Below are 57290 nucleotides of genomic sequence, written 5' to 3' on the forward strand. Positions count from 1 at the left end.
GTAATGGCACTGTTTAAACCGAAACGCCTGGCACTAACACGCCATTTTTAGTGGCACTAATTGATCCGAGATATCCACCAATGTTTTCTTTTCCTCTTCCCCTCCTTGTTCTACAATGTGAATGTGGTATTTATGAGGTTATTCTTTCGGCTTATGCAGAAAAGCAGAAAAAACATCGTCTTGATGTGGAATATAGGTGTATCCTATCTTTTTTAGGTTTTGGACGTAGGATTATAATTTATCAAAGTTAGTTACAGATATTTGGATGTCTATAATCGGTTTAGCTGAAAGTCGGGGAACAGAAGTTGAACCGTTATGTTCAATTCGTATTGAGGAGTCATTTAAAACTTTCAATATCTCTTTACGCACAGTAAGAAACTCACTTTCCCAGTTTTTATCGTAAGGAATAATTTCTATTTTATTATCCATAACTTCTACTTTCAATATTTTTACATTTTAGTCAACGTCGGACAAATTTCGTCATATCGGTTTTGGGCTTTGCAAAGGAACGTGAATAGAAACACGAAGTTTCAGTTATTCCCAAACGTTACATAAGCCATGTTCTATTTGCTGAATTAGAAAAAGGAAATGAAAATGGCTTATGCGGTAATAGAATTACTGTCGTTAAATTTAGCACTTAACCCGACCTTTTGCAAAATCGATATTATCTGCTGCCCTTTTTTCAGTCGGTTAATCTTCGTCTGTCGGTATGTTTCGAAGAATTTTATAGTCAATATAAAACGTACCGAACGGAATAAAACACGCAATAAGAACCTTCCAGGTGGTTTCTTTGAATTTCCATTGTTGTTCTACGCCTACACGCAACGCATTAAACACAAACAGCAGGAAAAGTGCACCGTGAATGGGGCCAAGCGACTTGGACAAGCCGGGAACATCCCAAAAATGCTTCAGGGGTACGGCAATAAAAACCAAGACAAGTAATGATATGCCTTCTAAGATAGCCAGGAGTCGTAAACGCCCGATAGAGGTGGTGAAAAGTTTCTTCATCATTAAAATATTCTGAAATAAGGTCTGCCTGATAAGGGTGAAAACGGCCAGGGAATGGCTACGAAAATGAGGATTAATCCAATGGTAAACCAAACGAACATTGTTTTAAATTTTTTCTTGTCCGTTTGCTGTCGCTTTGCCTTTGCCGAGCCGATTGTTATCACCACAATAGCAGTTAGCATTAAAATAATATGAATTAAACCGTAGAAAGTCAGCTCTACGTTTTGAAAACTACTTTCCTTTTCTTTCCAAAAATATTTGACCAGCGGACTCTGCGTATATAGGATGATGCCGATCATTAGTTGAATATGTGCAACCGTAGCCGTCCAGTGTCGGAACGCGTTGTCCGATTTTGAAAAAGTCCTGTCGTTGACCAAACCGACAAATGCCCTGTAAATGGCATACAGTAAAAAAGCTAAAACAAGCCAACGAATCAAAGAATGGAGAACTAATAAAGTGGAATACATAATTACGTTGTAACGGTGCTTTGTTTTCTGAATACATTCCAAATCGTAGGAGCCCCGAAGAAAAACCAGATTGCCAGCACCGCATCACAAACGGCACATCCGGCAGACGAAAGTGGTGCAAAGTGAATGATGGGTTCACCGTATAGATGATGCATTACGTCCCAGCCCGTGTGCAACAGCCAACCGATACCGATGAAATAATAATGCTTGAGGGCTTTGAAAGCCACAAACAACATAACAGCACCAAAAACATATTCCCAGACGCCCAATCCGCCGCTCCAGTAAACACCGCCTGCACCGGCAATGATGACGGTGTTGATTTTTTGTCGAGATGGCTCCCTCACAAACGACATGATGATGATAAATACGAAACCAATCAGCACAGCAGCCAATGCATTGGTGATTGTAAATTCAGGAATGATGTGCGTATGCATATTTTTCTATTTTTTGTCTGCTTGCAAAGTTAAACAAAAAACATACTAATTAGTATGTTTTTAGGTAAAAAATATTTTAGCCATTTGGGTAAATTGTAAATTGCTTTTAATGAGATGGATGTGTTTTTTTATATCAGAAGTGATCGAAACTCTATAGGTAAGGCGCAAAACACCCGCTGCACACTTGTCAACAAAGATTGAAGCTTCAGTCATGCTTCGTTATCTGGCGTTTAAATCTTAGTAGGTTATATGCAGTCCTTTTTCGCTTTGTCGGTTTAGAGATATTGTTTAATTTTGTGGCTATGAGAATGACCGTAATGCTATAATATCCCTTTTTAAGCTTAGTTCTTTAAGCAATGCGCTTTATATATACAAAGCGTACTTTTCTATTATTCATTCATTTTATTATAATCTTAAAACCAAGTCCACTGGTCGACGCTATTTATTGCCGTGGTTGGTTTTTTTAACAAAAAAATTATGTCAGATATACTAAGTATAAAGGAAATAGAGCATTTTATTCATAGCGGGTTTGTTCGTCTTGATAATTCATTTTCCAAGGAAATAGCGGATGCTGCTTTAGAAATTCTATGGAACGACCTTCCTTGTGACAGGTCAAATCCTTCAACCTGGACTGAGCCTGTAATTCGTTTGGGAATGTACACGAATGAACCTTTTGTCAATTCAGTAAACACTCCTAAGCTGCACAATGCTTTCAATCAGTTAGTTGGCAAGGACAAATGGATTCCTTGTCGGAGCGTAGGAACATTTCCTGTTAGATTTCCATCTGCTAAACAGCCTAATGATACCGGTAAACACGTAGATACGAGCTTCCCGGGAAAAGACCCCAATAATTATTTCGAATGGCGTGCCAATGTCAAATCGAGAGGACGAGCATTGTTGATGTTGATTTTGTATTCGGATGTCAGCGAAAACGATGCCCCAACAGTCATTTATGAAAGTTCTCACATTGATGTTGCAAGCTTATTATCCAAAGAGGGAGATCCAGGTCTTTCATTTATGGAACTTGCAAGCAAGTTGGACGAGTTGCCAAAAAGGGGAGAAATATTTGCAACTGGTAAGGCAGGTACAGTTTACCTATGTCATCCGTTTTTGGTTCATTCAGCTCAATCCCACAGGGGAAGTACGCCTAAATTTATGGCACAGCCCCCTTTGTTGTTAAGAGGCGAATTGTCTATTTCAGATTCTGATGTCGGCTATTCTCCCGTTGAAAGAGCTATTCGTTTAGGAATAGGTTAATCATAAAAATGCTCATATCGAAAGAGATTGCTTTTTTTAGCAGTCTCTTTCTTTTTAGGGTTGCTTATAACGAGCCGATTGTTGGCGATAGACGGAATTGCACGCACCAAAGCCGCATAGTAGCACGAAGCTCAATAAATGAATGAAAATAAATAATGTTGATTCTGCTCGCTTATTGCCAACACTTTGCATTATTCCCAACTCAGTTGCCACGACACCCCGAACCGGTCGGTAACTCCACCCAAAAGCTTTTAATCGATTTTAAGCTAAAACCCTTAAATCCTTTAAACTTATAAACATCGCAGAAAGCAAAAACGGCTCCTTCGTTTGTCCATATTTGTCCGTCAACCGAGGCATCTGTTCCGTGGGTAATTATGGTTTCGATTACCATTTTGGATGCATTTCGTATGGGGTAATGCTGAAGTTGCTTTTCAAAATTCTCTATTCCCGAAAGGGTGTTTTGTCCGACGATTTCCCAAATGATATGGTCATCAAGATGCTTTTTACAAAAATCTAAATCATCCTTTGCCCAAGCCGTATAAAAGTCTTTGAGAAAGTTCTTTTTCGGGGCATTACCGCAATCGGAAGGAATAATTATCTGTGTCATCATTCGTGCGTCGTTACCTTGTTTGTGTACTACCAACTGATTTTTGTGGAGGTTTTCTTCAAAATTATAAAATCGTATATGGACAACAAAACAATTAGGTGAACTTTAAAACAAGTTCTTAAGTTTCCCGAAACATATTTCAAAACGCAGACTAACCAAATTTTTGAGTTTATTCCAGAAGCAGGTCAATGACTTCTTCTGCATTGGCATCGTTATGCTTCCACAGTTCTTCAAAAGTTTGGACATTTTCTACCGAAATTCCTTTCTCTGTCAGTTTAGCGGCTGCTTGTTCCTCATTGATATTTAACACCCTGAATGCATCCTCCACAGGTGCTTTTACAATTCTGTCCATGATTTGCAAATCGACCGGCGGATACATTCTTTCAGATATAATAAGAACAACAGCTAATGTCAGTACCGCAAGTAATGCAGGCAAAAAAACACTTTTCTTAAAATGAATTTTCAAAGCTTTCCAATTCAAAATGATGTGGAAAATGGCACAAATAACAAATAACAATCCGAGTATTTCGTGAACTACTTCGGTGTAGCCGTCAAACAGATGGAAAAACATCAGCAGTCCCGAAATGCCTACGACAAGGAACACCAATGATATAAATGGGGTAACATAATTTCTATTGAGTTTCATAATACCATATTTGATTAATTGAGTTTTGAAAATCTTTTCTCAAGTTCATGCAGCCATTTGACCCGTTTTTCGTGGCTCACTCTTTTTACCGATGTAAAGCTGAGCCATTTGACGTTTTTGTAGCCCATTGTTTTGAATACACTTCGTATCATCACTTTTCGAATCAAGTTTCCGATAAGCAGTGAGTACATAATTTTGGGTTTGTTCATCGTGGTGATGACGGTAATGCTTTTCAGATTATGTAATAGCGGCACCAACCCGAAACCTCTCGGATGATGGTCATACGCCAATCCGGGCGACAATACACGGTCGATAAATCCTTTGGTGGCGGCAGGCATAATGTCCCACCAAATCGGGAAAATAAAAATCAGGTGGTCGGCTTTTTTCAATCGTTCGTGGTAGCCAATAACCTGGGGGTCAACCGCACGATGTTCAACAAAGGCTTTTAAATCGTCCGATGTCATTCGGGGATGAAATTGGTCTTTGTCCAGGTGCATCAAATCCACTTTGTGACCGGATTTTTGAAGTCCCTTGCTGACCGATTCTAAAATGGCGTTGCAATAACTTCCTTCATAAGGATGGTTGAATACAATGATGGTTCTCATTTTTGACTGTTTAATTACAATGCAAAATTGAGCAGCAAAGCAGGTGTGGGACGATAACAATTGTTAATAAATCCGTTTTATCGTCTGTTTCGGATTCGGCTCAGGGAAACGGAAGTAATGCCCAGATACGAGGCAATGTAATGTTGCGGTACGCGCTGCACGATGTGCGGATATTGCGCCAACAGCTCTTCGTAACGTTGTTGCGGTGAATTTTTGAGGTAGGAAAAAAACAGTTGCTGAGCCTGGAAAAGGCGTTTAAACAAATGCTCTTCAAACTGCTTTTTGATGTCGGGCGATTGCTCTACAATCATTTGAAATTCCTTTTGCGTGATGGTTTGCAAAACGCAAGGTTCAATGGTTTCGATGCTGTACAGGCTCGGCTGGTTGGTTCGGAAACTTTCGATGGAAGAAACGCTGTCGCCCTCAAAGAAAAATTGCGTCGTGATTTCTTTGCCGTCGTTGTTCACCCAGGTACGCAGGCAACCTTTTTCAATGAAGTACATTGTTTTGGAAATTTTCCCTTCCTGCAACAGGATGGTTCTCGCCGGAGCTTCCACCTGTTTGAAAAAAGGGGAGAAGATGTTCCAAGGGATTCTATTTTTTGTTTTTTGCTTCACTGTGCGGTATCGTTTTTGGATTTGCGGATAGCTATTTGGCTGTTTGCAGAGTAACAGAAAAAGAAGGGTGAACTTTCAATTCCATACAACAGTATCATAAGCCATTTCCCATTTCCTAAATTAAAAAAAGGAAATTATTACGACTTGTGCGGTGATAAAATTACAGACAACTCAACTGTATGAAGTACAATCCATCAAATCCCGAGTTCTTAAGTGGAATAATAGTATGTAGTACCTTTAAATCCATATCCATCTTTGGGCGGGGATTTTTAAAACTAAGAAAATGCCTTCATAAATTCCTTATAAGCAATTTTCCCCTGAGTGAATTTTTCTAAGGCCATGTACTGTTTTTCCTCTGTTGTGTTCTCTCTATTATTGCACCTGTCAACTAATTCTAGTTCATTTACTAACGGCTTATGTATATGTTTTCTTTTGAGAAATGCCTCATAATATCGGATGCCGAATATTCTCTGAGACGCAGCATTGATGTGAATGCCGTCCGGGTTGGCTGTAAGTCCCTTGGCCGTAACATAGTAACAATTTTCTTGCTCTTGGGCATATTTTTGAAGTTCTTTATCCACTAGCTGATGTTCTGTGCACCCGGCTCCGAATGCTACTTTACCTAAATATTCACCTAAACCGCCTACAATAAATGGAATTTCGGGTACTGATAATGTCTCCCTAATTTGATTAAATATTTTTGATAATTTCTCGTAGTATTGTTTGAATTTTCCGCCTTGGCTATCACTTTCCCCTTGATGCCAAAGCACACCAGATAGTTCGCTGTTTTCGGTTGCAAATTGAGCTTCGCTTATTGCATGACGAAATAAAATTCCATCTGTTGACCAATCATCAATGGAACTACCACCTTCTGCGCAGGGAATAAGGCCGATTTCTTCTTCCTCATTGTCCCAACACCAAGCTTCTGCAAATGACGCAGCAAGCCCGATACCCGCAACAGGTCTGTCATAATGAACAGGTTCGACCATCATTTGCCATCTGCCGTTTCGCAGCATCATAATCCTTTTATTGTATATCGGTTTCACTTCATGAGCAAACCCGCGACCTGCCATATTCGATTGTCCAATCAATAAAAATGATTTCATTGCCCTTTTCTTTCTACATTTCAGAATAATAAAATAACTGGTACTACCTAAGATTCAAAATATACCACCGACTTACTTGGTCAAAAATTTACAACCGAGTTTTATCCAAAACGTTGTTTCGATTTTTTAATTCCAAATCCCATTCATTTCGGTCAGTATGATGGGTTTTCCGTCGGTGACAACGATTGTATGTTCGTGTTGCGCCATAAAACCACCTTTGTTTCCCACCATGGTCCAACCATCATTTAACTCTGTTGCATAGGTTGAAGTTGTGGTGATAAAGGTTTCAATGGCAACGACTGCATTTTTTCTAAACCGTCTTTGGTCAAATCGGTTTTTGTAGTTCATTATTTCATCGGGTTGTTCGTGTAAACTCCTTCCAATACCGTGTCCGGCCAAATTTTTAATAACCTTGAAACCTCTTTTTTTGGCTTCGGTTTCCATGATGTGTCCGACTTCTGAAACCTTAACCCCTCCTTTGATATTACGGATGGCTTTTTGCAGGATTTCTTTGGAGGCATCCACTAATTTTTGATGTTGGTTGATGTCTTCTCCAAGCACAAATGAGCTTCCGTTGTCCGACCAAAAGCCGTCAAGTTCGGCAGAAACGTCAATGTTCACCAAATCGCCCTCTTTTAGTATTTTTTTCTCGGACGGAATGCCGTGACAAAACTCATTGTTCACACTGATACAAGTCCAACCCGGAAAACCGTACGTCAGATACGGTGCGGATTTTGCCCCGAAGTCCGAAAGTATTTTTGCGCCGAAGTCGTCTAATTCTTTGGTTGTCATACCGGGTTTTGCATAATTGCGCATTTCTTTCAAGGTGTAAGCAACCGCTTCGCTTACTTTTTGCATCCCGATTAATTCTTCGTGTTTGGTTATGGACATCTTTCTTTCAATTATTTTCTTAGTAATGAGCAAAATTACTAAAAATACTATGTAGTATGTTGTTGGTTGGTGGAAATTATTTCAAACTATCTAAATAGATTTTAAGTTGCTTTAAATAAGAAACGTACACTTTTTTACTATTCTCTAATTTTCCCAAATTCCGAATGCCCCAATAGCCCGACATGACGAAGATGGTTACCTGTTTCGCATTTACGTCCTTGCGGATGGTGCCGTTTTTCTTGCCTCTTTCAATGGTGGTGGTTATTGCCTTTGTCCATTCCTGGGTTAATTCATTCAAAGCCTTATTAAATTCCGAATTCCACGGGGTCATTTCTTGCGTAAAATTGGATGCCGGGCAACCGTATTCCACCTTCAAAAATTCATTTTTCATCAATAGATTATCCATTAGGTTGTAAATGGCTTCCAGTGGATTTTCTTCGGTTTGAAGCGGCTCAATAAAACTATTTGTAAGTGTGGGTTTTAGAATTTCGTTTATGATGGCGAGCCCCATTTCGTCTTTGGTTTTGAAATGGTAGTAAAAGGCTCCTTTCGTTACTTTTGTCGTGGCGATAATATCGTCAATGCTTGTCGTTTGGTACCCCTTAACGTAGATCAGCTCAAACGCTTTCTGTAAAATCATCAACCGTGTTGCTTCCGCCTTTTTCATCTGTTATCTTCTATTTATTTATGGTCAGATGGAATTGTTCAAATTTCATAAAAATACCATTTAGTACTTTACAAAGAAACGAAAAAACTTCGGATAGTTGTCCGTAATCAGAAAGCAGCTTGCGACAAGAAATGTACAAGCGCTCGATTTAGGGTTAGCAAGTGTTATCGTTAGAAAATTAGGTTTACTCTTCAAAAGGGAGTAATGGTTACGACTATGGACAAATTTATGATTGTTCGATAGATGAATAGTAAATCAATTCGCTCTGAGATGACGGCTGTTACGTTTCTTCTTTTTCTTCATACGGTTGGCAAATTCCTGTTCCTCGTAGTCTTCGCCCTGTGCCTCCGGTAGTAGCCCACCCAATCCGTCTATCAACAAATCATCGGTCTGCTGTTCTTTATTTAGGAAGTTAAAAAGTGCATGGGCTTCCTCTTTCTCTACGGTGTTGCCTGTGGTCGATGACTGATTTTGTGCGGTTGCTTTTTCAGTTTCTTGGCGTTGCCCGACCGCCTGCCCGTTCCACCAATCATTAAAGACATTAGCCGATAGGTTTTTGCCCAAAGCTGAACCGTTCCAAACGGTACGGCTTTCGTGGTCGATAAAAGTCATACCGTAGATACGCCCCTCATCGTTGCGCCGTACCACAGCATTGATGCCCTGCTCCAACAGTTGCTTTTTAAAATCGGCTTCATTAGTGGCGGTGTGCATCGCTACTTCAATGGTGCTTTTGAGTACGGCTCTTACAGGGTCGGCTTTCATTTTCTCCTTAGCCTTTGTGAATTGGTTTTGCAGTTCGTCCAGTCCTGCCTGCCTGCCGAAAAGGGATGCCTTAAAAGGATTGCTCACTTTTTCTCCCTGTTCGTTCAGCGCAAAATAGACAATACCATTTTTAGGCTGTCCGTGCAATTCCCCTTTGACTTCCTCGGCGGTGATATTGAAAAGTGAAAGCAAGGCATTGTATGCTCCGAGGCTTGCGTACCCGTAATACTTCGGCAGGTGTCGCACCACCGATGCGATTTGGCTCTTAATATCTCCGGCTCTGTAATCCACCGGACGGAATACCTGCTCGTTTCCGGTACGCTGTTTTTCCGTTGCAGGTATAAGATTGTACGTTTGTTCCAAATCCCGACAGATTGCCATCGAACGTGGGTGGTCGTAACTGTCCGGTAGCTTCTTTCCGTCCAAACCCACACAGACCGTTACGATGTGGATATGGGTGCGTTCAATATCGGTATGCTTAAAAACGATATAAGGTTGGTTGCCGTAGCCCATACGTTCCATATATTCCTGTGCCATTTCCACGAATTGCCCATCGCTGACCCTATCCGCAGGATCGGGGTTCAGCGATATGTGGCGCACTGGCTTTTCCGTTCTGATATTTGCGGACAGATACGGTTTGAAACACTGTTGCAGGTAAATAGTCGAATAGGTATTATCCAACGTTTCGGGCATTCTGTTCAATAATAAAACCTGCGCGTTTTCACTGTCAATTTTCTTTTGGTTATAGGAGATAGCACCGTATAAATTCTCACCCTTTCCAATCTTTGCTATCATCTTATCTATGTTTTTGCAGGTGTTCTTTTTCAAATTCCTGTGTTAGCTCAATCACTTTCCGGCACAAGTCCGCCATTTCTGCTGTCTGCTTTTCCAGTTTAAAGAGGTAAGCCGATGCCTTTTTCTCCGAGAAATTGCGGTAAAGTATCTTCACGATTTGGTTGTAATTCACGCCGACCGCTCTGAACTGGCTGTAAAAATTGGTCAGCCTCGTATGAAAATCGACTGCATCCATATCAATCTTTACGGTCTTGACTGGCTTCTGAAAGATACAGGCTGTAATAAAATGTGCCATTACTTTCATTCCCGATTGCTCGAACAACGTAAGGAACTGTGCGTTTTCCATGTCGTTGAGACTAATCGAATAACGGTGGATGGCAGGGTCTTTCTTAGGCTTGCGACCAACTTTGTTTGTTCGATTTCTTCTGTTGTCTTCCATATCTAAATCCATTATAAAATAAACCCCGACTTCGGAGGGCGTTTTCCGGCTCCATGCAATGGCAAGTTGTTTTTAGCTGCGGAAAGCATTTCGAGCAGCTAAAAACATAACTTGCTCTGTTCGGGTGAACAGAAAATCCGTCCGCCTGTTGGCGGATGCGGATTGGGTAAAGCGGAAAAAAACGGCTTTGTGCCGTTCCGCCCATAACGTCCATACTCCAATGATTTTTCCATTCACCCCTTGCATTTAAGCCCTTACAAAGTAAGGGTAGCTTTTTCAAAGCATTGACCTATCCGCCACGACCAAACATTGCCAAAAAATGCCGTGGATTACCGCTTTAAATCAATGGAGCGGAATAACCTGCTTCTTTGCGCTATCAGTCACGCAAGCCTGTTTGCAGGCATCCGCTCCCGATGGCAGTTGTGAAAGACGGAGCGCAGGAATGCCGGAACACATGACGGCGTTCCGCTCGGCAGGCAGGAATACCGGACGGCATGAAAACTATCCGGTAGCCATTCCAACAGGCAGGACGACAGGCAAGCCATCGGTCTTGCCCGTGTGAAAGCCGGAATGACGGCACGGCTGATTGAACGAACGATGGCAAGCCCGACAGACGGGATTGTATCAAGACTGCCGGACAGTGTGCCGTTAACCAGTATCTAAGAGGAAAACTTTAACCCAATGAACAAGGAAAATTGTTGTGATGAGAAAGGCAGATTTATACATACGTGTATCGACAGATGAGCAAGCGGACAAGGGATATTCGCAACGTGACCAAGAAGACCGATTAAGAAGATATTGTGAGATAAAAGGCATTCCGGTAAGGGATGTTTACATAGAAGACCATTCGGCAAAATCTTTCAAACGCCCAGAGTGGCAGAAGTATTTATCCAACCTACGTAAATCAAAGAATAACAAATCGGGGTCAATAATATTATTTACTAAATGGGATAGGTTCAGTAGGAACGCAGGGGATGCCTATCAAATGATTAACCAGTTACGGTCGCACGGTGTTGAGCCTGTGGCAATAGAACAGCCCTTAGACCTTACCATTCCCGAAAATAAAATCATGCTTGCATTCTATCTTGCATCGCCGGAAGTTGAAAACGACAGGCGTGCATTAAATGTTTTTCACGGAATGCGCAGGGCGAAAAAAGAAGGGCGGTATATGGGAACTGCTCCATTGGGGTATGCGAACAAGATAACAGAAGGCAAAAAGAAATACATTACACCCCACGAGTTTGAAGCACCCCTTTTGAAATGGGCGTTTGAACAAATCGTTTCCAATAATTTCAATACAGAACAGATTTGGAAAATGGTGCGGGAGAAAGCCGAAGGAAAAGGTCGGTTTAGCAAAAATAATTTTTGGGTAGCTGTCCGAAACCCGTTGTACTGTGGTAAAATATTCATTCCTCCCTATAAAGAGGAAAAGGGATATTTTGTCAAAGGGCAGCATGAGCCAATAATCAGCGAAAAGACGTTTGCCGATGTACAGGATATTCTCGATGGGAGAAAGAGGATTGTAAAGCCTAAAATCGTGGCTATGGACAATTTACCGCTAAGAGGCTTTCTCAAATGTCCTAAATGCGAGCGTATGCTGACTGGAAGTGCTTCAAAGGGAAAGATGGGAAACTACTATTATTACTATCATTGTAGTTCCCCCTGCGGAACACGGTTCAAAGCAGACACGGCTAACGAGGCTTTCTTAAAACAACTGCGGTATATGTCGCCAAAAGAGGGTATGGTTGATGTTTTTATTGAAGCCTTTATAAAAGACTTTAATAACAAAACCAAAGCCCAAAACACCGAACGCACAAATATCATAGGTGAGATTGATGCGTTGAATAAACGCTATCAAAATGCACTATTAAAGAATGCCGATGGGGAAATGGCAGACGATGATTTCCAAGAAGTAAAGAAATTGACCAAAGGGAAGATTGAGGTTTTGGAAAGAAGATTAAACGACTTGGCAGTAGTCGGAACGGAGATTAAAGACTTAGTAGCATCTACCTTAAAAAAGGTCGCAAACATTGATAGACGCTATGAAAACGACGATATTGAGGAAAGAAGACTTATTGTGAGTTCGATGTTCCCCGATTTTTTGGAATTTGACGGAACACAACATCGAACTCCGAGGCTAAATTCTGCGATTGCTCTTATCTATCAAAATAACAGTAAGTTACAAGGTAAAAAAAATGGGACAAGTCTTTCTTTTTTAGACTTGTCCCAAGAGGTGACCTGGCTGGGGCTCGAACCCAGGACCCTCTCCTTAAAAGGGAGATGCTCTACCAGCTGAGCTACCAGGTCGTCAGATTAAATTATAACTACAAAAAGAACACTTTTAAAAATTTCCGGAGTAGCTGTCTTTTTACAAATAGCACCCGGGTTTGTTATCACGGTGTGACCTGGCTGGGGCTCGAACCCAGGACCCTCTCCTTAAAAGGGAGATGCTCTACCAACTGAGCTACCAGGTCTGAAACAAAACGGTTAAACATTAAAATACCTTCTTTTTATGAAGGTAAACCTCCTTTTCGGTAGGCGGGTGCAAATATAAGGGCAATTATTTATTTTTCAAGCCGATTTTGATATAAATTTGTCTTTTTTTTGGGAGACCAATATAATGCATTGTTTTTAAATAAATTAAATTTTATGGTGGTCGTATTGATAGGATATATGGGAAGCGGGAAAAGTGCCGTGGGCAGGGAACTGGCCCGGAAGATGTCTTTGAAGTTTGTTGATCTGGACGATTTTATCGAGGAGAAGGAGCAGAAATCAATCTCCGGGATATTCAGTGAGAAGGGAGAAATATATTTCCGGAAGACCGAAAGCCGTTATATGGAAATGCTGCTTTCGGATACGGAAGATGCCGTGGTGGCATTGGGGGGAGGAACACCCTGTTATGGCCGTAATATGGACGTTCTGCTGGAACGGGCCGATCAGGTTTTTTACCTGAAAGCCTCCGTGGGAGAACTCGTGGCGAGGCTGGGAAAGGAAAAACAGCACCGTCCGCTGATCCGGCATCTCTCCGATGAAGCACTGGAAGATTTTATCAGGAAACACCTCTTTGAACGCAATGCCTACTATCTCAGGGCACCTCATGTCATTGAAGTAGACGGACGGACGATTGCGGAAATAACCGGTGATATCATATTGCACATCGCCTGATACCGCCTGTATTACCGCAGGTAAACGGCATTTCCGTTATCGGAAAACTCGACGCTTACATGCTCCTGCAGGGAAGTGGACAGCGAAATCCCCTTGAAATCGGCCTTGACCGGGTAGCGTTTGTGATTGCGGTCTACCAGTACGGTGGTCTTCAGTTTTTTCAGGGGCACGTTCAGAAAGTGCCTGATCCCGTAGATCAGGGTAGACCCCGAATTGAGCACGTCGTCTACAAGCACGACGGCTTTATGGCGGTAGGCATCTTCGGAGAGCGAGGTGCTGACGGGGTTGGTCGGGGTGTTTTTGTCGATACGTACTTCACACAGGGTTACGGGGATATCGGAGATCTCCGAGAATACCCCTGCAATTTTTTCAGCAAAAGTGAGTCCGCCCGAAACGATCCCGGCAATGACAATTTCCTCTTCATCGACAAAAGTTTCGTATATCTGGTATGCGATCCTTCGTATCTTGTGCCCTATCTCTTCGTGCCCCAGTATTTTGTTCTCAATGGTGGTCATAGCTGTTATTTGATAATCCGTTACAAATGTACCGATTAAAACGGAATATCAGTCGGGGTCCTCATCGAGAAAGCCGTCAATATCCCGCCGGTCCTTTTTGGTGGGTCTGCCGGTTCCCTTTTTCCGGTAATGGTCTTTGGCGTATTTGAGCAGTTCCGTATTTTCAAAAGCCTCTTTCGGGGTGGTGTCTGTGCGGTATATGTCCGTCAGTTTTGCACCGACCCTGTTTTGCGGGATATCGAGTACGGTGAGCTCGTAGTTGACCTGGTTCTTGCGCAGTTTAATCCTGTCGCCCGGGTATACCTCCCGCGAAGGTTTTACCTTCTGGCCGTTAATTTCTATATGTCCCTTTTTACAGGCTTCGGTAGCGATGTTACGGGTTTTGTAATAGCGCACACACCACAAATACTTGTCGATACGCATGGGATAAGGAAAATCTGTATTAATTTATAAAACAAATGTACAGAAAATTGTATCTTGCGCATTCAATTTTTTGGACAATGATGAAGACAAAAAAATTAGGTCTGGCGGTCATGGGGGTGCTCACCTTACTGCATTCCTGTAAAAAGGATGATGACGGCGGCCAGATAGAAGTAAGGGACCCGGTTGAAGTGGAGGCGGAAAATGACCAGGATATCAGGGATTACCTGAGTTCGCATTTCTACAATTACGAAGAATTCGAAGCGGCGGCTTCCGGGGAACTGGACGATTTCGACTATAAAATTGTGATAGATTCCATAAGCGGGGAGAACAGTGACAAGACCCCGATGATCGACCAGGTAAGGGATACGGTGATCCCCATTGAGATCGGTGAAAATGAAACGCTCAATCATACGCTTTATTACCTGGTGGCGCGGCAGGGAGACTCCATAGCTCCCAAGGTTACGGATTCTGCCCTGGTACGGTATAAGGGGTTCCGGCTGAATGACGTGGTTTTTGACCGCAGTAATATTCCGGTTTGGTTCAACCTGAACAATGTAGTCCAGGGTTTTTACGAATTTATGCCTGCCCTCAGGTCCGGTGGAGAAATTACGGTTGATGAAGAAGACGGAACATACCGGTATTCGGGAGATTACGGGGTGGGAGTGGTGTTTATGCCGGCCGGACTGGGATACTACAGCAGTCAGGGCAGTATTCCCGCCTATTCCCCCCTGGCCTTTACCATAGATCTTTTTCGCGTAAGGGAAATAGAGGTAGACGAGGAGTAGATTTTACAGGATATAAAAAAAGGCGATCGGGGAAAAACCGATCGCCTTTTTTTATGGTTATTGAGTTATTGGGTTGCTAAGTTATTTAGGCTGTACCCAATAACCTAATAACCCAACAACCTAAAACTTATACGAAAGACCGAAGATCACCTGGTTCGGTCTGCTGTCTATTTTCAGGTTTTCACTGTTGTTCCTTACGATGTCGGCTTCGGAATCGGACAGTCCCCTTTCCCAGCGGACGTCGAGCCCCAGGCTTCCGAATTCCACCCCGAGGCCCATCTGCATGCCGAGGGTGAAACTGTCGGTATCGATATCGTCGATGTCGTCTACGTCAAAATCTGAATCTACCACAAACTGGAACGAAGGCCCGATAAAGGCATGGGCAAACCCGAGGAATTTCTTTCCTATGAGGATGGGAACATCCAGTTTCTGCAGGTCGAAATCACCTTTCTGTCCCTCGAACTCATACTGGCTGCTGATCTGGGTATACATGAATTCCGGACGAAGGTACAGCCCGATGATGGGCACATCTCCCCGGAGCCATACCCCGGCGTGATACCCGGCCTTGCCTTTCCCCCCGTCGAGGATATCTTCCGCCTGATCTTTTAGTTTTCCCGTCTTGTTATAGTTCAGGCCTGCTTTCACACCGAAATCGATCTGGGAAAATCCTGTGGCACACACCAGCAGTGCACCGATAATCAGAAGTGTTTTTTTCATAGGTACGATTTAATGCCCGCAGTTTATATCAAACCGCGGGGGTTAATAATGATAGTCCGTGCCACAAACGAGGCAAGACTCTTATTTTCTTTTCAGTACCTTTTCAACGGCTTTTACTATGGCTTTATTGTTCAGTTCGTATTTTTCCATCAGCTGTGCCGGGGTGCCGCTTTCGCCGAAAGAGTCCTTCACCGCAACAAATTCCTGTGGTACGGGATGGTTCTGAACCAGTACCCTGGCCACACTCTCCCCGAGTCCGCCGTAGTAGTTGTGTTCTTCCGCGGTAACAATACACCCGGTTTTGGCCACGGAGGCGAGAACAGCTTCTTCATCCAGCGGTTTTATGGTGTGAATATCGATCACTTCCGCAGAAATCCCCTGGTTTTCAAGGGCTTCTGCCGCAATAAGGGCCTCCCATACCAGGTGGCCGGTGGCTACGATGGTTACATCGGTACCCTCGTTCAGCAGCAGGGCCTTGCCGATTTCAAATTTCTGGTCTTCCGGGGTGAAATTGGCTACTGCCGGTCGCCCGAAACGGAGATATACCGGTCCTTCGTGTTCGGCAATGGCAATGGTAGCCGCCTTGGTCTGGTTGTAGTCACACGGGTTGATCACCGTCATGCCCGGAAGCATTTTCATCAGCCCGATGTCTTCCAGTATCTGGTGGGTAGCCCCGTCTTCTCCCAGGGTAAGCCCGGCGTGAGAAGCGCATATTTTTACATTTTTACCGGAGTAGGCTATCGACTGGCGTATCTGGTCGTACACCCTGCCGGTGGAGAAATTGGCAAAGGTGCCGGTAAAGGGAATTTTTTCCCCTATGGTAAGTCCGGCCGCAATGCCCATCATATTGGCTTCGGCAATACCCACCTGGAAGAACCGTTCCGGGTTTTCATCGATAAATTCCTGGATCTTGAGCGATCCGATAAGGTCGGCACAAAGGGCTACCACATCGGGATTGGTCCGTCCGAGAACCGTCATTCCCGCGCCGTATCCGCTCCTGGTGTCTTTTTTTCCTGTGTCTGTATATTTTTTCATCTTGCTTGTTCTGTTTTAAAGAAATTCGAAAGGAAACCAGGAACTTAATAGTCTCCCAGCGTTTCCGGGTTTTGCGCCAGTGCTTTTTCGAGCTGTTCGTCATTCGGCGCTTTTCCGTGCCATGCGTGGGTATGCATCATAAAATCAACTCCATGCCCCATTACGGTATGCAGCAGTACACATACGGGCTTGCCTTTACCGGTCCTGCCTTTGGCTTCTTTCAGGCCTGCAATGACCGCTTCGATATTGTTCCCTTCGGCAATCTCCATGACGTCCCATCCGAAAGCTTCAAACTTGGCCCTGAGGTCCCCCATCGGCAATACATCGTCTGTAGCGCCATCTATCTGTTGTCCGTTATAGTCTACCGTGGCGATATAGTTGTCTACCTTGTTTCCGGCCGCATACATGATGGCTTCCCAGTTTTGGCCTTCCTGCAGCTCTCCGTCCCCGTGCAGGCTGTATACCAGGTGGTTGTCGCCGTTGAGTTTCTTGGCCAGTGCAGCACCTATGGCTACCGACATTCCCTGTCCGAGAGAACCTGAGGCGATGCGAATTCCAGGTAGCCCCTCGTGTGTGGTGGGATGTCCCTGTAAACGGGAGTCGATCTTGCGGAAGGTGTTGAGCTCCTCTACCGGAAAATATCCCCTTCTGGCCAGTACACTGTAATATACCGGAGAAATATGTCCGTTGGAAAGGAAGAAAAGGTCCTCTCCCTTGCCGTCCATATCGAACTGCTCTTTCAGTTCCATAATCTCGTTGTACAAAGCCACAAAAAATTCCGTGCATCCCAGGGAACCTCCCGGGTGACCGGAATTTACCTCGTGTACCATCCGGAGGATGTCCCTGCGGACCTGTGTTGCTAAGTCGTTTAGTTGTTGAATATTAGACATTTTGATGAGTTGAAATTAATTCCCGGCAAAAATAACCTTAAAAAAGTATCCCTCAAAAGATTTCCATATTAGTTTCAGGTCTTTAATCAATAATTTGTTGGATTTTGGTCACTTTTCACAGGGAAGCGGAGAGAGATGTGTGCCGGATGGTGTTTTACGGCCGTGGGAGTATCTCCTGTTATAAGAAAGAGTTAACTTCTCATTCGCACATAATCTGTATCTTTGCCGACTGATTGAATCTGTTTTATATGGAGTTTGAGCTATTAGCGAAAGATCCCGGCAGCAAGGCCAGGGCGGGGAAGATCACTGCGGCACACGGAACGATTGAGACTCCCATTTTTATGCCCGTAGGTACCGTGGCTTCCGTAAAAGGAGTGCACCAGCGCGAATTGCGGGAGGATATTAACCCCGATATTATTCTGGGGAATACCTATCACCTGTACCTCAGGCCGCAGACCGGTATCCTGGAAAAGGCAGGGGGGCTCCATAAATTTATGGGTTGGGAGCGGAATATCCTTACCGACAGCGGGGGGTACCAGGTGTATTCGCTTTCCGCCAACAGGAAAATAAGGGAAGAGGGGGTGAAGTTCAAGTCGCATATCGATGGTTCCTACCACTTTTTCTCTCCCGAAAAGGCTATGGAAATACAGCGCAGTATAGGGGCTGATATCATCATGGCATTTGACGAATGTACGCCTTATCCGTGCGATTACGGGTATGCAAAGCGTTCCATGCATATGACCCACCGGTGGCTCGACCGCTGTGTGGAACACCTCGGGAAAGTCCCGGAGAAATACGGTTACGGGCAGTCCCTTTTCCCTATTGTCCAGGGGTCGGTGTACAAAGACCTGCGGATGCAGTCGGCAGAATATATCGCGGGAGCGGGGGCCGACGGCAATGCCATAGGCGGACTTTCGGTGGGGGAACCGGCGGAAGAGATGTACGCCATGACCGAAGTGGTCTGTGACATACTTCCGGAGGATAAACCCCGCTACCTCATGGGTGTGGGGACCCCGGTAAATATACTGGAAAACATTGCCCTCGGCGTAGACATGTTCGACTGTGTCATGCCTACCCGGAATGCCCGGAACGGTATGCTGTTTACAGCCGGCGGCATCATCAATATCAAGAACAAGAAGTGGGAGGACGATTTTTCTCCTGTAGATGAAATGGGAATCACTTTCGTGGATACGCAATATTCGAAAGCGTATTTGAGGCATCTTTTTGCTGCCAATGAGTTTCTTGGCAAGCAAATTGCTACCATTCATAACCTGGGTTTTTACCTGTGGCTGGTAAGAGAGGCCAGAAAGCATATCCTGCAAGGGGATTTTCATACGTGGAAAAATGCGATGACAGGGAAACTGGCGCAGCGGTTGTGATTAGTCATTTAGTTCTTAGTTCTTAGTTGTTAGTTCTTAGTTCATAGTTGTTGGTTTGGAGATGGGGGTTAGAAATTAGAACCTGTTACCGGTAATTTAAATTGAATTTATTCGCATGAAGATATTAGACTGGTATATCATTAAAAGATACCTCGGGACCTTTACGGTGATGTTGTTGCTGTTTATCCCTATTGGTATCATGATAGACCTTTCGGAAAAGGTGGGTAAAATGATAGAACAGGAAGCGCCTACCGGGGAGATCGTAAAATACTATATCAATTTTACGTTCTATTTTGCCAACCTGCTGTTTCCCATTTTCCTGTTCCTGTCCATTATCTGGTTCACCTCCAAACTCGCTAACAATACCGAGATTACGGCCATACTGAGTTCCGGGGTGCCCTATACCCGGTTTCTGAGGCCTTATCTGCTGGGGGCAGGGGTCGTGGCCATGATCGCTTTTGTAATGGGGATGTTTATCGTTCCGGAGGCCAGTAAGGGGTATAAGGAGTTTTATTTTAAATACCTCAAGAAGGGCAAGCAGGACAGGCAGACCACCAACCTGTACAACCAGATCAATGACAATGACTTTATTTATGTAAGCAGTTTTGACCCTAAAAACAAGATCGGGTATAATTTTACCCTCGAACACTTCGAGGGCGAGCAGCTTATCTATAAATTGTCTGCGAGAAACATCCGCTGGATAGAAAAAGACAGTGTGTACCGGTTGTCTTCCTACGTAAAGCGGAAGATAGGCCCTGAAGATGATATCCTGAGGAAAGAAAGCAGGTTTGATACCGTATTTGAGTTTAATCTCGACGACCTTACCCCGGTCTCCTATATAGCGGAGACCAAGAACCTCTTTGAGCTCAACAGGTTTATCGATAAGGAACGGCAGAAAGGGTCGTCGAACATCAATACGTATTTGCTGGTAAAATACAAGCGCTGGGGACTTCCGGTATCGGCCTTTATTCTCACTATTATCGCCGTGGCAGTATCTTCGAGGAAAAAACGGGGAGGAATGGGGGTTAACCTCGCTTTGGGGATCGCCCTGGCATTCATATTTATTTTCTTCGACCGGATCTTTGGTACTATGGCGGAGCAGTCCGGGTTTTCACCCTTTCTGGCGGCTGCCGTTCCCAACCTGATATTTGGCGTACTTGCCGTTTACCTGCTGAACAATGCTAAACGATAACCAGAAAAATCATCTTCACCTCCATTTCGTGGTCTTTATATGGGGGTTTACGGCAGTGCTGGGAGCACTGATCACCGTCGATGCCATACCGCTGGTGTGGTACCGCATGCTGTTTGCCGTAGCCTTTGTAGGCGCTTATATAGGCTATAACAGGCTCTCCTGGCGCGTTTCCCGGAAAGCCCTGCTGGGTTTTGCCCTGGCCGGGGTGGTACTGGCGCTGCACTGGGTGATGTTTTTTATGGCCATCAGGCTGTCTAATGTTTCCGTGACCCTCGCCATGCTGTCTACAGGTGCCCTGTTTACAGCTGTACTGGAACCGCTCTGGTACCGCCGGAAACCTATCTGGTATGAGATGGCCCTGGGGCTGGTGGTGATTTTCGGACTGTATCTCATCTTCCGGGTGGAATCGTCTTATGTAGAAGGTATATTGCTGGCGCTGCTGGCCGCATTGCTGTCGTCGGTGTTTTCGCTGATGAACGGCAGGTTTGCGAAACAGTACCGCCCTTCGGTGATCTCGTTTTATGAATTGCTGGCCGGGGTACTCTTTCTGTCCCTGGTAATGCCCGGCGATATTTTTACAGATGATTTCTTTGCCTTGTCCGCTGCCGACTGGACCTATCTCCTTATCCTGGCTTCCGTATGTACGGCCTATGCGGTCATATCGTCGGTAAAGGTGATGAAACACCTGAGCCCGTATACCGTAATGCTCACCATTAACATGGAACCCGTTTACGGTATACTGCTGGCTTTTTTTGTGCTGGGAGATTCGGAAAAAATGAGTTCCGGGTTTTACGTGGGAGGTGTTGTTATCATGGCTACGGTACTGGCCAATGCCCTGCTGAAACAAAGGGATGAGGCCAGGAAAAGAAAAGGCCCCGGCCCCGGGAAAGGCATGGGGGCTCCTCCGGGAGTGGGGGTGTGCTGATGTTATAAATCGCCCGTGATGGTAAAACAGACACAAAAAAATGCTTAAGTTTGTAGGCTCAATTAAATCAAAATATAGGAGATAATGGAATATCTGGATTTTGAACTACCCATCAAAGAGTTGGAGGAACAGCTGTCCAAATGCCGTGTTATCGGGGAGGAGAGTGATGTGGACGTTACCGAGACTTGTAAACAGATAGATAAAAAACTGACCCAGACCAAAAAAGACATATATAAGAATCTCACGGCCTGGCAGCGGGTACAGTTGTCACGGCATCCGTCCCGTCCCTACACCCTTGATTACGTAAGGGCGATATGCGGGGATACCTTCCTGGAACTTCACGGAGACCGTACGGTAAAAGATGATAAGGCGATGATAGGCGGGCTCGGCAAGATCGACGGGCAGAGTTTTATGATCATAGGGCAGCAGAAAGGGTACAATACCAAAACCCGGCAGTACAGGAATTTCGGAATGGCCAACCCGGAAGGATACCGCAAGGCCCTGCGCCTGATGAAAATGGCAGAAAAATTCGGTTTGCCGGTGGTTTGCCTTATAGATACTCCGGGTGCCTATCCCGGAATTGAAGCGGAAGAGCGGGGACAGGGAGAGGCCATTGCCCGGAATATCCTGGAAATGACCCGGCTGAAAGTGCCGATCATTGTCGTTATCATAGGTGAAGGTGCCTCCGGGGGAGCACTCGGGATAGGTGTGGGCGACAGGGTGCTCATGCTGGAGAATACCTGGTACTCGGTAATATCCCCGGAATCGTGCTCGTCCATACTGTGGCGTAGCTGGGAATACAAGGAACAGGCGGCAGAAGCCCTGAAACTTACGGCCAAGGATATGAAAAAACTGCACCTGGTAGACGATATTGTCAAAGAACCCCTCGGAGGTGCGCATTCTGACCGGGAAACTACCTTTAAGACTGTAGCCCAGGTGATTGTGGAAAACTACGACGACCTGAAAAAACTGAGCCCGGAAGAACTGGTGGAAGAGCGTATGGAAAAATATGCCGGGATGGGAGTTTACAAGGACTGATCTTCTTAAAATATTAACTTTTGATCCCGGGAGTATATCCGGGGAAACAGACAAACCGGGGTAATGAACTTCGGTTTTTTTTACGTTATGAACATAAAGTTGTAACTTGTTAACATGCTAAATGTTTATTAACGGGGGATATTAATTACCTCTTTTTTGGGAGAGTTGAAACAGCATTTTTTACATTCGCACCTATGGAAAAAACAGGCTCCGTATCAGGGATAAAAATAGGGAAACCATTGGAATTTTCGGGAAGAACAGGCGTTATCCCGTTGGAAAAGGGAAGGATACCTCCCCAGGCTGTAGACCTGGAAGAGGCTGTGCTCGGCGCGATGATGATCGATAAGAAGGGGGTTGATGAGGTGATCGATATATTGCACCCGGAAGCGTTTTACAAGGAAGCACACCGCCTGATCTACGAGGCTGTCGTAAAGCTGTTCGAGAACACGGAGCCCATCGACCTGCTTACGGTTTCGGCCCAGTTAAAAAAAGACGGGAAGCACGAGAATGTGGGAGGAGATTACTATCTTATCCAGCTCACCCAGAAAGTGTCTTCTTCGGCGCATATCGAGTTTCACGCCCGTATCATACTTCAGAAGTTTATCCAGCGAAGCCTGATCAAGATCTCTTCCGAGATTATCGAGGAAGCCTATGACGAGACCACCGATGTGTTCGACCTGCTCGACAGTGCCGAGGCCAAACTGTACGAAGTGACCCAGGGCAATATCAAGAAATCTTCCGAAAGTGCCCAGAGCCTGGTCATGCAGGCCAAGAAGAAGATCGAGGAGATCTCCAATAAGGAGGGGCTGAGCGGAATCCCTTCCGGTTTTGACAAACTCGATAAACTGACTTCCGGATGGCAGCCCAGCGACCTTATCATTGTGGCCGCCCGCCCCGGTATGGGGAAAACGGCACTCACCCTGTCTATGGCGAGGAATATTGCGGTGAATTCCAATACTCCCGTGGCCTTCTTCTCGCTGGAAATGTCGTCCGTACAGCTTATTACCCGTCTTATTTCTTCCGAGACCGGCCTGTCTTCTGAAAAGCTGCGTACCGGGAAGCTGGAAAAGCACGAATGGGAACAGCTGAACGTAAAGGTGAAGGCCCTGGAAACGGCGCCGCTGTTTATAGACGACACCCCCTCGCTTTCCATTTTCGACCTGCGGGCCAAGGCCAGGAGGCTGGCTTCCCAGCACGGGATCAGGCTTATTATCATTGATTACCTCCAGCTGATGACCGCCGGCGGATCACAGAAAGGAGGGAACAGGGAACAGGAGATCTCCACCATTTCACGTAACCTCAAGGCGCTGGCAAAAGAACTCGATGTACCGGTGATAGCGCTTTCACAGCTTTCACGGGCCGTGGAGACCAGGGGAGGGAGCAAGCGCCCGCTGCTTTCCGACCTCCGGGAATCCGGGGCCATCGAGCAGGATGCCGATATCGTGTCGTTTATCTACCGGCCCGAATATTACAAGATCGAAGAGTGGGACGACGAGGAACGTTCGCCTACCCAGGGACAGGGAGAGTTTATCGTGGCCAAACACCGTAACGGGGGGCTGGAGAACATCCGCCTGAAGTTTATAGGGCACCTCGGTAAGTTCGACAACCTCGATGAGTTCGATTCGCCTTTTGAGTTCCAGTCCAAAATGAATGCGTCCGATGACGATGGCTTTAACCCCGGGGCTTTCCCCAGTGCGGAGGATGCTTTCGGGAGCTCGATGAACGACGGACCCGGACCGGGGGATGACGACGTGCCGTTCTGATAAAATTCAGTCCGTCTCCGCGTTTCGGGAAAAATTCCCGGCCTTTTCATTAACTTTGGGAAAAAGTTTCGGAATATGGGTTTTGATCAATGGCTGAAAAGGGGATTGCTTTTAGTGTTACTGTGGAGTGGAATATCTTCCGCTTATGCATCCCGTATCCTTATCCCGATGGATGCCGATCACCAGAAAGATCATCTCAAGGCGTATGGCATGGCCTACTGGACCTTGTCTAAAGATGTCAAGGTACAATGGCTGCTCAATTACAGGGGCGGTTCTTTCCTGTTGCCCGATGCCGAAGACATCCGTAAGGAATGTACCATACGGGGCGTTTCGTATGAGGTGCTTTCCGACGATGATGCGGCCGGTATTCTCAGGGAGATCGGCAGCCCGGCAGAAAACCAGGATGCCGTGGTGCTGGAAAAGGCCCCGAAAATCGTGGTGTATTCGCCCAAGGACAACCCGCCCTGGGACGATGCCGTGACCATGGTGCTCACGTATGCGGAAATCCCGTATGACGTGGTGTATGACGAAGAGGTCCTTGCCGATAAGTTGCTGATGTATGACTGGCTTCACCTTCACCATGAAGATTTTACCGGGCAGTACGGTAAATTTTACAGGGCTTATAAAATGGCCCCGTGGTATATTCAGCAGAAAAAGGAAGCGGAGGAAAGGGCGGCAAAGCTGGGCTTCGACAAGGTTTCCGATTCCAAACTTGCCGTGGCACTCAAGATCCGTGATTTTGTGGTCGGCGGAGGCTTTATGTTTGCCATGTGCTCGGCTACCGACAGTTTTGATATCGCCCTTTCGGCAGAAGGAGTGGATATATGCGAACCCATGTTTGACGGAGACCCCGCTACGCCCAATTACCAGGCCAGGATAGATTATGACAGGACCTTTGCCTTTACGGGGTTTACCCTGGAACGCAACCCGGATGTCTACGAGTTCTCGTCTATTGATATGACTGCAAAAAGAAGGATGGCCAAAGAGGTGGATTACTTTACGCTGATGGAGTTCTCTGCCAAATGGGACCCCGTACCCACCATGCTGTGCCAGAACCACACCGTACTCATAAAGGGTTTTATGGGGCAGACCACGAGTTTTAACAGGGGAGAGATCAAGTCGAATGTACTGATCCTCGGGGAGAATAAGGCCAACGGCGAAGCCAGGTATATACACGGGGTAAAAGGCAAGGGGTTCTTTACCTTTTACGGCGGGCACGACCCGGAGGATTACCAGCACAGGGTAGGCGACCCGAAAACCGAACTGGAGCTGCACCCCAATTCGCCCGGCTACCGCCTGATCCTTAATAATATCCTCTTTCCGGCGGCAAAGAAAAAGAAACAGAAGACCTGATGGGGGGAGAAGTTTTTAGTTCTTAGTTGGTAGTTCGTAGTTCGTAGTTTTTAGTCAGTTACAGGTTACAGTTTCAAACGCAGCTTATTATGTGGGTGACGGGTAATATATATACATCCCCTCTCCTGAGGGATTAAATTCGGATAATATGTTGTTTTTTCAGAAGGAAATAGTGCTCAGGCCTCGTAAACGCGGTTTTCACCTGGTCACTTCGGAAATACTGGACGCCCTGCCCGAACTGTCGGAATTGCGTATCGGCCAGCTGCACGCTTTTATAAAACACACCTCGGCCGGGCTTACGGTTAATGAAAATGCCGATCCGTCTGTCAGGGTGGATTTCGAACGGCATATGAATGTCATGGTCCCCGAAGGAGCGGACTATTATACGCATACCTATGAAGGGGATGACGACATGCCTGCTCATATCAAGGCGTCGCTTATGGGAAGTTCGGTAAACATTCCCGTTACTGCAGGGAGGTTGAACCTGGGTACCTGGCAGGGTATTTATCTCTGTGAACACCGCAATCGCGGAGGTGGCCGGAAAGTGGTGGTGACCCTGTCCGGGATCTGAGGCAGGTCAGCCTTTTTGCGCGGCCGGCTGCCTGGCTGCAATAAGCTTTTCCAGGATATGTTCTACCCCGTAATGGTCGTTGCTCAGGGTGGTGTACCGGGCTGCCTTTATGACATTGGGATGGGAGTTTTCCATGGCAAAGCTGAAATGTGCTTTCTCCATCATTTCGAGATCGTTGTTGTAATCGCCGAATACCAGGGTTTCCGATTCGCTTATCCCCAGTTCTTTTTGCAGCAGGCCGAGCGCGTGGCCCTTGTTGGCGTCCGGACTTGAAATATCCAGCCAGTGCTCTCCCGAAACCTTTACCTGCAGGTCTTTTTCAAAAGGGGTGACATAGGGGTATATGTTCTTTTCGGACCCTTCGAAACTGTAGATCGCTATTTTGAGGATCTCGTCATTTTCCAGGGCGGTGAGATCGGGTACCCGGGTGTAGGCGTGATAGTACTCGCGGAACATGTTTTCGAAACGGGGGTTATCGGTTTCTATATAAGCCTGTTCCTTTCCGCAGATCACCGTATAGGCATCGTCAAGCGGACGGACGTGCCTTACGATCTCTACGGCCGTATCCCGGGAAAGCGGGGTAACCAGCAGCTCCTGTTCCCTGCGTTTGGCAATGGCCCCGTTTTCGGCAATAATGGTAATGTCGTTTACGATAGCGTTCAGCTTGTCGGCGATACTGTGGTACTGGCGCCCGCTGGCGGCTGCGAAATGAATGTCGTATTTTTTAAGTTCTTCGAAAAGTGTAAAGAACCTGTGGCTTACCACGCTTTGCGAATTGAGCAATGTGCCGTCCATATCGGTAGCGATAAGTTTTACCCGGGTCAAGTCCATAAAGTTGCAATTTTCTGCAAAGTTACACTTTTAGCGGGATGGGGTCGTTAAATCGCTGTTATTTCACGAGGGTCCTTTTTGGAGGTACGCGTTTCTGCGCACCGGACAGACAGGCACAAAAAAATCCGGCCTTGCGGGCCGGATCCATTCAATAAGCGAAATATCTTGTTAATAACGTTTACTTTACTTTGTCTACGACTGCCTTGAAAGCCTCCGGGTGATTCATGGCCAGGTCGGCGAGCACCTTGCGGTTGAGCTCGATATCATTGGCTTTGAGTTTACCCATGAACTGGGAGTAGGAGAGTCCGTGCAATCTGGCCCCCGCATTGATACGGGTAATCCACAGTGCCCTGAATGTTCTCTTCTTGTTCCTGCGGTCTCTGTATGCGTAAAGCATGGCTTTTTCAACCGCATTCTTGGCAACGGTCCAAACGTTTTTACGTCTTCCGTAGTAACCTTTGGCCTGCTTCATGATTTTTTTTCTGCGGGCTCTTGAGGCTACTGAATTTACTGATCTTGGCATAATCTTTTGTTTTTTGTAGCAGGCGATTTTGTGTATTGTGAATTCTGAATTTTAAAACATTGAACTGCAATTTTTTATTCAGCATTTACAACTCAAAATACTTTTAAAGGGCCTGACTCCAGGGTTGTACAATAAAATAAAACCGGAACGGTCTGCGCTGTAATTACTTGAGGCGCAGTTGTTCTTTAATACTGTTAACGTCGTGATCGTGTACCAGGGTACTGTGCGTTAACGCAAGCTTACGCTTTTTGCTTTTTTTGGTCAGGATGTGACTTTTAAAAGCGTGCTTTCTCTTGATCTTACCGGAGCCTGTGAGCTTAAAGCGCTTTTTGGCACTGGATTTGGTCTTCATTTTAGGCATAATTCCTAATTATTGTGATTACTTCGCTTATTTCTTGCTTTTCTTCGGAGCGATAAACATGGTCATGCGTTTACCTTCCAGTTTTGGCATTTGTTCCACTTTTCCGAACTCTTCCAGGTCGCGGGCCAGGCGGAGCAGTAAAATTTCTCCCTGGTCCTTGTACACGATGGAGCGCCCTTTAAAGAAGACATAAGCCTTTAGCTTGGCCCCGTCTTTAAGGAACTTTTCGCCGTGTTTCTTTTTAAATTCGTAATCGTGCTCGTCCGTTTGCGGACCGAAACGTATTTCCTTGACCACGATCTTGGCAGCCTTGGCCTTTAAGGCTTTTTCCCTCTTTTTCTGTTCGTAGAGGAATTTCTTGTAGTCCATGATCTTACAGACCGGGGGAGTTGCCTTGGGTGAAATTTCCACCAGGTCCAGTCCCAGCTCTTCCGCTTTGGACAGTGCTTCTCTGGTAGGGTATACCCCCGTTTCTACATTGTCGCCCACCAGACGAACTTCCGGCACGCGGATATCCCTGTTGGTCCTGTGCGGGTTCTTGTCCTCTCTCTGGGGCGGACGGTTTCTGTTAAATCTTCTCTTAATTGCTATGGCTTACAAATTTTTAATTAAACTTCGTTCTAAAACTGTTTTAAGGTGCGGCTTATCTCCTCTTCCACTATTTTGGCAAAGGCTTTTGTACTGATACTGCCAAGGTCGCCTTCACCGTGTTTTCTCACGGAAACCGTTCCTTCCTTCTCTTCATTCTCACCTACGATAAGCATGTAGGGGATTTTCTTCATCTCAGCTTCCCTGATCTTCTTGCCTATGGTCTCATTCCGGTGATCTGTCAGGGCGCGAATTTCGTAATTTTCTAATGAATTTAAAACTTTTTCGGCATATTTTTCGTATTTCTCGCTGATAGAGAGAATAATAGCCTGGTCGGGCATCAGCCATAGCGGGAAGTTACCCGCGGTGTGCTCTAACAGGATGGCTACGAACCTTTCCATACTGCCGAAAGGGGCTCTGTGGATCATTACCGGACGGTGCATTTCGTTATCACTGCCCTTGTAGGTGAGATCGAAGCGCTCCGGGAGGTTGTAATCGACCTGTATGGTGCCCAGCTGCCAGCTTCTTCCGAGGGCGTCCTTAACCATGAAATCGAGTTTGGGCCCGTAGAATGCGGCTTCCCCGGTCTCGATCACGTAGTTGAGCCCTTTTTCCTTTGCGGCATTGATGATGGCGCTTTCCGCCTTTTCCCAGTTCTCGTTGCTCCCTATATACTTGTCGGGGGTTTCGGGGTCGCGGAGGGATACCTGTGCCGTAAAGTTTTCAAAACCGAGCGATCCGAATACGTACAGTACCAGGTCGATGACGTTCCTGAACTCTTCGTCCAGCTGGTCCGGGGTACAGAAAATGTGGGCGTCGTCCTGGGTAAAGCCCCTTACCCGGGTAAGCCCGTGCAGTTCTCCGCTCTGTTCGTAGCGGTATACGGTACCGAACTCGGCATAGCGCTTCGGGAGTTCCTTGTAACTCCAGGACCTGGCGTTGTATATTTCACAGTGATGCGGACAGTTCATCGGTTTCAGCAGGAACTCTTCCCCTTCGTGAGGGGTGTGAATGGGCTGAAAGCTGTCAGCGCCGTATTTGGCGTAATGCCCGGAAGTTACGTAGAGCTCTTTCTGCCCGATATGCGGGGATACCACCTGTTCGTACCCGGCCTTTTTCTGGGCTTTTTTCAGGAAATTCTCCAGGCGTTCGCGCAGTGCGGCGCCCTTGGGAAGCCAAAGCGGAAGGCCTTGCCCTACCTTTTGGGAGAAAGCGAACAGTTCCAGTTCCTTTCCGAGCTTCCGGTGGTCCCGTTTTTTGGCTTCTTCCAGCAGCTGGAGGTATTCGTTGAGTTCTTTCTGTTTGGGGAAAGAAATACCGTATATCCTGGTGAGCTGGGTTTTGTGCTCGTCGCCCCGCCAGTATGCCCCCGCCGTGTTGAGCAGCTTTACCGCCTTGATGATCCCGGTGTTCGGAATATGTCCGCCCCGGCACAGGTCGGTAAAGGTGTCGTGGTCGCAAAAGGTAATGGTGCCGTCTTCCAGGTTTTCTATGAGTTCAACCTTGTATTCGTTGCCCTGCTTTTTGTAATAATCCAGGGCCTCGGCCTTGGATACCGCCCTCATGTTATAATCGTGTTTGCCCCTGGCGATCCCGAGCATTTTTTTCTCGATGGCCGGGAAGTCCTTTTCCGAAATGGTATGGTCTCCCGGGTCTACGTCGTAATAAAAGCCGTTGTCGATGGCCGGCCCTATGGTCAGTTTTATCCCCGGGTACAGTTCTTCCAGGGCCTGTGCCAGTACGTGGGCGGTGGAGTGCCAGAATGCCTTTTTTCCCTCGTCGCTGCTCCAGGTATACAATACGAGATTACCGTCCGTGCTAAGGGGGGTCCCCGTCTCTACGGTGGTGCCGTTAAAGCTTGCGGATATCACGTTACGCGCCAGTCCTTCACTGATACTTCTGGCAACGTCGATAGGCGTGGAGTTTTCAGGAAACTCCTTTACAGACCCGTCGGGTAAGGTAATCTCAATCATTAATTTCCGGTTTTTAGGGTGCAAAGATAAGGGGAACTGCGGAAGCTTGCAATACGCAGCAGTGTTTTAAGTGATACGGGTACAGGCTTTTTGTTACTTTAACGGATATAACTTGCCGTTTGTGTTCTGCCTCCGGGATGTTTTGCCGGTATCCAGCAACAGGAGCAATCCGGAAAACATGATGGCGCCGTTGAGGATCAGGATAAAGAAACCGAAGTCGAAACCGAACCATTCCAGGGCGGCCCGGGAGATAAAATAAGACAGTACGGGAGCGGCAACAGCCACCGGCGGGACCCATCTGTCCCTGACGTTCCACCGGGTAAACAGCCCGAATGCATAAAGCCCCAGCAGGGGGCCGTAGGTATATCCGGCAAAGACAAAAAGTTTGGCAATGACACTTTCGTCCCTGATGATATATTTAAACACGACAATAACCAGTACGAGCACCGCGGAGGTGAGAATATGTACCTTTTTCCTGATCCTGACCTGCTTTTGCCGGTCATAGCGTTTTTCAATATCCAGGATATCCACACTGAAAGAGGTGGTAAGCGATGTCAGTGCACTGTCTGCGCTGCTGTATGCCGCTGCGATCAGCCCTACGAGAAAGAAGGTGAATACCCAGGGCCCGAGATGGTCTTTGGCCAGAACGGGAAAGAGCTCGTCTTTATGGGCATCTACCCCGTTTTCCCCGGCATATACCGTAAGCAGTAACCCGAGAGCCATAAAAAAGAAGTTGACCACGGTGAGCACGACCGTAAACCAGAACATATTCTTCTGGGCGTCCCCGAGGCTCCTGCAGGTGAGGTTTTTCTGCATCATGTCCTGGTCCAGCCCGGTCATGACGATGGCGATAAAGGCCCCTGAAAAAAACTGTTTCCAGAAATAGTCCGCACTTTTATAGTCGTCGAAAAAAAACATCCGGGAGAGTTCGCTTTCCGAAACATAGGAGATCAGTCCCTTTTCCTGGATACCGAGATCGTGATATACGGAAAACAGGGCCACGCCCACGGCCAGGAGCATAAAGAGGGTCTGCAGCGTATCGGTCCATACGATGGTCTTGATGCCTGACCTGAAGGTATACAGCCAGATCAGGAGGATGGTCATGGTCACTGTTGCCCAGAATGGGATGCCCATTTCGTCAAACAATATCACCTGCAGGACATTGGCGATGAGGAACAGCCGGAAACTGGCGCCTACTACCCTTGAGACCAGGAAAAAGGAAGCCCCTGTCTTATAGCTGCTGTTGCCGAAGCGCTCCCCGAGGTAGGTGTAGATGGAGGTCAGGTTGAGCCGGTAATACAGCGGGAGGAGTACGGTGCCGATGACCAGGTACCCGAGAATGTACCCCAGTACGACCTGCATATAACTGAACCGGGAGGCCTCGACCCATCCCGGGACCGAGATGAAGGTGACCCCGCTCAGGGAGGCCCCTATCATCCCGAAAGCCACCACATACCAGGGCGATTGCCGTTTTGCCTTGAAAAAGGTATCGTTGCTGTCGCCGTCCTTTCCGGTCAGGTAGGAGATCAGGATGAGGAGTCCGAAATAGGCTGCGATGATCAGGAGGATATAACCAGCTTGCATAAGGCAGAATTTTAGGGAGACCAAAGTACAAAACTTGGATAGTTCCGCCTGTTCTTTTTTATTTGTTTTTTACAGGTCATAAATATCTGTTTCGAATTTTTTACTTTTGCACTTATGGAATTCTCTTCGGGCTTACTGGAAAATGCGGTCAGGGAAATGTCACAGCTTCCTGGGATAGGGAAGCGTACGGCCCTGCGGCTGGTACTTCACCTGCTGCGGCAGCCTGCCGGGCAGACGGAGCGTCTTGCCCATGCCCTCTGCAGCCTGAGGGAGGAGGTGAAATACTGTTCCAATTGTCACAATATTTCAGATGGCGACCTGTGTGAAATATGTGCCAACCCGAAAAGAGACGGATCGCTGGTGTGTGTGGTAGAGGATATCCGCGATGTGATGGCTATCGAGAATACGAGTCAGTACCAGGGGCATTATCATGTGTTGGGAGGAAAAATATCGCCCATGGACGGTGTGGGCCCGAATAACCTGAATATTTCTTCGTTGGTGGAGAAGGTAAAAGAGGGAAAGGTAAAAGAAATTATTTTTGCCCTGAGTTCTACCATGGAAGGGGATACTACCAATTTTTATATTTACCGCCAGATCGAAGCCTATGGCGTGGCAACGTCTACCATAGCGAGAGGGATTGCAGTGGGAGACGAGCTGGAATATGCCGACGAGATCACGCTGGGCCGGAGTATCCTGAACCGTATACCTTTTGAGAGTTCGCTGAAACGTTGAGAAAGCTGGAAGTCGGAAGTCCGAAGTTGGCTGAATTCGGGGTTCTGAACTGAAAAAAACGGGTTGTGGGTTTCCGGCCGGGAGCAGCTTTGTTTGAAAAATCGATGGTGAGAAGCTGTTTTCAGGCGAATAAAATATTTTATTTTCAACGAAAAACGGTTTTTTTGATTAATTTCGCAACGAAAAAACAAGAGTAGATCTTTAAATCAGTACTATGGCTAAATTTGAACTTAAGTTACCCAAAATGGGGGAAAGTGTCGCTGAGGCAACGGTTACCTCGTGGTTGAAGGAAGTCGGAGACCGTATAGAGATGGATGAAGCCGTTCTGGAAATTGCTACCGACAAGGTGGATTCTGAAGTGCCCAGTGAAGTGGAAGGTGTGTTGGTGGAGCAGTGTTTTGGAGTAGATGATGTAGTTCAGGTAGGGCAAACCATAGCCGTGATAGAAACCGAGGGGGAAGGGACGGAAGAGACCGCCCGTAGTGAAGGAGGAGAAGAGGTGTCGCAGGAAGCGGTATCCGAAGTGGAAAAAACCGTGGAAACCGCCAGGGCGACAGCATCTCCGGAAGAACCTGCGACTGTCGATTTTTCGGCTTCGGAAAGGTTTTATTCTCCCCTTGTCAGGAATATAGCCCGGGAAGAAGGGGTGTCGCCCGAAGAGCTGGAAAGCATACCCGGTTCCGGAAAAGACGGGAGGGTGACCAAAAACGATATGCTCTCCTATATTGAAAACAGGGAAGCCGCTCCGGCCGGAAAAAAAGCTGTACCGCAGAAACCTGCGCCGGCAGTTTCGCCTGTCGCCGCCCCGGTAAGCGTGAATACGGGAGAAGATGAAATCATAGAAATGGACCGGATGCGGAAGCTGATTTCGCACCATATGATACACAGTGTGCAGACCTCGGCCCATGTTCAGAGTTTTGTGGAGGTCGATGTGACCAATGTGGTGAACTGGCGCAACAGGACAAAGGCGGCGTTTGAGAAGCAGGAAGGCGAAAAGCTTACGTTCACCCCCATTTTTATGGAAGTGGTAGCCAGGGCGCTGCGCGATTACCCCATGATGAATATCTCGGTAGACGGCGAGAGGATCATTAAAAAGAAAAATATAAACCTCGGTATGGCTACGGCACTGTCGAACGGTAATCTTATCGTGCCCGTGATCCGCAATGCAGACCAGCTGAACCTGGTGGGACTGGCCCGGCAGGTAAACGACCTGGCCCGGAGAGCGAGGGAGAATAAGCTGAAACCCGACGAAGTACAGGACGGGACCTATACGGTGACCAACGTGGGGACTTTCGGCAGCATTATGGGAACCCCGATCATCAATCAGCCCCAGGTAGGTATACTGGCGCTGGGGGCCATAAGAAAGGTGCCCGCGGTGATCGAAACTCCCGAAGGTGATTTTATAGGGATACGGCACCGGATGTTCCTGTCTCACAGCTACGATCACAGGGTGGTAGACGGGGCCCTCGGGGGAATGTTTGTGAAACGCGTTGCAGAGTACCTCGAAGCCTGGGATACAGACCGGACGATATAAAAGGAAAAAACCCCCGGCATTGTCGGGGGTTTTCTTTTACAATTTTTATCTTTACCGGGATTTAGACACAGAAATTTTTATTGTATCCATGGAACTTAAACTTACCAGACCCATCTGTTTTTTCGACCTGGAAACCACAGGGACCGATGTGGCAAAAGACCGTATCGTGGAAATATCGGTACTCAAGGTATACCCCAATGGCAATAAGGAGAGCAGGACCTGGCTGGTGAACCCTGAAATGCCTATTCCCGCATATTCCACGGCCATTCACGGGATTACCGATGAAAAAGTAGCCGGGGAGCCTACCTTTAAGGAATTGTCCAGGGAAGTTTACAACATGATAAAGGACAGCGACCTCGCAGGGTATAATTCCAACCGTTTCGACATTCCGCTGCTCGCGGAGGAAATGCTGCGTGCAGAGGTAGACTTCGATATGAAGAACAGGTATGCCGTGGATGTACAGACCGTTTTTCATGTGATGGAAAAAAGGACCCTGGAAGCTGCCTATAAGTTCTATTGCGACAAGACGCTGGAAAATGCACATTCTGCCGAAGCAGATACTACGGCAACCTACGAGGTACTGAAGTCGCAGCTGGACCGTTATGAAGAACTGGAAAATGACATCGGTTTCCTTTCGGAATTTACCACGAGGAAACAGACGGCGGATTTTGCGGGCTATATCGTGTATAATGAAAAAGGGGAAGAGATCTTCGGTTTCGGAAAACACAAGGGGAAACTGGTAGAAGAGGTGCTGGAAAAAGAACCCGGATATTTCGGGTGGTTGCTCAATGCCGATTTTCCCCTGTATACCAAAAAGGTGCTGACCGGGATAAAACTTCGCAAGCTGAACAATAAACTTTCGTGACATAAGGTGAAAGGGCCCCTGTATCTGCTGCTGTTCTTTTCTCCTGGTATCATGGCCCAGGAAAAGATCGTTACGGGAAATGTGCGGAACGAGGCTACAGGCGAACCGATTCCCTTCGTGCACCTTATCCTTGTGGGAAAAACATCCGGGACTACAACGGATGAAAATGGTAGTTTTCACTGGGAACTTTCAGCGGCCGAAGCAGATGATACGGTGAGATTCAGTTGTGTAGGGTTTAAGTCATTGGAGTTGCCGATATCCGCGCTGAACGGGGCAAAGGTCTATATGCAACCGTCCGTAGAGACCCTGAATGAAGTTGAGGTCTATTTGATAAAAGGGACACGCCATGCGGTAATCAACGATTTTTCCGGAAAGCGTTCCGTAGGCCTGGGGAATTTCAGCGGAGGAGCTTACCCTTCGGCGGTGGCACGTTATTATGAAAAACCACGTAAATTTTCCGGAAATTGTTTTCTGGAAAGTATACAGGTACGGTTTTATCCTGCCGAAGGACAGCGTAATCTCCCTGCACTGTTTCGCATACGTGTATTGGAGGCAGATGCCGGGGGGAAACCGGGTAAAGATATTTTGGCGGGGAACCTTGTCGTGAAAAGGGAACCGTTGCGTTTCAGTATGGAGGTCGATATGCTGCCGCATTATATCCGCATACCGGAAAACGGTTTTTTTGTTGCGGTGGAACACCTCTTCGTCCGCCAGAATGCCTATGAGGAACTCCGGAGTTTCAGGGTCAGCGATACTCTGGTGTACCGCGATATACCCGTGGTGAAATATGCGCCGGTGTTTAAAGGGGTTCTGGAGCACAAAGATAAAGGTTCCGGGGCGTATTATCTCGGTACCGGCGGATGGAGAAAAATGGACAGGCTCGATACTTCCGACCCGGCTTTTGGTCGTCGTATACCCCTTCCCGCATTCCGGTTGAGAATAACGAATTGATATTTACGGGGCGTCCGTAAAACGAGGTGTTGAGCGTATTGTTAAAATTTTGCAGCTATTTCTGCAATCGTAAATAAAGGGATCAATGAAAGTAATCTGTGTAGGCAGGAACTATACCGATCATATCGAAGAGCTGGCCAACGAGAGACCGGAAGCCCCGGTATTGTTTATGAAGCCGGATACGGCCCTGTTGAGGGAAAGGGATTTTTACATCCCGGAATTCAGTAAGGAAGTCCATTATGAGGTCGAGGTCCTTGTCAAGATAGGGAAAGTCGGGAAGTATATCGATGCCCGTTTTGCGCATAAGTATTATGACGAGGTGGGGCTGGGACTGGATTTTACGGCCAGGGACCTTCAGGGCAGGCTGAAAGAGAAAGGATTGCCCTGGGAAATAGCCAAGGCTTTCGACGGCTCCATGGTGGTCGGTAAATGGCACCCGAAGGAGAAGTTCGGAGACCTGAACGACATCCGCTTTCGCCTGGAGAAAAACGGGGAGGCCGTACAACAGGGGCATACGGCACTTATGCTGTGGAAAGCAGATGAACTTATAGCGTATATATCACAGTTTTTTACCCTGAAAAAGGGAGATATTATTTTTACGGGAACTCCCGCCGGGGTGGGGCCGGTAAAAGCCGGGGACCATCTCGAAGGTTTCCTGGAAGATGAAATGTCTTTCGCCCTGGGTATAAAATAAACTGTGTCGGAACAGGTATGGCTTACCGCCGATAATCATCTTTATGAGTATGACATATAATCTGGAGAAACTGGAAGAACTGTCGGGAGGGGACCAGGAGTTTATAGACTCGGTCATCACCGTTTTTGTGGAAGATACCCCTGCCGATGTAAAAGCATTGAAGCAGGCTGTGGCATCGGGAGATTTTGAAAACATATACCGGCAGGCACATAAAATAAAACCCAACCTGGACCTCCTGGGAATGCAGGAAGCAAAGAACCTGGTCCTGGAGATTGAGAACGATGCCCGGAAAAGGGAACCTCTTGCCGTTATAGAAGATAAGGTAGAACGTGTCTGCGGGATGATCGAAGATACGATCAAGGTTTTAATTGCTGATTTCAGAGGCTGATGCAGGCAGAAATAGTAACCATAGGCGATGAGCTTCTGATCGGGCAGATCGTGGATACGAATGCTGCTTTTATTGCAGGAATGCTCAACAGTATCGGGGTTTCGGTATACCAGATCACCTCGGTACAGGATGAGGAGCAGCATATACTTACTACCCTCGGGGAGGCCGGGCGAAGGGCGGATATCATCATTATTACGGGGGGGCTGGGGCCCACCAAAGACGATGTGACCAAGCACGCATTGTGCCGTTTTTTTGAGGATACCCTTGTTGCCGACGAAACGGTGCTGGCCCATATCGAGGAGTTGTTCAGGAACCATATCACGACCCCGATATCTGACCTGAACCGCAGCCAGGCCCTGGTGCCGTCCGGGGCAAAGGTGCTGATGAACCGCTACGGGACCGCCCCGGGGATGTGGATGGAGAAAGCGGGAAAGATATATATATCCCTTCCCGGGGTGCCTTTTGAGATGGAAGCCCTTATGCGGGATGAAGTATTGCCCCGGCTGCAGGGCGCTTTCGAGCGCCCGTTCATACTGCATCGTACCATTATAACCTATGGCATGGGAGAAAGTGATATTGCCAATATCCTTGAAACCTGGGAAGATACCTTGCCCGATTTCATCAGGCTGGCCTATCTGCCCGATATCGGGAAAGTACGCCTGCGCCTTACGGCAAGGGGAAGCAGCAGGGAACATATAGAGGAAGCCGTCGGTCAGAAAGTAAAAGAACTCTATACCATTCTGGGGGATGTGATTTACGATATGGAGCAGGATGAACCCCTGGAAGTGCTTTTGGGGCGGCTTTTGACGGAGAAAGGATATACGCTGGCTACGGCGGAGAGCTGTACCGGGGGCAAGATCGCGGAGCAGCTGACATCGGTACCCGGGGCCTCAGCCTATTTCAAGGGTGGGATAGTGAGCTATGCCACGGAGGTCAAAGAAGAGGTGCTTGGTGTGCCGTCTTCCCTGGTCGAAGCACATAGCGTGGTGAGTGAAGAGGTGGCGTGCGCCATGGCCGAAGGGGCGCGGAAGCTGCTGAAAACCGATTATGCCATTGCCACCACGGGAAATGCAGGCCCTTCCAGAGGAGAGTCCGATGCCCCCGTAGGAACGGTGTTTATCGGACTGGCTGTGCCCGGCAGGGTTTGGGCCGAAAAATTCAACTTTGGAAATCACCGGGAAAAAGTCGTAAACAAAGCCGTGATCAGGGCCCTGGAAATGCTCCGGAAAGAAATTTTAAAAATTTGATCTGCTCTCTTGTCTGTCACTGAAAAAATTCGTTAATTTGCACCCTGTTTTAAATAAACACAAAAGTATAGAAGAAATGTCAAGAGTTTGTGAGCTTACCGGAAAAAAGGCAATGGTGGGGAACAATGTTTCTCACGCTATGAACAAGACGAAGCGTAAATTCGATATCAACCTTACCAAAAAACGCTTTTATATTCCTGAAGAAGATCGCTGGATTACCCTCAAGGTATCTACGTCTGCGTTGAAGACCATCAACAAGAAAGGGATCTCTGCAGTGTTGAAAGAAGCCAGGGCAAAAGGATATTACAAATAATCGTTTTTTTAAGAAAAGCATAGAGAGATGGCAAAGAAAGGTAACAGAATACAGGTGATATTAGAGTGCACCGAGCACAAGGAGTCCGGTATGCCTGGAACATCGCGATATATAACAACCAAGAACAAGAAGAACACTCCCGACAGGCTGGAGATCAAGAAATTCAATCCCATCCTGAAGCGAATGACTGTTCATAAAGAAATAAAATAATCTGAGTCATGGCAAAGAAAACCGTAGCAACGTTACAAACCAAGTCCAAGAGACTGACCAAGGCCATTAAAATGGTAAGATCTCCCAAAACAGGGGCATATACTTTTGTAGAATCGGTTATGGACCCTACCCTGGTTAATGACTGGTTGAACAAAAAATAAAGAAGTTCACAATATTTTTCTATATCAGCTACTTCCGTGTCGGAAGTAGCTTTTTGTTTTTTGGGCCGTTTAAACTTTTTGACTTCAATCGGGAAAGTTTAAATGAGTTCTTATATCTTTGGAGGATATAAGGTGGTCAAAACTGTTTTTTATCCCGGTCCCATACCGTCAAAGCAGTACTTCAGGGCCGCAATACGTCAACTCAATAGTCTTATTAGATGAATTTGTTTAAGAAAATATTCTCTTCAGAGAAGAAAGAGACCCTGGACAAGGGACTGGAGAAGACCAAAACCAGTTTTTTCGGTAAGCTGAGTAAGGCCGTAGCCGGGAAGTCTAAAGTAGATGACGAAGTCCTCGACAACCTCGAAGAGGTATTGGTGAGCAGTGATGTAGGGGTAAATACCACCCTGAAGGTCATAGAGCGGATAGAAGAACGTGTTTCCAGGGATAAATACCTCGGAACGGAAGAACTCAACCGTATTTTAAGAGAGGAAATCGCGGGCCTGCTTTCGGAAACCAATACCGGCGAAGCTACCGATTTTTCCATTCCTGCAGATAAAAAACCTTATGTGATCATGGTAGTCGGTGTCAATGGCGTAGGAAAGACTACGACCATTGGGAAACTCGCTTACCAGTTCAGGAAACAAGGCAAAAAAGTAGTGCTCGGGGCCGCCGATACCTTCCGTGCAGCCGCTATAGACCAGTTGCAGATATGGGCCGATCGTGTGGATGTTCCTATTGTAAAACAGCAAATGGGAAGTGACCCGGCCTCTGTGGCCTTCGACACCCTTAAATCTGCTGCCAACCAGGATGCCGACGTGGTCATTATCGACACCGCGGGGAGACTGCACAACAAGGTAAACCTCATGAACGAACTTTCCAAGGTAAAACGGGTGATGCAAAAAGTGATAGGCGATGCCCCTCACGACGTACTCCTGGTTCTCGACGGGTCTACCGGGCAGAATGCCTTTGAGCAGGCAAAACAGTTTACAAAGGCTACCGAAGTCACATCCCTTGCCGTCACCAAACTCGACGGTACCGCCAAGGGGGGAGTGGTTATCGGTATATCCGACCAGTTCCGTATCCCCGTAAAATACATCGGCGTCGGCGAGGGGATAGAAGATCTCCAGGTATTCAATAAGTACGAGTTTATAGATTCTTTCTTTAAATAACCGTTGTTTCCGTTGTGCTGTCGAAGTTCCTTTGGGCTGGTTGAGATTCCCTGCCTGGCCGGCAGGCAGGTTCCCTTTGCTGCGCTCTGTATGACAGGTATTCATCCCGACCGCAGTAGACCTTGTCATTCCGGCCCTGGGTTGCTGTCCTGAATTAAAACGACACCCTTGAGGTGATGGGGTGTTCCGCATCCGGCGGAATATATCGAGACTACCGGCTATATGTTAAATAGTGTTAATTGAAAAGCATTAATGCGACAAAATTGCGTCTTTTGAAGTTCGTATGTTACGACCTTACACTTATACTAACTTAAATAATCACGAACTTCATGAGGAAAATTACTATTGTCTTTATCTTTTGCCTTCTAAGCGGGTGGACATGGGCCCAGGAAACTGCGCACTGGTTGCGGTATCCGGCTGTTTCGCCTGACGGAAAAACCGTTGTTTTCGGATATATGGGGAATTTGTACCGGGTGAGTACTGCCGGAGGTACGGCTATTCCCATTACTGTGGGGGAAGCCCACAATATGCGCCCGGTATGGAGCCCGGACGGAAAGACCATTGCCTTTGCGAGTGACCGTTACGGCAACTTCGATGTGTTTGTCATGCCGGCTACGGGAGGGACCCCCCTCAGGCTTACCTATAACAGTGCGGACGACTACCCGTACGACTTTACCCCCGACGGCAGCAGCGTTCTTTTCGGAAGCGGGAGGACCGCTCCGGCATCGAGTGTACGTTTTCCGAGCCCCCGGCTTTTTAAAAACCTCTATACTGTGGCCGCAAACGGGGGCAGGCCGCTTTTGCTCACTGCCGCTGGAGCTGAAGAGGCGCAGTACAGCGTCGATGGCAGGCATATCGTTTTTGAAGATTGCAAAGGGTATGAAGATCCCTGGAGAAAGCACCATACGGCGGGGATTACCAGGGATATATGGGTGTATGACCTCGAAGGGGATACGTATAAGCAGCTGACGGATTTTGAGGGGGAGAACCGCAACCCGGTTTTTGACCGTTCCGGGGAGGCCGTGTATTATCTCAATGAGAAGGATGGTACCCAGAACCTGTACAGATGGTCCCTGTCTGATCAGAGAGAAGAACAACTCACTGCGTTTTCCGGTTTTCCGGTACGCCACCTCAGTATTGCCGACGATAATACCTTGTCTTTCACCTGGAAAGGGGATATTTATATCAAAACGCCCGGGAAACAGGCGCAGAAGTTAGAGATCAGGGTGATGGACGATGCCGCCTATCAGGTGGTGAAGAATATGGATATCACCGGCGTAACCGAATTTGCCGCCAGTCCGAACGGAAAGGAGATCGCCTTTGTAAACCGGGGAGAAGTATTTGTGACCGGGATAGAGGACAAGCGAAGCAAACGCATTACCAACACCCCGGAGCAGGAACGGATGATCAGCTGGTCTCCCGACGGGAAAACCCTCCTGTTCTCGGGAGAACGGGACGGAAGCTGGAATATTTACAAGGCTACCCTGAGAAGGCCTGACGAGAAGTATTTCTACGCGGCCACAGTGATCAATACCGAAGCTGTTGTGGCTACCGATGCCGAAGAATTCCAGGCAGCGTATGCGCCCGACGGTAAAAAGATCGCCTTCGTGGAAGAACGCAATATCCTTAAGGTGCTCGACCTGGATACCGGAAAAAAGATCACGGTATTCCCCGAAGGGAGAAATTATTCCTATTCCGACGGAGACTGGTCCTACCAGTGGAGCCCCGACAGCAAATGGCTGCTGGTAGACGACAACCGCGGGTATTTTATACAATCCAACGCGGCACTGATAAAGGCCGATGGTTCGGGTGAGCTCTTTCATCCCGTAAACGGAGGCTTCGGGGAAGATGCCCCGAAGTGGGGGATGGAAGGAAAGATGATGACGTATATGAGCAGCAGGGAAGGAAGAAAATCCCTGGCATTCCAGGGAAGCCGGGAATCGGATATTTACGCAGTCTTCTTCGATCGCGAAGCCTATGAGCGTTATACGCTCAGCAAGGAGGAATTCGAACTCCTGAAAGAAAAGGAAAAGGAGGAAGAAGAGAAGGAAAAAGTGGAGGAAGAGGAAAAGAAATCCAAAAAGAAAAAGAAAAGATCCGCAGAGGAAGAAGAAGATAAAACGCTGGTACTGGATCTCGAGGATCTCGATGCCCGGAGGGTGAAACTGACCATCAACAGTTCGAGTATCAGCGATTACGTATTGAATAAGGAAGGGGATAAGGTCTTTTATCTCGCCGCTTTTGAAAAGGGTTACGACCTGTGGGTTACCGAACCCCGTACCCGTGAGACCAAAATACTGGCCAAACTGGGCGGGAGCCCGAGCGGGATAGAGATCAGCGATGACGGGAAAACCCTGTACCTGAGCAACAGGGGGAAACTGGTTAAGGTAGATGCAGGGAGCGGTAAGGTGAGCAATATCTCCATCGATGCCGATATGGCCGTAAACCACACCGCAGAGCGAAGTTACATACTGGAGCACGCCTGGAGACAGGTAAAAAAGAAATTCTACGACCCGGATATCCACGGTATCGACTGGGATATGTATTACCGGGAATACGCGAAATTCCTGCCGCATATCAACAACAACTACGATTTTCAGGAACTCCTGAGCGAATTCCTCGGTGAACTCAACGCTTCCCATACCGGCGGGCGTTATTACCCGTCTCATAAAAATGCCGACAAAACGGCTTCGCTCGGGCTTCTCTTTGACGAGACCTTTGAGGGAGCGGGCATCAGGGTATCCGAAGTGATAAAAGGAGGGCCTTTATACAAGTCGGGAAGTGAGATACAGGCCGGGGATGTCATTGTAAAAATCAACGGGAATGACATAAGGGCCGGTGAGAACTGGAACAAATACCTCCTGAATATACAGGATGAGAATGTACTGCTGACCGTGAAAGGGAAAACCGGGACTTTCGAAGAACACATGAAACCGGTATCCTCCGGGGAAGAGGGAAACCTGATGTACCGCAGGTGGGTAAAGATCATGGAAGAGATGGTCGATTCGCTCAGCGGGGGTGCCCTGGGCTATGTACACATACAGGGCATGAACGACGGCAGTTTCCGGGATGTCTATGAAAATGTACTGGGGAAAAATATCGACAAGAAAGCCCTGGTGGTGGATACCCGCTTCAACGGCGGAGGATGGCTTCACGACGACCTCAATACCTTCCTGAGCGGGAAGGAATATCTGAAGTTTGCGCCGCAGGGAAAGGTGGTAAAAGGAGGGGAGCCCATGTCGCGGTGGACCAAACCGAGTATAGTGGTCATGAGCGAAGGCAATTACAGCGACGCCTTTATCTTTCCGTATATCTACAAACAGAACGGCATAGGCAAACTGGTAGGGATGCCGGTAGCCGGTACCGGAACGGCCGTATGGTGGGAGAGGCAGATAGACCCTTCCATCGTTTTCGGCATACCGATGGTGGGTACTATCGGTAAGGAAGGCAGGCCCACGGAAAACCTGGAACTGCATCCTGACATAAAGGTGACCCTTCCCTATAACGATTTCCTGGAAGGAAGGGACCCGCAGCTTCAGACCGCTGTCAAGGAGCTGCTCAGGGACGTCGAATAACAATCCGATACCTCCCGGTTGTCTCCTGCAGATGACCGGGAGTTTTGTTTTCCTGCCTTTGCTTGTAAAATGTCGCTTATCTTCCTTACTTTTGCAGTCCTTTAAAGCAGTGAAATCATGCGGACCAAGTCTCTGAAAAAGAATAAAATAAATGTAGTTACCCTGGGATGTTCCAAAAATGTTTACGACAGTGAGGTGCTGATGGGCCAGTTAAAGGCCGGAGGCAAGGATGTCGTTCATGAAGAAGAAGGGAATATCGTGGTGATCAATACCTGCGGGTTTATCAATAACGCCAAGGAAGAAAGTGTTAATACCATACTGGAATACGTTCAGAAAAAGGAAGAAGGTGTGGTCGATAAGGTGTTTGTGACCGGTTGCCTCAGCGAGCGGTATAAGCCCGACCTGGAAAAGGAGATTCCCGATGTAGACCAGTATTTCGGGACATCGGACCTTCCGGTGCTTTTAAAGGCGCTCGGGGCGGATTACCGGCATGAACTGGTCGGGGAGCGGCTTACGACAACGCCCAAGAACTATGCCTACCTCAAAATAGCGGAGGGCTGTGACCGCCCCTGTTCGTTCTGTGCCATTCCCCTGATGCGGGGGAAACACCGGAGTACTCCAATGGAAGACTTGGTACGGGAGGCTGAGAAACTCGCGGCAAACGGCGTAAAGGAGTTGATCCTGATCGCGCAGGACCTGACGTATTACGGGCTCGACCTGTATAAAAAACGCAACCTGGCCGAATTGCTCCGGAAGCTGGCGGCAGTGGAAGGTATTTCGTGGATACGCCTGCACTACGCCTTTCCGACCGGCTTCCCCATGGATGTACTGGAGGTCATGAGGGAGGAACCCAAAATATGTAATTATATCGATATTCCCCTCCAGCATATTGCCGATCCGATACTGAAATCGATGCGAAGGGGTACCACCCGGGAAAAGACCACCAGGCTGCTCCGGCAGTTCCGCGAAGCGGTGCCGCAGATGGCCATCCGTACCACGCTGATCGTGGGATATCCCGGAGAGACCGAAGAAGATTTCCGGGTACTGAAGGAATGGGTAGAGGAAATGCGCTTCGAACGGCTCGGATGTTTTACGTATTCGCACGAGGAAAACACCCATGCCTATACGCTGGAAGACGATGTTCCCGAAGCGGTAAAACAACAGAGAGCTGCAGAGATCATGGAAATACAGTCGCGCATCTCCTGGGAGCTCAACCAGGAAAAGACGGGGAATACCTACCGGTGTATTATCGACCGGAAAGAAGGGAATTACTTTGTGGGGCGCACCGAGTTCGATTCTCCCGATGTGGATAATGAAGTACTTATCGATGCAGCCCGTCATTACCTGAGAACAGGGGAGTTTGCCGATATAAAGATCACCGGGGCCTCCGATTTCGATCTTTACGGGGAACCTGCCTGATATAATTTATCTTATCTTGTAACCTGGTTTTTAAAATGTCTGCGTTATGAACAGGTTGTTTTTTGCCGGCGTCCTGTTATTGCTGGGGAGCTGCGGTACTTCCGCCGGGAAATATGAACCCCGGGAGATCTCGGGGATAGAGGTCACTCCCCTGTTGGAGGACTCCATGAGCGTCCGTGCCCTCGAAATAGCACCGGGCGGGACCCTGTGGTTTGCAGACGACAGGGGCAGGTTCGGTTACTTTGACCACCGCGACCGGGTGGTTATGGACTCGGTGACATACGACACGGTAGTTCCCCATTTCAGGGCCGTGGCGTCTAATGGTGATCATATCTTCCTGCTGAGTATAGGAAGCCCTGCCCTGCTGTATAAGACCAATCACAAGCTGGAGACCACCCTGGTATACCGGGAAACGGATCCCGCTGCCTTCTATGATTCCATGAAATTCTGGAACGGTGAAGAAGGGATAGCGATGGGCGATCCTGTGGAGGAAGGGTGCCTTTCGGTGCTCATAACCCGTAACGGCGGGGATTCCTGGTCTAAAGTACCCTGTGAACTCCTGCCACAGGTAGCAAAAGGGGAAGCGGCCTTTGCGGCCAGCAATACGAATATAGCCATTTCGGGCGACCGTACCTGGATCGTTACCGGCGGGACGCGCAGCCGGGTGTTTTATTCCCCGGATAAGGGCCGTAGCTGGAAAGTGTATGATGTACCGGTCGTTCAGGGAGAGCCTACGCTGGGAATGTATTCTGTGGATTTCTGGGATAAGGATCACGGCTATGCCATAGGAGGGGATTATACCCGCCCCCAATACCGGACCGCCAATAAGGCGCGTACCGGCGATGGCGGAAAAACCTGGCAGCTCGTGGCCAGTAACAGGGCGCCGGGATACCGTTCGTGCGTACAGTATGTCCCCGGAAGGCAGGGCAGGGAACTGGTCGCTGCCGGCTTCGAAGGAGTGGCCTTTTCTGCCGATGGCGGAGAGCACTGGAAACAACTGTCGGACGAAGGTTTTTATACCGTACGGTTTCTCAACGACTCTACGGCCTATGCTGCCGGTAAGGGAAGGGTGTCGAGGATACTGCTCCGTAAAAAAGACGGGATTTCCGGAAAATAGAAAAGCAGTGGCCCTGCATCCGCGGATTTGAGGCAGGTAAATTCCCCCGGAGATATAAATATCACTTCGCACAATGGTGCCATAACAACTTTTGATGATTTTTTATGCCTGTTTCCTGTTAATTATTCTAATTTTGTTAAGCAAATAAATAAGGAATTAACCATGTCAGATCAAGCAGAAAAAATCAAGTGTCTTATCATAGGGTCCGGTCCTGCCGGATATACGGCAGCCATTTATGCAGCCAGGGCCGATCTCAAGCCTGTGATGTATACGGGTATGGAACCCGGAGGACAGCTTACCACTACCACCGAAGTAGATAACTTTCCCGGGTATCCGGAAGGGGTAGACGGCCCCACAATGATGCTGCAGTTGCAGCAACAGGCAGAGCGTTTCGGAACGGAAGTGAGGATCGGGATGGTAACCGGGGTAACGCTTAGCGATGAAAAAGGAGGGATACATAAGGTTGTGGTAGACGACAGTAAACAGATAGAAGCCGAAGCCGTTATCATAGCTACGGGTGCTTCGGCAAAATACCTCGGGCTACCCAGTGAGCAACGCCTCCGTGGAGGCGGGGTTTCGGCCTGTGCCGTTTGCGACGGGTTTTTCTACAAGGGGCAGGACGTAGCCATCGTTGGCGGAGGGGATACGGCTGCCGAGGAGGCGACCTACCTCGCCAATATCTGTTCCAAAGTGACCATGCTGGTGCGCAAGGGAGAGATGAGGGCTTCCAAGGCCATGCAACACCGGGTAAACAGCACGCCCAACCTGGAAGTAAAGTATTTCTCGGAAATCGAAGAGGTACTGGGAGAGCAGGTCGTGGAAGGAATCCGTATCGTGAACAATCAGACCGGGGAGAAAGAAGATATCGGGGTTACCGGCCTGTTTATCGCTATCGGCCACAAACCGAATACGGATGTGTTCAGGGGGCAACTGGAAATGGATGAGACGGGTTATATCCTGACCTCCGGGAAAACCACCCGGACCAGCAAACCGGGAGTATTTGCCAGCGGCGATGTGCAGGACAAGGATTACCGGCAGGCAGTCACTGCGGCGGGAACGGGATGTATGGCCGCCCTTGATGCCGAAAGATACCTGGCCGAAGTAAAGGCCCCGGAAGAAGTGGAAAGTTAAATCAGGGTTTAATACATATTGCCGGTTTGTAAACGACGGAATGGTCGGGAGTCGGGAGTTGTCATTCAGAACGCAGCGCAGCGGAGTGAAGAATCTCCGCGCCAGTCCAAAGGAAATTCAACAGCAGTACCGAAAGACTACCAACTACGAACTAAGAACTAATAAACTAACCTGTAAAAATGCCGTCCTGTTTAAAAACCGGGACGGCATTTTTTAATTTATTTCTTATCTTGACAGGAGTCAAAAGAAACCATCATGAGATCAGGGATTTTTTTCGTTTTGTGTGTTTTGTTTTTTCTGCACTATGGCCATGGTCATCATCCGGGCCATTTTTCTGATGATGATCCCGGCGTGCGGTTCACGGATGGGAGGGATGATCAGGAGCGAAACAGGGAGATCCTGCTGGATATGCTCAGGCGGATCGAAAGAGGGCTGGAAGCAAGGTCGCAAAAGCAGGGAAACCCGGAATATGCCGACCTGCATGCTGAAGAATGGAAAAAATACGAACTGTTCAACAGGAAAATAGCTTCCGGCCCGGAAGAAGCATATCTGGAAAAGTCGAGATCATTTATCAAAGATTCTACCGAGATCCTTATCGTAAAGCTGAAGGCACTGGAAACCCTCGACCACAAGGGACTGCTGGAAAAAGACATTCGCGAAAACCAGGGGTATTACCTGGACCTGATACAGGAGTTCAGGGACAGTGACCTGGCCCCCAGGTATTACCTGTATTTTGAAAACAAGATCAGGGAGATCAACAACGAGGCCATCCGGGCAAAATACACGACCAGCCTTTTCATTAATGTGGTCGGTTTTATTTCCCTCGGAGTATTCGGGATAGCCGTATTCAAAAGAAAAAACAGGGCGCCCGGTCGAAAAATGGAATTTTTAAGTGCCCGGGAGAGAAAGGTGGTCGACCTGGTCCTTCTCGGCCGGTCGAATAAGGAGATCGCTTCGGAACTCTTTATCAGCCTCAGTACCGTAAAGACACATATTACCAGTGCTTACAGCAAACTCGGGGTGGCCAACCGGAAGGAACTGGCCCGGAAATACCGGAAAAAGCAGGGACTAATACCTATTTCAACCCTGTAAAAACAGGGAACTCATAAGGATTTTCATTACTTCGGCCCCAAAACCCGAACGATGAAAAATTCTTTGATTCTTTTATTCTCCCTCATGGTATCCGTTCCGGCTTTTGGCCAGGAACTGTTCCGGGTAACCGGTAGGGTAAGCGGTTGCGATGGTGAAAATATGGCGGGGCAGGTTTACCTGCTGGATAAGCAGGGGACGTTACAGGACTATGCCATTGTGGAGAACGGACGGTTCGTGCTTGCCGGGCAGTTGAAAGGGTATTATCAACTGAGGGTTGAGGTACCGGGATGTGCGTTTTACGAAGAAACACTTGAGCTAAACCGCGACCTGGAACTGGAGATCGGCCTGGAACCGGAGCCGGAGCAGCTGGACGAAGTGACCCTGACCGGGAAGCGGCGGCCGATACGTTTTGACAGGGGAAATATCACCGTAAATGTCGCAGGCTCATACCTGGAAACCCTGCCCGGGCTTAAAGACATATTGTCAAGGCTGCCGGGAGTCATGACGGGCCCCGGTGAAGAGGAAATCAGCATTGTGGGCAAAGGTACGCCGCTGATCTATATGGACGACCGGAGGGTGGGGTTCGAAGAGGTCCGGGCCATCCCGGCCGGCCGTATCGAAAGCGTGGAGATACTGAAACATCCGTCTGCCAGGTATGAAGGCGAGGGGAGAAGCGTGATTATTGTCCGTTTAAGGGAAGAGCCGGAACAGGGGTACGGTTTTGCACTGTCTGAAACGGCTTCTTTCAAACGGAGGTTCAACAACTACTCGTCCCTTACTGCAAATTATAATCAGGGAAAGTTTTCGGCCGGTGCCCATGTGGCATTTAACCGCCTGCACCACTGGGAGAGCAACCAGTCCGGATTTGTGCTGCCGGAAGAGGATATTGCCTCGGATTACCACGTGGTTACCTCGTCTCCCCGTCCCCAGATCGTGGCCGGAGGCCATGTACACTACAGGCCCGACCAAAGAACAACCTTGTCATTTACCGCTGACCTGCGGACGCAAAAGGAGGATTTTCCCATAAGAACGGACACATATTTGAGAAAGGGTGACGACGTTTCAAATATAGTCACGCTGACAGAGAATAAGGACCGAAGGGATTATGTTACCTCCGGGCTGAGCTTTACCAGAAAAATAGACACGACAAATACCCTTTTTATAGGGGGGCAATACACCGGTTTTTATCAGAAACTGGAAACCGGTATCTACAATAATATAAACGGGCAGGGCTTTATTGCCGGTGATCTCAGGGACCAGGATTTCAGGACGCACAGGGGGATGGTACGGGTCGATTATGAGCACAAGGGCAGTGATAAACTCCTTTTTGAAACGGGCCTGAATATGGCCCTGGCCGGGTCCCGGTCCTTTACCTCCATCGCGGAACAGCCGGCAGGAAGGGAAGAGGTGACGACCTATGATTATACCGAGAATGTTTTTTCCGGGTATGCCCAGGCTTCCGGTAGCCTGGAAAAATGGACTTATGCTGCGGGACTCAGGCTGGAACGCAGTGATGTTTCCGGAAAATTCGGGCAGGCATCCGCACCTGAGATCGACCGGCAGAATACCAACGCCCTGCCGTTCGCAAAGTTGTCTTATATTCCCGGGGAAAACAGGGAACTGACATTCAATTACAAGCGCAGCGTGCAACGTCCCAGCTATTTTATGGCGAGCAGTATTACCGCATTTATCAATCCTTTTCTGGAATTTTCGAGAAATATCAGCCTGAAACCTACCTATACCAGTGAGGTGGGGCTGAATTACCAATGGAAGGCATATAACCTCGGGGTCTCCTATCATTACATTAACGACCCCATATACCTTACGGTGAGGTACCAGGGGCAGGAAGAACGACTGCTGATGTCTATGGACAACCTGGACCGGGAAGAGGTGCTTCAGGCAGAAGTCTCTGCCCCGTTTACCTATAAGTTCCTGACGGCGACCAGTACCGTAATGCTGGTCTGGACGGATATCCGGGACAACGATGCGGTTTCGGCCTACAGGTCAAGACCATTCCTGTATTATTATTCGAATATCGCACTGGATCTAATACCGGAAATGGATCTCGCCATTGATTTATGGGGGCAGACCAGCCGTTACGAAGGAATATACAGGAGAAAGCCGCTGTTCGTAACCGGGGCTTCCCTGTCGCGGACATTTTTCGGAAACCTGCAGTTGAGCCTTAACCTGAAAGATATTTTCAGGCAGATGAACTTCCACCAGTCATATCAGATGCATGGGGTCAGGGCCCACAGTGTGTTTTTTGCGGATGGCAGGGAAATAGCCATAGGCGTGAAATATACTTTCGGCAGCAAATCCGGAACGGAAAAACACGGCAAGGTGATCGACGAGGAGTCTTCCAGGGTAAATTAGCGGTCCCCGTGGCGGGGTTATTATTCCTTATCCCTCTCTGCTACGGCCTTCAGTACGGCTTTGAGCTTTTCCTGCTTTTCCATATAAGGCTCGAGGTCCAGCAGTTCCACTTTTCTGAATTCGATGGGGTGACTTTCGCTTTGCAGCGATATATATCCGCCTTTCAGCAAGGTGCCGTCCTGTTTTATCCCGGCCTCGAAATCGGAGACATTTCCGCCCCCGTACTGCGGTTTGTAATAGGTGAGCACCGTATCTCTTTCCACGATATGATGGATTACCGAATCTGCCAGTACCAGCATGTCCATCCGTACCCACCGGTCGCCGTGATACGTTTTTGAGCTGGAATTCAGGCAGTGATCGGTATAGAGGCTGTCTCCCAGTACCACGTTGGTACCCGGTGTACAGAGGTTTCCCGTAGGCCGGGAATTGGTACCGTCACCTCCGAGGATCTGTGCTTCGATGGAGATGGGGAAATCCTGGTTTTTATGCATGCTTTCGGGAGATTGCCCGTGCAGCATGGCCCCGCTGTTCCTCCAGGCCCAGCCTTCACCTCCCTGTGCCTGTTCGCCGGTAAACCGGTACTCCAGCCGCAGGATATAGGCCGAGAAAGGCGTGTTGTAGAATATGTGCCCATACTGCTTGTCGAATTGTTCGTAACCGTCATAGCTCACTTTCAGCAGGCCGTCCTCTACCCGGAAGGTATCGGCGTAGTTATCGCCGGTTTCGTGTTTTGATATTTTTACGGTCCAGTCGTCCAGGTCCTTTCCGTTGAAAAGGGGCGTCCATCCGGGGAGTACCTCCGTTGCCGGTTGCGGGTCGGGATCGGATGTCTTTTTCTTCTTTCCGGTTTCACAGGAGGTGATAAGAGTCCCTAAGCAAAAGAGCAGGAATAACTGTTTCATGGTGTGGTTTTATATTTTAACAAGTGGTAAACTTACACAAAAAATCCATTTTTTCCATATATTCTTTTTCCGCGCAACGCGGGTTCGGGCCAGGCACTGCGGTCGGGATGACAGGTTATCCCCCTGGTTCCGCGCTTTCCCGGACAATATCAGCAATATCAGCGGAAACTCTGCAGGGCATCGCACAATACGGTGATATCCTCTTCTTCGTGGGATGCGGAAAGCACTATGCGCCGTACCATGGGAGCGGTAGTATCCGGATAGTGAAAGGCAGTGGTCAGTATGTCCTTCTTCACCAGGTGCAGGGTAAGGGTATCCAGCTTGTGGGCATATGCCGGATGCCCCTCTATACGGTTAAAGACAATGCCCGAGCCGGAAACAGCCCGGTCGAATATTTTCATGTTGTCGCGCAGTTTTTCCCGCTGTATGTCGTACAGGGGCAATGCCTCGGCAAAGGCAGCCATAGCGGCCGGGGCTGCAGGACTGGCCCCGGCAAAGAACGGGTGCTCCTGCAAATTGCGGATGATGCGTGAGGAAGTACATATAACCCCGGCCTGTATGCCGAACCCTTTACCGGCCGATCCGCATACCAGGAGTTCCCGGAAAGGCGTTTTCTGCAGTTTCCTGAAAATGCCTCCGCCGCGGGTTCCCAGTACGCCCAGTCCGTGGGAATCGTCTGCCACAAATGCGGTATGTTCCAGGGGCAATTGTTCGTACCAGTCGTTTTCGTAAAGATTGTTTTCCGGGCTTACGGAATCGCATAGCACCACGGCAGTTTTATCCGGATAGGACGCGGTAAAGGCCCTGACTGCGGCTATGAGGTCTTCTACGGATTCCAGGACCAGGGTATCCGGATGGGAAAGTGCCGGATGTGTGCCTTTTATACTGAAAAATGTATGGGTGTCCCCTTCAAAAGCCCGTAGGGCCAGTTGCCCGGCAAGAAAACCCGAGGATACGGAAAGGGCAGCCCCACTCCCGGTCAGGGCTGCGAACCGGGCTTCCGATTTTTCGTAAATACCGATGCTTACATTGGCCTTGCGCGATGCGGCATAGCCCGTGCCATACCGATGTATGTTCCGGATAAGGATATCCCGGAAACGGGGCAGGGTGGTCAGTCCCAGGTAGGCAGTCCCCCCGAAATAGCGATAATGCTTTCCCTCGGAAAACAGCAGCCGGCCCGGAGAAGAGTCTGTGGTAAACATTATATTTTGAGCACTATTCCCGATCCGGGCAGTTCCGGAAAGATTACTTTTCCGTGATCTTCAATAACCACTCCTGTGGCGATATCGTGTTTCAAAAGCATGGCCCCGTCCATATCCACATAATCGAGTTGCGGAAGCAGCTGTGCGATGGCAGAGATTCCTACCGTAGATTCTGTCATACATCCTACCATGACCTTAAGGCCGAGGTTTCCGGCCTTTGCTATCATTCGCCGGGCCGGGGTAAGTCCGCCGCATTTGGTGAGTTTTATGTTGATGCCGTGAAAGTGGCCTTTACACTTTTCCACATCACTTTCCACGATACAGCTTTCATCTGCAATGACCGGAAGGGCACACCCGGCCATGACTTTTTTCATCCCTTCCCAGTTATCGGCCTTTAGGGGTTGCTCGATAAACTCGACCCCGAGTTCCTTGAGCTTATAGGAGTTCGCTATGGTTTCTTCCGGGGTCCAGGCACAGTTGGCATCTACCCGGAAGGTGGCATCCGTATGTTGGCGGAGCGCCTTTACAATGGCTACATCATGATCGGTTCCCAGTTTTATCTTGTACAGGGGCCACGGCTTTTCCTGCATTTTCTCTACCATCTTTTCAATAGATGCAATGCCGATGGTGTAGTTGGTCACGGGATATTTACCGGTGGGGTATCCCCATATTTCGTAAAGCGGACTGCCCAGTAATTTGCCGTAAAGGTCGTTGGCTGCAAGGTCCAGGGCACATATGGAAAAATTACTCAGTTTTTGTTTTGCCAGGAAATCGTGAAAGGCTTCGGGAGTGGTGAAGTCAAATTCCCCGATACGGTCTTCCACGGCACGGATCTCATCCATCATGGAATCGACGGTGATGTGGTAGTACGGGTTGGAAGTGGCCTCGCCATAACCCGTTTTTCCGTCAAGCGACAGGCAGGCGATAAGCGTATCCTGAACATCGTGGGATTCCCTGGAGATGCCAAAAGTATGCTTTAACTCCAGGCGGTGTTTCTTTAGTATTATCTGCATAATGTAGACAGGCTGGTTGTGTGTTTAGTGATTTACATCTTCGGTCTTTCTGCTGGAGACATACCCGAACAGTTTTTTCTCCTTGATGAGCTGGGCCACACCTTCGGGGAGCATGTTTTCCCAGCCTTCCCTGCCTTCCGCTATCATTCTGAGTACTTCCTTGGAGTAAATATCGAGGGTGTCCGGATCGAATTCGGTAATATCCACCACCTTGCCGTTGAATTTGAAAAACTTGTAGAGCTCTTTCATCCTGGGATGGACTCTCAGGTTGTCGCTGGTCATGATCTCCCCGGTTTTCGGGTCCTTCATGGGGTACAGGTACACTCTCAGGTCTTTGAAGAACAGTTTCCCGAAGGCTTCCAGTATGCCGCCGCTCAGGTGCCTGTAATACTTTTCGTCGAATACGTCGATCAGGTTACTGACGCCCATGGAGAGCCCCATACGGCATTTGGTATACCTGGAGAAATATTCGACCAGGCGGTAATATTCCTGGAAATTGGATATCATGACGGTCTGCCCCAGGGAGCACAGCAATTCGGCCCGGTCCATAAAATCCTGCTCGTCGATCTCTCCCTCCGCCCTGAGATTGGACAGGGTGATCTCGAAAATGACTTCTGTTTTCTTGCGGTCTACCCTGTTTTCCTGTATAAACATTTCATAGGCTCTCTTGTACATGGTCATATTCACCTTGGTTACCGGCCTGAAGCTCCCCCGGAGGGCGAGAAGGTTTTTCTTGTACAGCAGGGCTGCGGGAAGAATATTGTTTCCGTCCGGGCCGAACATTACGGCCTCGGTCATTTCGTTTTTCAGCAATTGCAGGCTCATCAGTCTGTTATCGACCTGCAGGAACCTCGGCCCGGAGAAATTGATCATGTCGATCTCCAGGGTGTCCTGATCGATATTGTCGTACAGGCTTTTGAGCAGTTTTTTGGGCTGGTCGTGCATGTAAAAGGCCCCGTAGATCAGGTTGACCCCTAATATTCCGAGGGTCTCCTGCTGCATGCGCGCATCGGTCAGGTGAAAGCGGATGTGTATTATGATCTCGTTGTAATTCTCCTTAGGATCAGCCTGAAAACGTATACCTACCCATCCGTGCCCCTTGTATTTCTTGGTAAAGTCTATGGTAGCCACGGTATTGGCATACGTAAAAAACAGTTTATTGGGGTGCTTTCTCCTGGAAATACGGTCTTCTACCAGCCTTATTTCGTGGTCCAGCATTTTTTTCAGACGCGACTGGGTGACGTATCGCCCGTCTTCTTCAAGACCGTAAATGGCGTCGCTGAAATCCTTGTCATAAGCACTCATCGCCTTGGCGATGGTTCCGGACGCCCCCCCGGCCCTGAAAAAATTACGGACGGTTTCCTGTCCGGCCCCGATCTCTGCAAATGTACCGTAGATGTCCTCATTCAGGTTTATCCTCAGGGTTTTGGATTTTGTAGAAGGAATGTGCTCTATCTCTTTGTCGCCCTTTAAAACAATCGTCATCTGCTAAGTGTTTTATTTAGCACAAAGTTAAAAATTATCGTTAAGTAATACGGTGAATATATAGTAAAAATCGGAGGCCGGGATTAAAGAATCCGTACGACGGGCGATATCCGGTCGTACTATAGTGTATTTTACTGCTGGTCCCGGTTTTCCGGCCGGTGTTTTTTTGTACTTTAGCAGATGGTTTTACAAACCACACCAAAGGGCATTAACCAAGCAAAAGCTTCACTCTTGAGAATTACATTTTTAGGTACGGGTACGTCACAGGGAATTCCGGTTATCGGAAGCGATCACCCGGTCTGTCTCAGTGAGGACAGCAGGGATAAGCGCCTCCGGGTTTCGGTGCTGGTGGAGTGGGAAGATCATTGCTTTGTAGTAGACTGCGGTCCTGATTTCAGGCAGCAGATGCTACGTGCGGGGGTGTCGCGTATAGACGGTATTCTCTTTACCCACGAACACGCAGATCACACCATGGGGCTGGACGATATACGGCCTTTCTTTTTTCGCCAGGGCGATATTCCCATCTATGCCCACCCGCGGGTGCTCGGGGAGCTCAGGCAGCGGTTCCCGTATATTTTTGTGAGCGGTAAGGAAAAGTATCCCGGTGCTCCGGGAGTCAGGGAGATCGAAGTGACCGGTAACCGGACGCTTGAACTCGGGGGTATTTCCGTGGTTCCGGTCAGTGTCATGCACAACCGCCTCCAGGTATTCGGCTATCGCTTTGGCGATTTTGCATACCTGACCGATGTAAAGACCATTTCGGATGAGGAACTTCAGAAAGTAAAAAAGGTAAAGGTACTGGTCATTAATGCCCTCCGGACAGAGCCGCATCCCTCTCACCTGAACCTCGAAGAGGCGTTGAGTTTAATTGAAAAAATAAGACCGGAAAAAGCCTATCTTACCCATATCAGCCACCTGCTGGGCTTTCATGCTGAAGTGGAAAAAACACTTCCCGAAGGAGTGTTCCTGGCCTATGACAATTTACAGCTGGAGGTTTGATGATATGATGTTGGGCGCCGGTAGTTAAAAACATTGAAAACATATTAGCATATTCAGGTTTATTATGAGAAGTGACGAAGTAAAAAAAGGATATCAGCGCACGCCGCACAGGTCATTGTTCAGGGCTACGGGACTGAAAGACGACGATTTTGACAAACCTTTTATCGGGGTGGCCAATTCGTTTGTAGAGATCATTCCGGGGCATTTTTTCCTGAACGAGGTATCGGAGATCATCAAGGAGGAGATCAGGGCAAACGGCTGTGTCCCTTTTGAATTTAACACCATTGGAGTAGATGACGGTATCGCTATGGGGCACGACGGGATGCTGTACTCCCTGCCCAGCAGGGAACTTATTGCCAGTTCGGTGGAAACCGTGATGAATGCCCATAAGCTGGACGCCATGATCGCCATTCCGAACTGCGATAAAATAGTTCCCGGGATGATCATGGGGGCGCTCCGGGTAGATGTCCCTACGGTTTTCGTAAGCGGCGGTCCCATGGCCAAGGGGCATAAGAAGGACGGGACGCCCATAGACCTGGCGTCAGCTTTTGAGGCCGTGGGGAAGCACGAGGCCGGCAACATGAGCGATGAGGAACTGAAGGATATCGAGTGCAATGCCTGCCCGAGCGGGGGAAGCTGTTCCGGCATGTTTACGGCCAATTCCATGAATACGCTTATGGAAGCCATGGGAATTGCACTTCCCGGTAACGGAACGATCCTCGCCCGGACTCCCGAGCGCGAAGCCCTGTACAGAGAGGCGGCCCGGAGGATCTGTGAAATAGCAAAGGACAAGGCGGCCCGGG

The 57290-nt window shown here is 48.1% G+C and carries 57 protein-coding genes, 2 tRNA genes and 1 pseudogene (1 of these 60 running past the window's edge); 30 read left to right on the forward strand and 30 right to left on the reverse strand.

The window, feature by feature from the left end:
• Nucleotides 1-231: 231 nt before the first annotated feature.
• The 4 genes from DN748_RS17235 to DN748_RS17250 all read right to left on the reverse strand — a co-directional run bounded on the left by DN748_RS17235 (nt 232) and on the right by DN748_RS17250 (nt 1909).
• Nucleotides 232-444: a GrpB family protein gene (locus DN748_RS17235; protein ID WP_146746640.1), complete on the reverse strand. Its 213-nt coding sequence runs from the start codon at nt 442-444 to the stop codon at nt 232-234.
• 246 nt (nt 445-690) lie between these two features.
• Nucleotides 691-1011, reverse strand: coding sequence for a DUF3817 domain-containing protein (locus tag DN748_RS17240; protein WP_308420771.1), 321 nt, complete (start codon nt 1009-1011; stop codon nt 691-693).
• Nucleotides 1011-1475, reverse strand: coding sequence for a hypothetical protein (locus DN748_RS17245; protein ID WP_112373086.1), 465 nt, complete (start codon nt 1473-1475; stop codon nt 1011-1013). Before DN748_RS17245 ends, DN748_RS17240 begins: the two co-directional genes overlap by 1 nt.
• A 2-nt stretch (nt 1476-1477) precedes the next feature.
• A complete protein-coding gene (locus DN748_RS17250; RefSeq protein WP_112373087.1) occupies nt 1478-1909 on the reverse strand; it encodes a DUF6010 family protein in 432 nt (143 codons plus the stop codon).
• A 477-nt stretch (nt 1910-2386) separates the two neighbouring features.
• On the opposite strand from DN748_RS17250, the gene DN748_RS17255 reads away from it, so the two are divergent.
• Complete coding sequence (locus DN748_RS17255) at nt 2387-3166, forward strand: phytanoyl-CoA dioxygenase family protein (protein WP_112373088.1); 780 nt, start codon at nt 2387-2389, stop codon at nt 3164-3166.
• 202 nt (nt 3167-3368) lie between these two features.
• On the opposite strand, the gene DN748_RS17260 is transcribed toward DN748_RS17255, so the two are convergent.
• From DN748_RS17260 to mobA, 9 genes are all read right to left on the reverse strand, one after another.
• Nucleotides 3369-3776, reverse strand: coding sequence for a nuclear transport factor 2 family protein (locus tag DN748_RS17260; RefSeq protein ID WP_146746641.1), 408 nt, complete (start codon nt 3774-3776; stop codon nt 3369-3371).
• Nucleotides 3777-3942: 166 nt separating this feature from the next.
• The gene (locus tag DN748_RS17265; RefSeq protein ID WP_112373090.1) at nt 3943-4419 is read right to left on the reverse strand and encodes a DUF4405 domain-containing protein; all 477 of its coding nucleotides are present in this window, start codon (nt 4417-4419) and stop codon (nt 3943-3945) included.
• A gap of 14 nt (nt 4420-4433) precedes the next feature.
• Nucleotides 4434-5024, reverse strand: coding sequence for an NAD(P)H-dependent oxidoreductase (locus DN748_RS17270; RefSeq protein WP_112373091.1), 591 nt, complete (start codon nt 5022-5024; stop codon nt 4434-4436).
• 77 nt (nt 5025-5101) lie between these two features.
• Nucleotides 5102-5641: a Crp/Fnr family transcriptional regulator gene (locus DN748_RS17275; protein WP_229717729.1), complete on the reverse strand. Its 540-nt coding sequence runs from the start codon at nt 5639-5641 to the stop codon at nt 5102-5104.
• 275 nt (nt 5642-5916) lie between these two features.
• Nucleotides 5917-6747 carry a sialate O-acetylesterase gene (locus tag DN748_RS17280; RefSeq protein WP_112373092.1) on the reverse strand — a complete coding sequence of 277 codons (831 nt, stop codon included), beginning with the start codon at nt 6745-6747 and terminating at the stop codon, nt 5917-5919.
• 126 nt (nt 6748-6873) lie between these two features.
• On the reverse strand, nt 6874-7638 hold the full coding sequence (gene map / locus DN748_RS17285) for a type I methionyl aminopeptidase (RefSeq protein ID WP_112373093.1): 765 nt from the start codon (nt 7636-7638) through the stop codon (nt 6874-6876).
• Nucleotides 7639-7714: 76 nt separating this feature from the next.
• Nucleotides 7715-8305, reverse strand: a complete 591-nt coding sequence (locus tag DN748_RS17290) for a TetR/AcrR family transcriptional regulator (RefSeq protein WP_112373094.1) — start codon at nt 8303-8305, stop codon at nt 7715-7717.
• A 255-nt stretch (nt 8306-8560) separates the two neighbouring features.
• Nucleotides 8561-9862: a conjugal transfer protein MobB gene (gene mobB, locus DN748_RS17295; RefSeq protein WP_112373095.1), complete on the reverse strand. Its 1302-nt coding sequence runs from the start codon at nt 9860-9862 to the stop codon at nt 8561-8563.
• A gap of 1 nt (nt 9863) precedes the next feature.
• Nucleotides 9864-10301: a conjugal transfer protein MobA gene (gene mobA / locus DN748_RS17300; protein WP_090604231.1), complete on the reverse strand. Its 438-nt coding sequence runs from the start codon at nt 10299-10301 to the stop codon at nt 9864-9866.
• A 703-nt stretch (nt 10302-11004) separates the two neighbouring features.
• Between mobA and DN748_RS19355 the strand changes: the two are divergent.
• Nucleotides 11005-12009, forward strand: a pseudogene (locus tag DN748_RS19355) (recombinase family protein); the annotation flags it as partial.
• Between the two features lie 526 nt (nt 12010-12535).
• On the opposite strand, the gene DN748_RS17310 reads toward DN748_RS19355, so the two are convergent.
• A tRNA-Lys gene (locus DN748_RS17310) sits at nt 12536-12608 on the reverse strand.
• A gap of 94 nt (nt 12609-12702) precedes the next feature.
• Nucleotides 12703-12775 (reverse strand) — tRNA-Lys (locus DN748_RS17315).
• A gap of 175 nt (nt 12776-12950) precedes the next feature.
• Between DN748_RS17315 and DN748_RS17320 the strand changes: the two genes are divergently transcribed.
• On the forward strand, nt 12951-13466 hold the full coding sequence (locus DN748_RS17320; protein WP_112373096.1) for a shikimate kinase: 516 nt from the start codon (nt 12951-12953) through the stop codon (nt 13464-13466).
• Between the two features lie 11 nt (nt 13467-13477).
• Here the strand turns inward: DN748_RS17320 and DN748_RS17325 are convergent, their stop codons facing one another.
• Together DN748_RS17325 and DN748_RS17330 are read right to left on the reverse strand one after the other, a co-directional pair.
• Entirely contained in the window at nt 13478-13981 is a 504-nt protein-coding gene (locus tag DN748_RS17325; protein ID WP_112373097.1) for a phosphoribosyltransferase family protein, read from the reverse strand.
• Between the two features lie 48 nt (nt 13982-14029).
• Nucleotides 14030-14404: an RNA-binding S4 domain-containing protein gene (locus DN748_RS17330; RefSeq protein WP_112373098.1), complete on the reverse strand. Its 375-nt coding sequence runs from the start codon at nt 14402-14404 to the stop codon at nt 14030-14032.
• A 77-nt stretch (nt 14405-14481) separates the two neighbouring features.
• Between DN748_RS17330 and DN748_RS17335 the strand changes: the two genes are divergently transcribed.
• Nucleotides 14482-15189 carry an FKBP-type peptidyl-prolyl cis-trans isomerase gene (locus DN748_RS17335; protein WP_146746642.1) on the forward strand — a complete coding sequence of 236 codons (708 nt, stop codon included), beginning with the start codon at nt 14482-14484 and terminating at the stop codon, nt 15187-15189.
• Between the two features lie 120 nt (nt 15190-15309).
• Here the strand turns inward: DN748_RS17335 and DN748_RS17340 are convergent, their stop codons facing one another.
• The 3 genes from DN748_RS17340 to DN748_RS17350 all read right to left on the reverse strand — a co-directional run bounded on the left by DN748_RS17340 (nt 15310) and on the right by DN748_RS17350 (nt 17831).
• Complete coding sequence (locus DN748_RS17340) at nt 15310-15906, reverse strand: outer membrane beta-barrel protein (protein ID WP_112373100.1); 597 nt, start codon at nt 15904-15906, stop codon at nt 15310-15312.
• Between the two features lie 81 nt (nt 15907-15987).
• Complete coding sequence (locus DN748_RS17345; RefSeq protein WP_112373101.1) at nt 15988-16941, reverse strand: transketolase family protein; 954 nt, start codon at nt 16939-16941, stop codon at nt 15988-15990.
• A gap of 44 nt (nt 16942-16985) precedes the next feature.
• Entirely contained in the window at nt 16986-17831 is an 846-nt protein-coding gene (locus DN748_RS17350) for a transketolase (RefSeq protein WP_112373102.1), read from the reverse strand.
• A 248-nt stretch (nt 17832-18079) separates the two neighbouring features.
• On the opposite strand from DN748_RS17350, the gene tgt reads away from it, so the two are divergent.
• The 7 genes from tgt to DN748_RS17385 all read left to right on the forward strand — a co-directional run bounded on the left by tgt (nt 18080) and on the right by DN748_RS17385 (nt 26052).
• Nucleotides 18080-19210, forward strand: a complete 1131-nt coding sequence (tgt, locus tag DN748_RS17355; protein WP_112373103.1) for a tRNA guanosine(34) transglycosylase Tgt — start codon at nt 18080-18082, stop codon at nt 19208-19210.
• Nucleotides 19211-19325: 115 nt separating this feature from the next.
• A complete protein-coding gene (locus DN748_RS17360; RefSeq protein ID WP_112373104.1) occupies nt 19326-20402 on the forward strand; it encodes an LptF/LptG family permease in 1077 nt (358 codons plus the stop codon).
• Nucleotides 20389-21327, forward strand: a complete 939-nt coding sequence (locus DN748_RS17365) for a DMT family transporter (protein WP_112373105.1) — start codon at nt 20389-20391, stop codon at nt 21325-21327. Before DN748_RS17360 ends, DN748_RS17365 begins: the two co-directional genes overlap by 14 nt.
• A gap of 84 nt (nt 21328-21411) precedes the next feature.
• A complete protein-coding gene (locus DN748_RS17370; protein WP_112373106.1) occupies nt 21412-22365 on the forward strand; it encodes an acetyl-CoA carboxylase carboxyltransferase subunit alpha in 954 nt (317 codons plus the stop codon).
• 194 nt (nt 22366-22559) lie between these two features.
• Entirely contained in the window at nt 22560-24128 is a 1569-nt protein-coding gene (dnaB, locus tag DN748_RS17375; RefSeq protein ID WP_112373107.1) for a replicative DNA helicase, read from the forward strand.
• Between the two features lie 75 nt (nt 24129-24203).
• Nucleotides 24204-25481, forward strand: a complete 1278-nt coding sequence (locus tag DN748_RS17380; RefSeq protein ID WP_236636912.1) for an asparagine synthetase B — start codon at nt 24204-24206, stop codon at nt 25479-25481.
• 148 nt (nt 25482-25629) lie between these two features.
• Complete coding sequence (locus DN748_RS17385) at nt 25630-26052, forward strand: secondary thiamine-phosphate synthase enzyme YjbQ (protein ID WP_112373108.1); 423 nt, start codon at nt 25630-25632, stop codon at nt 26050-26052.
• A 6-nt stretch (nt 26053-26058) separates the two neighbouring features.
• Here DN748_RS17385 and DN748_RS17390 read toward each other — a convergent pair whose 3' ends face one another.
• The 6 genes from DN748_RS17390 to DN748_RS17415 all read right to left on the reverse strand — a co-directional run bounded on the left by DN748_RS17390 (nt 26059) and on the right by DN748_RS17415 (nt 31912).
• The gene (locus tag DN748_RS17390) at nt 26059-26883 is read right to left on the reverse strand and encodes an HAD family hydrolase (protein WP_112373109.1); all 825 of its coding nucleotides are present in this window, start codon (nt 26881-26883) and stop codon (nt 26059-26061) included.
• A gap of 178 nt (nt 26884-27061) precedes the next feature.
• A complete protein-coding gene (rplT, locus tag DN748_RS17395; protein ID WP_112373110.1) occupies nt 27062-27406 on the reverse strand; it encodes a 50S ribosomal protein L20 in 345 nt (114 codons plus the stop codon).
• 163 nt (nt 27407-27569) lie between these two features.
• A complete protein-coding gene (rpmI, locus tag DN748_RS17400; RefSeq protein ID WP_112373111.1) occupies nt 27570-27767 on the reverse strand; it encodes a 50S ribosomal protein L35 in 198 nt (65 codons plus the stop codon).
• A 27-nt stretch (nt 27768-27794) separates the two neighbouring features.
• Nucleotides 27795-28358 carry a translation initiation factor IF-3 gene (gene infC, locus DN748_RS17405; protein ID WP_201741519.1) on the reverse strand — a complete coding sequence of 188 codons (564 nt, stop codon included), beginning with the start codon at nt 28356-28358 and terminating at the stop codon, nt 27795-27797.
• 29 nt (nt 28359-28387) lie between these two features.
• Entirely contained in the window at nt 28388-30328 is a 1941-nt protein-coding gene (thrS, locus tag DN748_RS17410) for a threonine--tRNA ligase (RefSeq protein ID WP_112373113.1), read from the reverse strand.
• A gap of 93 nt (nt 30329-30421) precedes the next feature.
• Nucleotides 30422-31912 carry a sodium:solute symporter gene (locus DN748_RS17415; protein WP_112373114.1) on the reverse strand — a complete coding sequence of 497 codons (1491 nt, stop codon included), beginning with the start codon at nt 31910-31912 and terminating at the stop codon, nt 30422-30424.
• Nucleotides 31913-32026: 114 nt separating this feature from the next.
• Between DN748_RS17415 and recR the strand changes: the two genes are divergently transcribed.
• From recR to DN748_RS17500, 17 genes are all read left to right on the forward strand, one after another.
• Complete coding sequence (gene recR / locus DN748_RS17420) at nt 32027-32644, forward strand: recombination mediator RecR (RefSeq protein ID WP_112373115.1); 618 nt, start codon at nt 32027-32029, stop codon at nt 32642-32644.
• A 214-nt stretch (nt 32645-32858) separates the two neighbouring features.
• Nucleotides 32859-34178 carry a dihydrolipoamide acetyltransferase family protein gene (locus tag DN748_RS17425; RefSeq protein ID WP_112373116.1) on the forward strand — a complete coding sequence of 440 codons (1320 nt, stop codon included), beginning with the start codon at nt 32859-32861 and terminating at the stop codon, nt 34176-34178.
• An 88-nt stretch (nt 34179-34266) separates the two neighbouring features.
• Nucleotides 34267-35043 carry a 3'-5' exonuclease gene (locus tag DN748_RS17430; protein ID WP_112373146.1) on the forward strand — a complete coding sequence of 259 codons (777 nt, stop codon included), beginning with the start codon at nt 34267-34269 and terminating at the stop codon, nt 35041-35043.
• Between the two features lie 6 nt (nt 35044-35049).
• A complete protein-coding gene (locus tag DN748_RS17435) occupies nt 35050-35994 on the forward strand; it encodes a carboxypeptidase-like regulatory domain-containing protein (protein WP_112373117.1) in 945 nt (314 codons plus the stop codon).
• 85 nt (nt 35995-36079) lie between these two features.
• Nucleotides 36080-36688, forward strand: a complete 609-nt coding sequence (locus tag DN748_RS17440; RefSeq protein WP_112373118.1) for a fumarylacetoacetate hydrolase family protein — start codon at nt 36080-36082, stop codon at nt 36686-36688.
• A 49-nt stretch (nt 36689-36737) separates the two neighbouring features.
• Nucleotides 36738-37076, forward strand: coding sequence for an Hpt domain-containing protein (locus DN748_RS17445; protein ID WP_161554599.1), 339 nt, complete (start codon nt 36738-36740; stop codon nt 37074-37076).
• Nucleotides 37076-38323, forward strand: a complete 1248-nt coding sequence (locus tag DN748_RS17450; RefSeq protein ID WP_112373120.1) for a competence/damage-inducible protein A — start codon at nt 37076-37078, stop codon at nt 38321-38323. The genes DN748_RS17445 and DN748_RS17450 overlap by 1 nt, the downstream gene beginning before the upstream one ends.
• Nucleotides 38324-38399: 76 nt before the next feature.
• Nucleotides 38400-38636 carry a 50S ribosomal protein L28 gene (gene rpmB / locus DN748_RS17455; RefSeq protein WP_112373147.1) on the forward strand — a complete coding sequence of 79 codons (237 nt, stop codon included), beginning with the start codon at nt 38400-38402 and terminating at the stop codon, nt 38634-38636.
• A gap of 27 nt (nt 38637-38663) precedes the next feature.
• Entirely contained in the window at nt 38664-38846 is a 183-nt protein-coding gene (gene rpmG / locus DN748_RS17460; protein WP_112373121.1) for a 50S ribosomal protein L33, read from the forward strand.
• 8 nt (nt 38847-38854) lie between these two features.
• Complete coding sequence (locus DN748_RS17465) at nt 38855-39007, forward strand: DUF4295 domain-containing protein (protein ID WP_112373122.1); 153 nt, start codon at nt 38855-38857, stop codon at nt 39005-39007.
• Between the two features lie 218 nt (nt 39008-39225).
• Entirely contained in the window at nt 39226-40179 is a 954-nt protein-coding gene (gene ftsY, locus DN748_RS17470) for a signal recognition particle-docking protein FtsY (protein WP_112373123.1), read from the forward strand.
• A gap of 329 nt (nt 40180-40508) precedes the next feature.
• Nucleotides 40509-43754 carry a S41 family peptidase gene (locus DN748_RS17475; RefSeq protein ID WP_112373124.1) on the forward strand — a complete coding sequence of 1082 codons (3246 nt, stop codon included), beginning with the start codon at nt 40509-40511 and terminating at the stop codon, nt 43752-43754.
• A gap of 117 nt (nt 43755-43871) precedes the next feature.
• Nucleotides 43872-45173, forward strand: a complete 1302-nt coding sequence (gene rimO / locus DN748_RS17480; protein WP_112373125.1) for a 30S ribosomal protein S12 methylthiotransferase RimO — start codon at nt 43872-43874, stop codon at nt 45171-45173.
• A 46-nt stretch (nt 45174-45219) separates the two neighbouring features.
• A complete protein-coding gene (locus tag DN748_RS17485; protein WP_112373126.1) occupies nt 45220-46290 on the forward strand; it encodes a WD40/YVTN/BNR-like repeat-containing protein in 1071 nt (356 codons plus the stop codon).
• A gap of 162 nt (nt 46291-46452) precedes the next feature.
• Nucleotides 46453-47421 (forward strand): thioredoxin-disulfide reductase, encoded by a 969-nt coding sequence (gene trxB, locus DN748_RS17490; protein WP_112373148.1) that lies wholly within the window; start codon nt 46453-46455, stop codon nt 47419-47421.
• A 255-nt stretch (nt 47422-47676) separates the two neighbouring features.
• Nucleotides 47677-48513 carry a response regulator transcription factor gene (locus tag DN748_RS19410; protein ID WP_317047443.1) on the forward strand — a complete coding sequence of 279 codons (837 nt, stop codon included), beginning with the start codon at nt 47677-47679 and terminating at the stop codon, nt 48511-48513.
• Nucleotides 48514-48564: 51 nt separating this feature from the next.
• Nucleotides 48565-50886, forward strand: a complete 2322-nt coding sequence (locus tag DN748_RS17500) for an outer membrane beta-barrel family protein (protein ID WP_112373127.1) — start codon at nt 48565-48567, stop codon at nt 50884-50886.
• 20 nt (nt 50887-50906) lie between these two features.
• On the opposite strand, the gene DN748_RS17505 is transcribed toward DN748_RS17500, so the two are convergent.
• The 4 genes from DN748_RS17505 to DN748_RS17520 all read right to left on the reverse strand — a co-directional run bounded on the left by DN748_RS17505 (nt 50907) and on the right by DN748_RS17520 (nt 55488).
• A complete protein-coding gene (locus DN748_RS17505) occupies nt 50907-51788 on the reverse strand; it encodes a 3-keto-disaccharide hydrolase (RefSeq protein ID WP_112373128.1) in 882 nt (293 codons plus the stop codon).
• Nucleotides 51789-51946: 158 nt separating this feature from the next.
• Nucleotides 51947-52990, reverse strand: coding sequence for an aminotransferase class I/II-fold pyridoxal phosphate-dependent enzyme (locus DN748_RS17510; RefSeq protein ID WP_112373129.1), 1044 nt, complete (start codon nt 52988-52990; stop codon nt 51947-51949).
• Nucleotides 52990-54003: a dipeptide epimerase gene (locus DN748_RS17515; RefSeq protein WP_112373130.1), complete on the reverse strand. Its 1014-nt coding sequence runs from the start codon at nt 54001-54003 to the stop codon at nt 52990-52992. The genes DN748_RS17510 and DN748_RS17515 overlap by 1 nt, the downstream gene beginning before the upstream one ends.
• A 24-nt stretch (nt 54004-54027) precedes the next feature.
• Nucleotides 54028-55488 carry a nucleotidyl transferase family protein gene (locus tag DN748_RS17520; RefSeq protein ID WP_112373131.1) on the reverse strand — a complete coding sequence of 487 codons (1461 nt, stop codon included), beginning with the start codon at nt 55486-55488 and terminating at the stop codon, nt 54028-54030.
• 231 nt (nt 55489-55719) lie between these two features.
• Between DN748_RS17520 and DN748_RS17525 the strand changes: the two genes are divergently transcribed.
• Together DN748_RS17525 and ilvD are read left to right on the forward strand one after the other, a co-directional pair.
• On the forward strand, nt 55720-56487 hold the full coding sequence (locus DN748_RS17525; RefSeq protein WP_112373132.1) for an MBL fold metallo-hydrolase: 768 nt from the start codon (nt 55720-55722) through the stop codon (nt 56485-56487).
• A gap of 64 nt (nt 56488-56551) precedes the next feature.
• Nucleotides 56552-57290: the 5' portion of a dihydroxy-acid dehydratase gene (gene ilvD / locus DN748_RS17530; protein ID WP_112373133.1), read on the forward strand. It continues 953 nt past the right edge of the window; 739 of the gene's 1692 nt are visible here — the first part of the coding sequence; it begins with the start codon at nt 56552-56554; the stop codon falls past the right edge of the window.

The sequence above is a fragment of the Sinomicrobium soli genome, from assembly GCF_003285545.1.
GTDB lineage: Bacteria > Bacteroidota > Bacteroidia > Flavobacteriales > Flavobacteriaceae > Sinomicrobium.

Excerpts from the sequence above, each read along its gene's own strand:
- DN748_RS17360 (WP_112373104.1), top strand. The coding sequence starts at position 19,326 with ATGAAGATATTAGACTGGTATATCATTAAAAGATACCTCGGGACCTTT.
- thrS (WP_112373113.1), bottom strand. The coding sequence starts at position 30,328 with ATGATTGAGATTACCTTACCCGACGGGTCTGTAAAGGAGTTTCCTGAA.
- DN748_RS17485 (WP_112373126.1), top strand. The coding sequence starts at position 45,220 with ATGAACAGGTTGTTTTTTGCCGGCGTCCTGTTATTGCTGGGGAGCTGC.
- DN748_RS17255 (WP_112373088.1), top strand. The coding sequence starts at position 2,387 with ATGTCAGATATACTAAGTATAAAGGAAATAGAGCATTTTATTCATAGC.
- DN748_RS17505 (WP_112373128.1), bottom strand. The coding sequence starts at position 51,788 with ATGAAACAGTTATTCCTGCTCTTTTGCTTAGGGACTCTTATCACCTCC.
- DN748_RS17320 (WP_112373096.1), top strand. The coding sequence starts at position 12,951 with ATGGTGGTCGTATTGATAGGATATATGGGAAGCGGGAAAAGTGCCGTG.
- DN748_RS17330 (WP_112373098.1), bottom strand. The coding sequence starts at position 14,404 with ATGCGTATCGACAAGTATTTGTGGTGTGTGCGCTATTACAAAACCCGT.
- DN748_RS17270 (WP_112373091.1), bottom strand. The coding sequence starts at position 5,024 with ATGAGAACCATCATTGTATTCAACCATCCTTATGAAGGAAGTTATTGC.
- DN748_RS17365 (WP_112373105.1), top strand. The coding sequence starts at position 20,389 with ATGCTAAACGATAACCAGAAAAATCATCTTCACCTCCATTTCGTGGTC.
- tgt (WP_112373103.1), top strand. The coding sequence starts at position 18,080 with ATGGAGTTTGAGCTATTAGCGAAAGATCCCGGCAGCAAGGCCAGGGCG.
- DN748_RS17520 (WP_112373131.1), bottom strand. The coding sequence starts at position 55,488 with ATGACGATTGTTTTAAAGGGCGACAAAGAGATAGAGCACATTCCTTCT.
- rpmB (WP_112373147.1), top strand. The coding sequence starts at position 38,400 with ATGTCAAGAGTTTGTGAGCTTACCGGAAAAAAGGCAATGGTGGGGAAC.
- rimO (WP_112373125.1), top strand. The coding sequence starts at position 43,872 with ATGCGGACCAAGTCTCTGAAAAAGAATAAAATAAATGTAGTTACCCTG.
- DN748_RS17245 (WP_112373086.1), bottom strand. The coding sequence starts at position 1,475 with ATGTATTCCACTTTATTAGTTCTCCATTCTTTGATTCGTTGGCTTGTT.
- DN748_RS17380 (WP_236636912.1), top strand. The coding sequence starts at position 24,204 with ATGGGTTTTGATCAATGGCTGAAAAGGGGATTGCTTTTAGTGTTACTG.
- DN748_RS17250 (WP_112373087.1), bottom strand. The coding sequence starts at position 1,909 with ATGCATACGCACATCATTCCTGAATTTACAATCACCAATGCATTGGCT.
- DN748_RS17350 (WP_112373102.1), bottom strand. The coding sequence starts at position 17,831 with ATGTCTAATATTCAACAACTAAACGACTTAGCAACACAGGTCCGCAGG.
- mobB (WP_112373095.1), bottom strand. The coding sequence starts at position 9,862 with ATGATAGCAAAGATTGGAAAGGGTGAGAATTTATACGGTGCTATCTCC.
- DN748_RS19410 (WP_317047443.1), top strand. The coding sequence starts at position 47,677 with ATGAGATCAGGGATTTTTTTCGTTTTGTGTGTTTTGTTTTTTCTGCAC.
- DN748_RS17265 (WP_112373090.1), bottom strand. The coding sequence starts at position 4,419 with ATGAAACTCAATAGAAATTATGTTACCCCATTTATATCATTGGTGTTC.
- DN748_RS17510 (WP_112373129.1), bottom strand. The coding sequence starts at position 52,990 with ATGTTTACCACAGACTCTTCTCCGGGCCGGCTGCTGTTTTCCGAGGGA.
- DN748_RS17500 (WP_112373127.1), top strand. The coding sequence starts at position 48,565 with ATGAAAAATTCTTTGATTCTTTTATTCTCCCTCATGGTATCCGTTCCG.
- DN748_RS17415 (WP_112373114.1), bottom strand. The coding sequence starts at position 31,912 with ATGCAAGCTGGTTATATCCTCCTGATCATCGCAGCCTATTTCGGACTC.
- DN748_RS17290 (WP_112373094.1), bottom strand. The coding sequence starts at position 8,305 with ATGAAAAAGGCGGAAGCAACACGGTTGATGATTTTACAGAAAGCGTTT.
- mobA (WP_090604231.1), bottom strand. The coding sequence starts at position 10,301 with ATGGAAGACAACAGAAGAAATCGAACAAACAAAGTTGGTCGCAAGCCT.
- DN748_RS17340 (WP_112373100.1), bottom strand. The coding sequence starts at position 15,906 with ATGAAAAAAACACTTCTGATTATCGGTGCACTGCTGGTGTGTGCCACA.
- rpmI (WP_112373111.1), bottom strand. The coding sequence starts at position 27,767 with ATGCCTAAAATGAAGACCAAATCCAGTGCCAAAAAGCGCTTTAAGCTC.
- DN748_RS17450 (WP_112373120.1), top strand. The coding sequence starts at position 37,076 with ATGCAGGCAGAAATAGTAACCATAGGCGATGAGCTTCTGATCGGGCAG.
- DN748_RS17465 (WP_112373122.1), top strand. The coding sequence starts at position 38,855 with ATGGCAAAGAAAACCGTAGCAACGTTACAAACCAAGTCCAAGAGACTG.
- trxB (WP_112373148.1), top strand. The coding sequence starts at position 46,453 with ATGTCAGATCAAGCAGAAAAAATCAAGTGTCTTATCATAGGGTCCGGT.
- DN748_RS17385 (WP_112373108.1), top strand. The coding sequence starts at position 25,630 with ATGTTGTTTTTTCAGAAGGAAATAGTGCTCAGGCCTCGTAAACGCGGT.
- DN748_RS17240 (WP_308420771.1), bottom strand. The coding sequence starts at position 1,011 with ATGATGAAGAAACTTTTCACCACCTCTATCGGGCGTTTACGACTCCTG.
- recR (WP_112373115.1), top strand. The coding sequence starts at position 32,027 with ATGGAATTCTCTTCGGGCTTACTGGAAAATGCGGTCAGGGAAATGTCA.
- DN748_RS17325 (WP_112373097.1), bottom strand. The coding sequence starts at position 13,981 with ATGACCACCATTGAGAACAAAATACTGGGGCACGAAGAGATAGGGCAC.
- DN748_RS17370 (WP_112373106.1), top strand. The coding sequence starts at position 21,412 with ATGGAATATCTGGATTTTGAACTACCCATCAAAGAGTTGGAGGAACAG.
- DN748_RS17515 (WP_112373130.1), bottom strand. The coding sequence starts at position 54,003 with ATGCAGATAATACTAAAGAAACACCGCCTGGAGTTAAAGCATACTTTT.
- DN748_RS17335 (WP_146746642.1), top strand. The coding sequence starts at position 14,482 with ATGATGAAGACAAAAAAATTAGGTCTGGCGGTCATGGGGGTGCTCACC.
- DN748_RS17475 (WP_112373124.1), top strand. The coding sequence starts at position 40,509 with ATGAGGAAAATTACTATTGTCTTTATCTTTTGCCTTCTAAGCGGGTGG.
- dnaB (WP_112373107.1), top strand. The coding sequence starts at position 22,560 with ATGGAAAAAACAGGCTCCGTATCAGGGATAAAAATAGGGAAACCATTG.
- ftsY (WP_112373123.1), top strand. The coding sequence starts at position 39,226 with ATGAATTTGTTTAAGAAAATATTCTCTTCAGAGAAGAAAGAGACCCTG.
- rpmG (WP_112373121.1), top strand. The coding sequence starts at position 38,664 with ATGGCAAAGAAAGGTAACAGAATACAGGTGATATTAGAGTGCACCGAG.
- DN748_RS17425 (WP_112373116.1), top strand. The coding sequence starts at position 32,859 with ATGGCTAAATTTGAACTTAAGTTACCCAAAATGGGGGAAAGTGTCGCT.
- DN748_RS17440 (WP_112373118.1), top strand. The coding sequence starts at position 36,080 with ATGAAAGTAATCTGTGTAGGCAGGAACTATACCGATCATATCGAAGAG.
- DN748_RS17345 (WP_112373101.1), bottom strand. The coding sequence starts at position 16,941 with ATGAAAAAATATACAGACACAGGAAAAAAAGACACCAGGAGCGGATAC.
- DN748_RS17260 (WP_146746641.1), bottom strand. The coding sequence starts at position 3,776 with ATGATGACACAGATAATTATTCCTTCCGATTGCGGTAATGCCCCGAAA.
- DN748_RS17280 (WP_112373092.1), bottom strand. The coding sequence starts at position 6,747 with ATGAAATCATTTTTATTGATTGGACAATCGAATATGGCAGGTCGCGGG.
- DN748_RS17445 (WP_161554599.1), top strand. The coding sequence starts at position 36,738 with ATGACATATAATCTGGAGAAACTGGAAGAACTGTCGGGAGGGGACCAG.
- DN748_RS17430 (WP_112373146.1), top strand. The coding sequence starts at position 34,267 with ATGGAACTTAAACTTACCAGACCCATCTGTTTTTTCGACCTGGAAACC.
- map (WP_112373093.1), bottom strand. The coding sequence starts at position 7,638 with ATGTCCATAACCAAACACGAAGAATTAATCGGGATGCAAAAAGTAAGC.
- rplT (WP_112373110.1), bottom strand. The coding sequence starts at position 27,406 with ATGCCAAGATCAGTAAATTCAGTAGCCTCAAGAGCCCGCAGAAAAAAA.
- DN748_RS17390 (WP_112373109.1), bottom strand. The coding sequence starts at position 26,883 with ATGGACTTGACCCGGGTAAAACTTATCGCTACCGATATGGACGGCACA.